The organism is Ruegeria sp. N7 (assembly GCF_056531345.1).
This window is the reverse complement of sequence record NZ_JBQFLR010000022.1, coordinates 1-54,133: the sequence shown is the minus strand read 5'-3', so window position 1 is coordinate 54,133 and position 54,133 is coordinate 1. Positions and strand designations below refer to the sequence as shown.

The 54,133-nt window shown below is 54.8% G+C and carries 51 protein-coding genes and 4 pseudogenes; 31 read left to right on the top strand and 24 right to left on the bottom strand.

Features of this window, described 5'->3' with window-relative positions; all coding sequences use genetic code 11:
* Positions 1-65: 65 nt before the first annotated feature.
* From ACR0ES_RS18350 to ACR0ES_RS18305, 10 genes are all read right to left on the bottom strand, one after another.
* On the bottom strand, positions 66-1,256 hold the full coding sequence (locus tag ACR0ES_RS18350) for a Gfo/Idh/MocA family protein (RefSeq protein ID WP_480487961.1): 1,191 nt from the start codon (positions 1,254-1,256) through the stop codon (positions 66-68).
* Positions 1,249-1,923: a hypothetical protein gene (locus tag ACR0ES_RS18345; RefSeq protein ID WP_480871458.1), complete on the bottom strand. Its 675-nt coding sequence runs from the start codon at positions 1,921-1,923 to the stop codon at positions 1,249-1,251. The genes ACR0ES_RS18350 and ACR0ES_RS18345 overlap by 8 nt, the downstream gene beginning before the upstream one ends.
* A complete protein-coding gene (locus ACR0ES_RS18340; protein WP_480833013.1) occupies positions 1,913-3,100 on the bottom strand; it encodes a Gfo/Idh/MocA family protein in 1,188 nt (395 codons plus the stop codon). The genes ACR0ES_RS18345 and ACR0ES_RS18340 overlap by 11 nt, the downstream gene beginning before the upstream one ends.
* Positions 3,090-3,905 (bottom strand): citryl-CoA lyase, encoded by an 816-nt coding sequence (locus tag ACR0ES_RS18335; protein WP_480871457.1) that lies wholly within the window; start codon positions 3,903-3,905, stop codon positions 3,090-3,092. Before ACR0ES_RS18335 ends, ACR0ES_RS18340 begins: the two co-directional genes overlap by 11 nt.
* Positions 3,902-4,774 (bottom strand): shikimate dehydrogenase, encoded by an 873-nt coding sequence (locus tag ACR0ES_RS18330; RefSeq protein ID WP_480871456.1) that lies wholly within the window; start codon positions 4,772-4,774, stop codon positions 3,902-3,904. Before ACR0ES_RS18330 ends, ACR0ES_RS18335 begins: the two co-directional genes overlap by 4 nt.
* 1 nt (position 4,775) lies before the next feature.
* Positions 4,776-6,662 (bottom strand): bifunctional sugar phosphate isomerase/epimerase/4-hydroxyphenylpyruvate dioxygenase family protein, encoded by a 1,887-nt coding sequence (locus ACR0ES_RS18325; RefSeq protein ID WP_480483575.1) that lies wholly within the window; start codon positions 6,660-6,662, stop codon positions 4,776-4,778.
* Positions 6,662-7,957: a TRAP transporter large permease gene (locus ACR0ES_RS18320; protein WP_170753386.1), complete on the bottom strand. Its 1,296-nt coding sequence runs from the start codon at positions 7,955-7,957 to the stop codon at positions 6,662-6,664. Before ACR0ES_RS18320 ends, ACR0ES_RS18325 begins: the two co-directional genes overlap by 1 nt.
* Complete coding sequence (locus ACR0ES_RS18315; protein WP_480483576.1) at positions 7,954-8,529, bottom strand: TRAP transporter small permease; 576 nt, start codon at positions 8,527-8,529, stop codon at positions 7,954-7,956. The genes ACR0ES_RS18320 and ACR0ES_RS18315 overlap by 4 nt, the downstream gene beginning before the upstream one ends.
* A 30-nt stretch (positions 8,530-8,559) precedes the next feature.
* Complete coding sequence (locus ACR0ES_RS18310) at positions 8,560-9,570, bottom strand: sialic acid TRAP transporter substrate-binding protein SiaP (protein WP_480483577.1); 1,011 nt, start codon at positions 9,568-9,570, stop codon at positions 8,560-8,562.
* A gap of 100 nt (positions 9,571-9,670) precedes the next feature.
* Complete coding sequence (locus tag ACR0ES_RS18305; RefSeq protein WP_480871455.1) at positions 9,671-10,753, bottom strand: Gfo/Idh/MocA family protein; 1,083 nt, start codon at positions 10,751-10,753, stop codon at positions 9,671-9,673.
* Between the two features lie 208 nt (positions 10,754-10,961).
* Here ACR0ES_RS18305 and ACR0ES_RS18300 point away from each other — a divergent pair, with 208 nt between their 5' ends.
* The gene (locus ACR0ES_RS18300; RefSeq protein ID WP_209506749.1) at positions 10,962-11,615 is read left to right on the top strand and encodes a GntR family transcriptional regulator; all 654 of its coding nucleotides are present in this window, start codon (positions 10,962-10,964) and stop codon (positions 11,613-11,615) included.
* Between the two features lie 397 nt (positions 11,616-12,012).
* On the opposite strand, the gene ACR0ES_RS18295 is transcribed toward ACR0ES_RS18300, so the two are convergent.
* Together ACR0ES_RS18295 and ACR0ES_RS18290 are read right to left on the bottom strand one after the other, a co-directional pair.
* On the bottom strand, positions 12,013-13,710 hold the full coding sequence (locus ACR0ES_RS18295) for a caspase family protein (protein ID WP_480773852.1): 1,698 nt from the start codon (positions 13,708-13,710) through the stop codon (positions 12,013-12,015).
* A 134-nt stretch (positions 13,711-13,844) separates the two neighbouring features.
* Positions 13,845-15,620, bottom strand: a complete 1,776-nt coding sequence (locus ACR0ES_RS18290) for a caspase family protein (RefSeq protein WP_480483580.1) — start codon at positions 15,618-15,620, stop codon at positions 13,845-13,847.
* Between the two features lie 222 nt (positions 15,621-15,842).
* Here ACR0ES_RS18290 and ACR0ES_RS18285 point away from each other — a divergent pair, with 222 nt between their 5' ends.
* Both ACR0ES_RS18285 and ACR0ES_RS18280 read left to right on the top strand, forming a co-directional pair.
* Positions 15,843-16,493, top strand: a complete 651-nt coding sequence (locus tag ACR0ES_RS18285) for a DUF928 domain-containing protein (protein WP_480483581.1) — start codon at positions 15,843-15,845, stop codon at positions 16,491-16,493.
* 44 nt (positions 16,494-16,537) lie between these two features.
* Positions 16,538-18,406, top strand: coding sequence for a CHASE2 domain-containing protein (locus tag ACR0ES_RS18280; protein WP_480871454.1), 1,869 nt, complete (start codon positions 16,538-16,540; stop codon positions 18,404-18,406).
* 25 nt (positions 18,407-18,431) lie between these two features.
* Here the strand turns inward: ACR0ES_RS18280 and ACR0ES_RS18275 are convergent, their stop codons facing one another.
* Entirely contained in the window at positions 18,432-20,255 is a 1,824-nt protein-coding gene (locus ACR0ES_RS18275) for a caspase family protein (RefSeq protein ID WP_480871453.1), read from the bottom strand.
* Positions 20,256-20,362: 107 nt separating this feature from the next.
* Here ACR0ES_RS18275 and ACR0ES_RS18270 point away from each other — a divergent pair.
* Positions 20,363-20,509: pseudogene (locus ACR0ES_RS18270) on the top strand (IS6 family transposase); the annotation flags it as partial.
* A 290-nt stretch (positions 20,510-20,799) separates the two neighbouring features.
* On the opposite strand, the pseudogene ACR0ES_RS18265 reads toward ACR0ES_RS18270, so the two are convergent.
* A pseudogene (locus ACR0ES_RS18265) lies at positions 20,800-21,108 on the bottom strand (transposase); the annotation flags it as partial.
* A 63-nt stretch (positions 21,109-21,171) separates the two neighbouring features.
* On the opposite strand from ACR0ES_RS18265, the gene ACR0ES_RS18260 reads away from it, so the two are divergent.
* The 4 genes from ACR0ES_RS18260 (at position 21,172) to ACR0ES_RS18245 (ending at position 23,643) form a co-directional block, all read left to right on the top strand.
* On the top strand, positions 21,172-21,492 hold the full coding sequence (locus ACR0ES_RS18260) for a hypothetical protein (protein ID WP_480483592.1): 321 nt from the start codon (positions 21,172-21,174) through the stop codon (positions 21,490-21,492).
* An 84-nt stretch (positions 21,493-21,576) separates the two neighbouring features.
* Positions 21,577-22,251: a phosphatidylserine decarboxylase gene (locus ACR0ES_RS18255; protein WP_480773855.1), complete on the top strand. Its 675-nt coding sequence runs from the start codon at positions 21,577-21,579 to the stop codon at positions 22,249-22,251.
* A 12-nt stretch (positions 22,252-22,263) separates the two neighbouring features.
* The gene (pssA, locus tag ACR0ES_RS18250) at positions 22,264-23,010 is read left to right on the top strand and encodes a CDP-diacylglycerol--serine O-phosphatidyltransferase (RefSeq protein ID WP_480773856.1); all 747 of its coding nucleotides are present in this window, start codon (positions 22,264-22,266) and stop codon (positions 23,008-23,010) included.
* A gap of 9 nt (positions 23,011-23,019) precedes the next feature.
* The gene (locus tag ACR0ES_RS18245) at positions 23,020-23,643 is read left to right on the top strand and encodes a class I SAM-dependent methyltransferase (RefSeq protein WP_480773857.1); all 624 of its coding nucleotides are present in this window, start codon (positions 23,020-23,022) and stop codon (positions 23,641-23,643) included.
* A gap of 104 nt (positions 23,644-23,747) precedes the next feature.
* Here ACR0ES_RS18245 and ACR0ES_RS18240 read toward each other — a convergent pair.
* Both ACR0ES_RS18240 and ACR0ES_RS18235 read right to left on the bottom strand, forming a co-directional pair.
* A pseudogene (locus ACR0ES_RS18240) lies at positions 23,748-24,457 on the bottom strand (IS6 family transposase).
* A 261-nt stretch (positions 24,458-24,718) separates the two neighbouring features.
* Positions 24,719-25,402: a DnaA N-terminal domain-containing protein gene (locus tag ACR0ES_RS18235; RefSeq protein ID WP_480871452.1), complete on the bottom strand. Its 684-nt coding sequence runs from the start codon at positions 25,400-25,402 to the stop codon at positions 24,719-24,721.
* 469 nt (positions 25,403-25,871) lie between these two features.
* On the opposite strand from ACR0ES_RS18235, the gene ACR0ES_RS18230 reads away from it, so the two are divergent.
* The 3 genes from ACR0ES_RS18230 to ACR0ES_RS18220 all read left to right on the top strand — a co-directional run bounded on the left by ACR0ES_RS18230 (position 25,872) and on the right by ACR0ES_RS18220 (position 29,498).
* Positions 25,872-27,179: an AAA family ATPase gene (locus ACR0ES_RS18230; protein WP_480871451.1), complete on the top strand. Its 1,308-nt coding sequence runs from the start codon at positions 25,872-25,874 to the stop codon at positions 27,177-27,179.
* Entirely contained in the window at positions 27,176-28,285 is a 1,110-nt protein-coding gene (locus tag ACR0ES_RS18225; protein ID WP_480871450.1) for a ParB/RepB/Spo0J family partition protein, read from the top strand. Before ACR0ES_RS18230 ends, ACR0ES_RS18225 begins: the two co-directional genes overlap by 4 nt.
* Positions 28,286-28,814: 529 nt before the next feature.
* Entirely contained in the window at positions 28,815-29,498 is a 684-nt protein-coding gene (locus ACR0ES_RS18220; protein WP_480773859.1) for an IS6 family transposase, read from the top strand.
* A 54-nt stretch (positions 29,499-29,552) separates the two neighbouring features.
* Here the strand turns inward: ACR0ES_RS18220 and ACR0ES_RS18215 are convergent, their stop codons facing one another.
* Positions 29,553-30,263, bottom strand: coding sequence for a GntR family transcriptional regulator (locus ACR0ES_RS18215; protein ID WP_480773860.1), 711 nt, complete (start codon positions 30,261-30,263; stop codon positions 29,553-29,555).
* 228 nt (positions 30,264-30,491) lie between these two features.
* On the opposite strand from ACR0ES_RS18215, the gene ACR0ES_RS18210 reads away from it, so the two are divergent.
* The 6 genes from ACR0ES_RS18210 (at position 30,492) to ACR0ES_RS18185 (ending at position 35,827) form a co-directional block, all read left to right on the top strand.
* The gene (locus ACR0ES_RS18210) at positions 30,492-31,679 is read left to right on the top strand and encodes an ABC transporter substrate-binding protein (RefSeq protein WP_480773861.1); all 1,188 of its coding nucleotides are present in this window, start codon (positions 30,492-30,494) and stop codon (positions 31,677-31,679) included.
* Between the two features lie 97 nt (positions 31,680-31,776).
* A complete protein-coding gene (locus ACR0ES_RS18205) occupies positions 31,777-32,646 on the top strand; it encodes a branched-chain amino acid ABC transporter permease (protein WP_480483595.1) in 870 nt (289 codons plus the stop codon).
* Positions 32,647-32,665: 19 nt separating this feature from the next.
* Positions 32,666-33,637 (top strand): branched-chain amino acid ABC transporter permease, encoded by a 972-nt coding sequence (locus tag ACR0ES_RS18200; protein ID WP_480483618.1) that lies wholly within the window; start codon positions 32,666-32,668, stop codon positions 33,635-33,637.
* Positions 33,634-34,416 (top strand): ABC transporter ATP-binding protein, encoded by a 783-nt coding sequence (locus tag ACR0ES_RS18195; RefSeq protein WP_480773862.1) that lies wholly within the window; start codon positions 33,634-33,636, stop codon positions 34,414-34,416. The genes ACR0ES_RS18200 and ACR0ES_RS18195 overlap by 4 nt, the downstream gene beginning before the upstream one ends.
* 3 nt (positions 34,417-34,419) lie before the next feature.
* Positions 34,420-35,142, top strand: a complete 723-nt coding sequence (locus tag ACR0ES_RS18190; protein WP_480487946.1) for an ABC transporter ATP-binding protein — start codon at positions 34,420-34,422, stop codon at positions 35,140-35,142.
* Positions 35,143-35,149: 7 nt separating this feature from the next.
* Positions 35,150-35,827 carry an aspartate/glutamate racemase family protein gene (locus ACR0ES_RS18185; RefSeq protein ID WP_480483598.1) on the top strand — a complete coding sequence of 226 codons (678 nt, stop codon included), beginning with the start codon at positions 35,150-35,152 and terminating at the stop codon, positions 35,825-35,827.
* A 364-nt stretch (positions 35,828-36,191) separates the two neighbouring features.
* On the opposite strand, the gene ACR0ES_RS18180 is transcribed toward ACR0ES_RS18185, so the two are convergent.
* The gene (locus ACR0ES_RS18180) at positions 36,192-36,569 is read right to left on the bottom strand and encodes a winged helix-turn-helix transcriptional regulator (protein WP_480487944.1); all 378 of its coding nucleotides are present in this window, start codon (positions 36,567-36,569) and stop codon (positions 36,192-36,194) included.
* 126 nt (positions 36,570-36,695) lie between these two features.
* Between ACR0ES_RS18180 and ACR0ES_RS18175 the strand changes: the two genes are divergently transcribed.
* The 7 genes and pseudogenes from ACR0ES_RS18175 to ACR0ES_RS18145 all read left to right on the top strand — a co-directional run bounded on the left by ACR0ES_RS18175 (position 36,696) and on the right by ACR0ES_RS18145 (position 41,739).
* Positions 36,696-37,607: a PLP-dependent cysteine synthase family protein gene (locus tag ACR0ES_RS18175; protein WP_480487943.1), complete on the top strand. Its 912-nt coding sequence runs from the start codon at positions 36,696-36,698 to the stop codon at positions 37,605-37,607.
* A 321-nt stretch (positions 37,608-37,928) separates the two neighbouring features.
* The gene (locus tag ACR0ES_RS18170) at positions 37,929-38,294 is read left to right on the top strand and encodes a MerR family transcriptional regulator (protein WP_480773864.1); all 366 of its coding nucleotides are present in this window, start codon (positions 37,929-37,931) and stop codon (positions 38,292-38,294) included.
* Complete coding sequence (locus tag ACR0ES_RS18165) at positions 38,291-39,001, top strand: transporter substrate-binding domain-containing protein (protein ID WP_480773865.1); 711 nt, start codon at positions 38,291-38,293, stop codon at positions 38,999-39,001. Before ACR0ES_RS18170 ends, ACR0ES_RS18165 begins: the two co-directional genes overlap by 4 nt.
* Before the next feature lie 197 nt (positions 39,002-39,198).
* A complete protein-coding gene (locus tag ACR0ES_RS18160) occupies positions 39,199-39,561 on the top strand; it encodes a MerR family transcriptional regulator (RefSeq protein ID WP_480558960.1) in 363 nt (120 codons plus the stop codon).
* A complete protein-coding gene (locus tag ACR0ES_RS18155) occupies positions 39,558-40,157 on the top strand; it encodes a short chain dehydrogenase (RefSeq protein WP_480483604.1) in 600 nt (199 codons plus the stop codon). The genes ACR0ES_RS18160 and ACR0ES_RS18155 overlap by 4 nt, the downstream gene beginning before the upstream one ends.
* 270 nt (positions 40,158-40,427) lie before the next feature.
* Positions 40,428-40,559 (top strand): annotated as a pseudogene (locus ACR0ES_RS18150) (IS481 family transposase); the annotation flags it as partial.
* 550 nt (positions 40,560-41,109) lie between these two features.
* A complete protein-coding gene (locus ACR0ES_RS18145; protein WP_480483605.1) occupies positions 41,110-41,739 on the top strand; it encodes a helix-turn-helix domain-containing protein in 630 nt (209 codons plus the stop codon).
* On the opposite strand, the gene ACR0ES_RS18140 is transcribed toward ACR0ES_RS18145, so the two are convergent.
* The 5 genes from ACR0ES_RS18140 to ACR0ES_RS18120 are packed head-to-tail and all read right to left on the bottom strand — an operon-like array spanning position 41,717 to position 46,080.
* Positions 41,717-42,214: a GNAT family N-acetyltransferase gene (locus tag ACR0ES_RS18140; protein WP_480483606.1), complete on the bottom strand. Its 498-nt coding sequence runs from the start codon at positions 42,212-42,214 to the stop codon at positions 41,717-41,719. The genes ACR0ES_RS18145 and ACR0ES_RS18140 overlap by 23 nt on opposite strands.
* Before the next feature lie 28 nt (positions 42,215-42,242).
* Complete coding sequence (locus tag ACR0ES_RS18135) at positions 42,243-43,310, bottom strand: heme-dependent oxidative N-demethylase family protein (RefSeq protein WP_480508327.1); 1,068 nt, start codon at positions 43,308-43,310, stop codon at positions 42,243-42,245.
* 13 nt (positions 43,311-43,323) lie between these two features.
* Positions 43,324-44,286: a PDR/VanB family oxidoreductase gene (locus ACR0ES_RS18130; protein WP_480773867.1), complete on the bottom strand. Its 963-nt coding sequence runs from the start codon at positions 44,284-44,286 to the stop codon at positions 43,324-43,326.
* A complete protein-coding gene (locus ACR0ES_RS18125; protein WP_480487939.1) occupies positions 44,283-44,879 on the bottom strand; it encodes a dimethylamine monooxygenase subunit DmmA family protein in 597 nt (198 codons plus the stop codon). Before ACR0ES_RS18125 ends, ACR0ES_RS18130 begins: the two co-directional genes overlap by 4 nt.
* Positions 44,880-44,934: 55 nt before the next feature.
* Positions 44,935-46,080 (bottom strand): aminomethyl transferase family protein, encoded by a 1,146-nt coding sequence (locus ACR0ES_RS18120; RefSeq protein ID WP_480478538.1) that lies wholly within the window; start codon positions 46,078-46,080, stop codon positions 44,935-44,937.
* 340 nt (positions 46,081-46,420) lie between these two features.
* Here ACR0ES_RS18120 and ACR0ES_RS18115 point away from each other — a divergent pair, with 340 nt between their 5' ends.
* From ACR0ES_RS18115 to glnT, 6 genes are all read left to right on the top strand, one after another.
* On the top strand, positions 46,421-47,794 hold the full coding sequence (locus ACR0ES_RS18115; RefSeq protein WP_480483611.1) for an ammonium transporter: 1,374 nt from the start codon (positions 46,421-46,423) through the stop codon (positions 47,792-47,794).
* An 11-nt stretch (positions 47,795-47,805) separates the two neighbouring features.
* Complete coding sequence (locus ACR0ES_RS18110; protein WP_480483612.1) at positions 47,806-48,021, top strand: hypothetical protein; 216 nt, start codon at positions 47,806-47,808, stop codon at positions 48,019-48,021.
* Between the two features lie 147 nt (positions 48,022-48,168).
* Positions 48,169-49,098, top strand: a complete 930-nt coding sequence (locus tag ACR0ES_RS18105) for a class II glutamine amidotransferase (protein WP_480545992.1) — start codon at positions 48,169-48,171, stop codon at positions 49,096-49,098.
* A 1-nt stretch (position 49,099) separates the two neighbouring features.
* Positions 49,100-49,783 (top strand): protein GlxC, encoded by a 684-nt coding sequence (locus ACR0ES_RS18100; protein ID WP_480483614.1) that lies wholly within the window; start codon positions 49,100-49,102, stop codon positions 49,781-49,783.
* 20 nt (positions 49,784-49,803) lie between these two features.
* A complete protein-coding gene (locus ACR0ES_RS18095; protein ID WP_480483619.1) occupies positions 49,804-51,132 on the top strand; it encodes an FMN-binding glutamate synthase family protein in 1,329 nt (442 codons plus the stop codon).
* Positions 51,133-51,213: 81 nt separating this feature from the next.
* Positions 51,214-52,542, top strand: coding sequence for a type III glutamate--ammonia ligase (gene glnT / locus ACR0ES_RS18090; protein WP_480483615.1), 1,329 nt, complete (start codon positions 51,214-51,216; stop codon positions 52,540-52,542).
* A 69-nt stretch (positions 52,543-52,611) separates the two neighbouring features.
* Here glnT and ACR0ES_RS18085 read toward each other — a convergent pair whose 3' ends face one another.
* Positions 52,612-53,061 carry a group II truncated hemoglobin gene (locus ACR0ES_RS18085; RefSeq protein ID WP_480478526.1) on the bottom strand — a complete coding sequence of 150 codons (450 nt, stop codon included), beginning with the start codon at positions 53,059-53,061 and terminating at the stop codon, positions 52,612-52,614.
* Between the two features lie 129 nt (positions 53,062-53,190).
* Here ACR0ES_RS18085 and ACR0ES_RS18080 point away from each other — a divergent pair, with 129 nt between their 5' ends.
* Positions 53,191-54,036, top strand: a complete 846-nt coding sequence (locus ACR0ES_RS18080) for an EamA family transporter (protein ID WP_480483616.1) — start codon at positions 53,191-53,193, stop codon at positions 54,034-54,036.
* Positions 54,037-54,133: the final 97 nt, after the last annotated feature.

Genomic DNA, 54,133 nt, shown 5'->3' with positions numbered 1-54,133 from the left:
TGAACAGGAAATGAAAACGCCCGGGCAACGGCCCGGGCGTGTATTACATTCGTGTAGGCAGACCCTTAGAGAGTGACCCAGTCCCCTCCGGACTGGTGAGAGCGCACAGAGGCGTCAATGAATCGAACACCGTCTGCGCCTTGTTCGACACTGGGATAAGCAAGCCAATCGGCCGGAACGGTAACGCCATCCCGACGCGCGGCTACGGCCATCGCAAGTTCCGTATAGAGGTTGGCCCAGGCTTCGATAATCCCTTCAGGGAAGCCGCGCGCGGTACGGATCAAACGTTCTGCGCCGGGTCCGATACCATGCCCGAGACCTCGGCTGATGATTTGATCCGGTTCACCAAACCGATTGAATTTCAGCCGCTCCGAGTTCTCTAGGTCCCACTCGAGGCCTCCTTCGTTCCCGAATATGCGCAGGCGCAACCCACCCCGGTTTCCGGGGGCAAGGCGTGTTGCCATCAAGGTTCCGGGGACTTCATTTTGGTAACGGGTGAACATGAACACCGTGTCTTCCAAAGGCTTTGGCGCGCCGCAGACATGAAACTCGGCCCGCAGGTCGGTCAAGGGCAGGCCGGAAACAAAACTGGCGAGATGCGCGGCATGGGTGCCGATATCGCCGACACAGCTGGTTGGACCAGAAATCTTGGGGTCCAGCCGCCACTTTACATGAGGCGCATCGGCCACATCTTCGGGCGTCATCCAGTCTTGCATGAACTCGACATGGATCTGGTTGATTTTGCCGATGCCCCCGTCGGCCACGATCTGCTTGGCCTGCCGTATCACCGGAAAACATGACATCACATAACCGACAGCAAAGATGTGTCCCGTGCGCGCGGTAATCTCCTCAAGCCCCTCGGCCTCGGCCACTTCGTTGGTCAGGGGCTTGTCGCACAACACGTCAATGCCCGCTTCCAGAAACGCTTTGGCCACGCCGAAATGAACGTGGTTTGGGGTCGTGATCATGACGGCATCTACGCCATCTGGGCGCGCCGCCTCGGCCTGTGCCATCTCCTCGAACGACGCGTAGCACCGGTCGGCCGGCAGGAACCACTCGACCCCGCGCGCCTTGCTGCGCTCGGTATCTGAACTGAGCGCGCCTGCGGCGACCTCCCACCGGTCGGTCATGCGCGCAGCCGTTGCTTGCGTGTCCGAGATCCGTCCTCCACCAACAACGCCCAGCCGCAAACGGCGAGACAACCGGGGGAAAGGGCCGTCGAACTTCAGGTCTTCGGGTAAAAGTCTCTCAGCCATTCTCAACCTCCGCTTCCGGGACCCGTACGCCCTCGGGCAGTATCTCCACCGCCATGAAGATACCGGGGGTGATCGTCTCGTATTGATGCCAGGGATAATTGCCTTCGGCGTCATACATAGGTTTGTGGGTCGTGCCCGGGGCCATGAATTCTTCGAGATACAGGGTCTCGACATCCCGTTCGCGACATTGCTGCATTTTGCCGAAGCCAACGATCTGCGTATGCACTTCGCGAAACCCAGGTACCGGGCAGAACGGATGATCCTTATGCAATCCGACATTCAAAGGGACCGAGCCGGAATGGTACATGGTCAGTCCAACGTTACCCACGAAGACCTTCGGCGACATGTAGTGGCTGACGCCACGCAGACGCTCCTCTTGGCGAACATCAAAAGCAGATGGCCATGTATCTTTCACCCATGCGAACAACTCGTTGTCATTGGAATGGGCGTCGAAACCGTGGACAATGACTGCACGTTCCACGCCGCTAAGCGTGCTGTCTTGCACGATCACAGAGGAAAGCGGTGCAATGGTCTGATCCTCGACAGAGAAATTTCGCCCCCCAAGGTTAAGGACGATGGCGCGACCCTCGATAGAAATTCTGCGCTCGTCAGTTATGTGCTGGACGCGAAAGAATGGCTGGGCAAAGTCGAGTGTCTCAATCGGCATGGGCCGACTCCTTCCTCTCACCGTTCAGAAAATCGACCGGCAAAGGCTCCGGAGCCGCGCACCGGCTTTCTATCGTCTGATAGGCGCCGAATTTTGGCGCCCGTTCAATTGCGTCCATGACCTCGAAAACGTGGTAAGCAAGCGCTCCACTTGCACGGGGTTGGCGTCCTTCTTGTGCCGCCAGGGCGAGGTCCAAAAGGCCGAGCCCGCGGCTATCTTCGTTAAACCCATGTCTGTTTTCAACAACCTGCCAGTCTTCACGACCGGTTGGACGGGGCTGATGAGACCAGCGTGAGGTCTCCCGCGTTTTCAGCCAGACATCCCCCTGAAAGATGTTGGCGCCATGAACCGGGTCAGGGTCAGGGATGCTGATGGTTCCGTTTTCACCATAGATCTCGAACCGCGGAGTTTCGCTGTCCCAGACGTCGAAGCTCATGGTCATCGACCCTATTGCTCCGGAAGAGAACTGCAGCAGGCTTAGGGAGTGCGTGTCCACCTCGACATTCATCCATTCGCCGTTGCGAGGGCCGTTTTCGATCATCCTTTTGTCAAACGTGCGCCGAGCCATTCCGGCAACCCGGTCAACGGGTCCAAGGCAGTAGATCATGGCGGTCAGGTAGTACGGCCCAAGGTCCAGCATTGGCCCACCACCCGCCTTATAGTAGAAATCCGGGTTGGGATGGTGGCGCTCCGTCCCGTGGGTCCCGACATGGGCAAAAATCCCTGTTGGTTTCCCGATAGCGCCTTCATCGATCAAGCGCCGAACGGTCTGCCAACGACCGCCCAGAAACGTGTCGGGTGCGCAACCGACCAGTAGCCCCTTTTCAGTGGCAGTGTGCAGGATCGCCTTTCCGTCCGTTCGATTCATAACCAGCGGCTTCTCGGAATAGACGTGCTTGCCGGCCTCCAACGCGCGCAAACTGATTTCCGCATGCGCCGCCGGAATTGTCAGATTCAGAACGCAGTCAATCGTCGGATCGTCAAACACTTCATCTGGTGTGCAGGCCTGGGCGACACCGTATTGATCTGCTTTGGCGCGGCTTTCCGAAGGATCAAGGCTTGCACAAGCCACGACCTCGACGTTTGAGAATTTGGATAGCGTTTTTAGATAGATATCGCTGATACGACCACAACCGATAAGGCCGACCCGGAAGGATTTCGATGTCTCACGTGTCATCATTCCTGTCTTCGTAGAGAGGTAAGTAATTCGGGGGCATGGGCCCTTTGTTGCGGCCACCCTGGTTCATCTGCTCCCAAGCGTGGGCGAGTATTCCGACCGAGCGGGATAGGCAGAACAACCCCCGCGACAAGGGCGCGGGAAAGCCAAGTTCGCAGAAGATCACAGCTGTCGCGCCGTCGATATTCATGGCAATTGGCCGACCGCCGCGTTGACGACCGAGTTCGGCGCGAACCTCTTCTCCGATATCGGCAAACCGGCCAGATACTGTGCCTTCTGCCGCCGCATCACGAACAAGTTGCATCAATCGTGGTGCGCGTGGATCGACAGGCTTGTGAAACCTGTGACCAAAGCCCGATACGATCTTGCCGTACGTCTCGCGCCAGCTGTCCAGACCGTCCTGAACAGCATTATTCAGCGATGCCCCAGCATCCATGCGTTCCGAGATATCATAGTAAAGCTCGGCGCATTGTTCGCCTGCTCCGCCATGCACATCGCCCAGCATGTTCACCGCAGTCGCCATCGCATTATTGAGACCTACCCCGCAGGTGGCAGCCATGCGCGCCGCCGCGATTGAGGGGGCCTGTGGGCCGTGATCCACGCCTGCGACCAAAGCGGCTTCGAACAGACGCGCTTGTGCGTCGCTGGGCAGATCGCCCCGCACCATCAGCCAGATCATCTGCGGGAAAGAAACGTTCCCGATCAGATCCTCTATTGCGTTGCCACGAAACGCGATCTTGCCGGGTTTCATGTCAATGATGGATGTGCGCCACCATTGGCGGATTGCTTGTTCGTCGTTTGTCATACCGTTGCACCTCTAAACTCGCGCATGCGCTGCTGACGAAGTGAATCGAAAACGTTTTGAAGGCGACTGATTGAGGCGGTGCAGCCGGTGAAGATTTCAAAAGACGCTGCAGCCTGATGAACCGCCATTCCAGCACCATTCATCACTTTCAACCCAGTTGCGCGGGCCCTGCTCAGTAGGTGTGTCTCAAGCGGGAAATATACGATGTCTGCCACCCATGCATCGGGCCGCAACAGGGATGGTTCAATGACTGTTCCGGGGTACTTGTCCATTCCAAGTGGTGTTGCGTTGACCACTCCGTCCACAAGTTCGATCCGATCCAACGAAATCGAAGGGGAACCCTGAATCTTTGCGTAAGGGCGCAAGACCTCTAGTCGACTGACCAGCGCCTGCGCTCGGCGGAGGTCAGGATCAATAATCTCCAGGTCTCGAACACCTGAATCAAGCAAAGCCAAAGAGACTGCACTGCCCGCGCCACCAGCACCAAACATGAGAACCGTTTCAGTCTTCGATGATCCCAAAGAATCTCCGAAGGCACTGTGGAAACCTATGTAGTCGGTGTTGTGGCCAACCATTCGGTCGTCACAAAAAACCACCGCGTTGACAGCTTGAAGCTCCTCAGCAGTCTTGGTAAGCTCATCAAGATGATCAATGACTGATGCTTTGTAGGGATGCGTCACGTTGACCGCCGCGCAGCCTAATTCAACGGAATAATGCAGTAAATCAGCGACCGACATTCCACGAAATGGCTCTTTTGCAGTGTCGATCCTACCGTAGCTCAGATCGATACCCTGCGCCCGACCTTCTGCCTCGTGCATCTCAGGCGTCATGGAGCCAGCAATACCTTGGCCGATTAGTGCCGCCTTCATTTCAGGTTGTTCCTTCCGCCATGTGGTGTCGCGCTTGGGCCGCCAATCGGAACGCAGCATTGCGCGCGCCATAGCCGGAATAGCCAGATCGGCGCTCAACAATTTCAAAGAAGAAGCCGTTAAAGATAGGTCGGCTGTAGATCTGAAAATACTCGGAACCCGCTGCGCGGTCGTAGAGAATGTTATCCCTGCGCATTTGGGCGATCAGGTCTTCACTTAACCCGAATGTCGCTTGCAGATCAGCGTAGTAGTTTTCTGGGATGGACAGGCTGGGAAAGCCGGACTTCCGCAATTGGGCTGAGGTTTCAAATATGTCGTCCGACTGGAAGGCTATGTGCTGAACACCGGCACCAAAACCGTCTTCAAGGAATGAAGCCGCCAGTGTTCGACGCCCAACTGCACCATTCAGGTTTAAACGCACTTCGCCCTCGGGGCTCTCGATGGCTTGGCTTTGCACAACACCTGAAGGGTCGGCAACGTTCACGATCGGAGATTTTGCCATCTCAAAAGTCGAAATGTAATAGAGCAGCCAGCTTTGCATCTCATCGTTACGCATCGTCTGCGCCAGATGGTCGATGCGGCGCAGACCAGCAGGCTGGATCGCTTTGGTCTTGGCGACTGGCTCGAACTCGATGTCCCAAACCCGATGCAGATCGGATTTCTCATCTATGAAATGGACAACATTGCCACCAACACCTCGGATGGCCGGGATGTCCAGTTCCCCAGTCCCTACCGGCTGTGAGAAATTCGGCGCGCCCAACGCGGTCGCTCGCTGAACCGTCTGATCCGCATCTTTGACACGCAACCCCATGTCACACACGGAGGGGCCGTGACCCAGGAACGCCGAATGGGCGAAACCTTCCTTTTCGGTATTTACAACGATGTTTATCGCGCCCTGCCGCCACAGCTCGACGGACTTGGTTACGTGTTTTCGCTCCATTCGAAAACACATTGCTGACAGCATATCTGCCAGCTGCGCGCCGCTTGTTTCGTCGGCTGTAAATTCGACGAATTCGAAGCCTGACGCATAGACGCGTTCCGGCAGGTCCGGGATGCCGAAATCTGTTCCCGGTTCGGTCCGGGAAACCTCATCTAACAGGTTCACCAGCGACCTGTAGCTGTCTCGGGCCAGTGTCAGGCCACCGGGTTGAGGAGCTGCTTCATTGACACGCGCAATAGACCAAGGCCCCTTGTACCCAGCGCGGGACAACACCCGCACAAAGCCCGCAAGGTTCAGCGACCCAAGCCCCGGCAGAAGCCCAAAGTGCCGTTTGAGCCTGCGAATATCCATTTCAAGTCGGGGTGCATCGGATAGCTGCACATGGAACAGCCGATCTCCGGGAATGTCCCGAAGGCGGGCTGGTTTGGACCCGTCGGCAAGCGAGAAGAAGGAATTCAAGGCCAACCCCAAATAAGGGCTGTCGATAGCTTCAACGACGCCTAACGCCTGTTCATCCGAGTGAATAAGATCCGACCATGGCAAGCCCATATAGGCCAGACGCAACCCCAATGCCTTTGCTATTTCGGCCGCCTCGCCAAGATCTGCGATTACCTGTTCTTCGGTCGCAGCGGCATCGACCTCGAATGCGGACCCGATTAGCAGCAGATCCGTACCCAATTCGCTCATCAGGTCGAGTTTGCGCTTCAGTCGATCAAAGGCGCGCTCCCGTCCGCCGCCAGACTGACCTTCAAGGTTATGGAAAGGTTGCAGCAGGCAAATCTTCAGGCCGAGATCTGATGCAATGTTCCGAATTTGCGATGGCGGCCCGTCAAAAGCGGTCAAGTCCGGTTCGTGTAATTCGACACCCCCGAATCCCGCGTCAGCGATAGTGCTTAGTTTTTCGGCCAGATCACCGGGGATCGACGTTGTCGAAACCGAGAGGCACATTATCCCTGATATCCAAACATACGCGGCAACCACAGGACCAAATCAGGCATCAGTATCATGATCACCAGGGCGAAGATAAGAACCGCGAGGAAGGCCCAGATTTCCGAGATGATTTCGCGTAGCGGAATGTCCGTCACGGCGTTGATCACAAAGAGCAGAATGCCATAGGGCGGCGTGATCAGACCGATCATCGAGTTCACGACGACAAGCACCCCGAAATGCACCAGATCAATCCCAAGCGCCTCGCAGGTTGGAATGAACAGGGGCACAATCACTAGGATGATCGTTGTTGCGTCTAACACGCATCCCAGCGCGAGGATCAGCAGGTTTACGAGGATCAGGAACACAATCGGGCTAACATCGGAACCCTCCAGCAGCGCCGAGATAGACTGCGGTATTTGTTCCTGGATGACGATGAAGTTCAGAATGAACGCGCCACCAATGACAACCCCGACGGCTGCGGAAGAGCGCGCGCTATCGACGAACACCTGATAAAGGCCGCGGAAGGTCAGCGCTCGGTAGAACAACGCTGCCAGTAGCAGGGCGTAGAATGCAGCTACGGCGGCAGCTTCAGTCGGAGTGGTGACGCCCCCATATATGCCGTAGAGCAGGATTGCGGGCATCAGCAGTGCCGGAAATGCGTTGGCGGTTTTAGCCGGCAACTCGCGCAGTGGAACAGGTTCTTCCAATGCAAAGTTCCGCTTTCCGGCCAGATAATAGTTCATCGCCATGAGGACGACGCCCATGATCAGGCCCGGCAGAATACCGGCTAGGAACAGCGACCCGATGGAGGCCTTGGAAACGAGCGCGTACAAAACCATTGGGATAGAGGGCGGAATAATAGGGCCGATCGTTGCCGACGCCGCCGTGATTGCAGCTGCGTAGCCTCGGCTGTAGCGGCCATCCTTGGTCATCATTTCAATGATGATCTTCCCGATCCCAGCAGCATCCGCGACGGCCGAGCCGGACATACCCGAAAAGATCAGTGACGCTACCACGTTTACGTGCCCGAGGCCGCCCTTGAAACGACCGACAGCAGCGACGCAGAAGTTCAAAAGACGGTCCGTGATCGATCCAGCGTTCATGATATTCGCGGCGACGATGAACAAAGGCACGGCAAGCAGGATCGTGCTTTTGTAAAAACCTTGCAGGATCTTCTCGCCCGCGAGGGCGACGTCCAGTCCGGCCGTGCCTAGGTACACTAATGAGGCCAGGAGGATGGAATAGCCGATAGGTGTCCCGATGCCTGCCAGAAGAAAGAGAGCGAGCAGGCAGGAAAGAAGTTCAAAACTCATTTCTTAACTTCCTCATCCTTTTCGACGTCGACACGGGGATGATCGTCAACCACGTTGTACCCAACGACCAGTTCCAACTCTGTCTTTGGTGGGCCATTGCGCATGACGTCGAAGAATAGCCACGCGTAGCGCGCTGCGACGACCAGCATGAATACCGCGTAAATCGAGAATACTGTGCGCAGCGGAATCTTCTCACCGGAGAACGGATTGCGGACAGTCGATGTCTTGCGGATTTTCATCCAGTCGATGTAGTCCCACGTCGGAAGGAAGCTGTAGAGCATACCGACTACGATCGCTGCGGCCGCCAGCATCGCAAAGACCTGCCGTACGCGCATCGGCACCGAAAGATAGATGATGTCGAACTTCACGTGATCCCGTTCGCGCACGATGAAAGCGCAGCTGAAGAAAATCACCCAGACCCAAAGAATGCCGATCAATTCCAGCGTCCAGCCTGCTGGGGTGAAGAAGTACCGTAGTAGAATTTGGAGAAGGAAGATAAGGAAGATTGCCGCCAGCATCCCGCCGGCAATCGCTTCGGTCAGTCGGGAGAACCCCTTCATAAAGGCCTTCATTATGGTTCTCCCTCCCCTGTCTTACTGGGTTCAGTTGCCCAGAGCGTTGATCTGATCCAGAACGCCTTCGGGCCATGAGCCAGCGAATTCGCTGTCCAGATACATAGACTGTACCTGATCGCGGAACGCAGCGAGATCGGGTTCGTAAATCTCCATGCCCTGCTCTTTCAGGAAGCTGACAAGATCCTCTTCTTTCTGAAGCTGCTTCTGGCGGCCTGATTCAGCTGCTGCGTCCGCAGCTTCCTGAACCTTGGCTTGCTGTTCCGGTGTCAGCCCGTCCCAAACCTCTTTGCCGATGGCGATATAGTTCAGGTCGACCAGATGCGATGTCAGGACGATCTGATTGGTCACTTCATAGAACTTGGCGTCGACGACGGTCGGCAACGGGTTATCCTGCCCGTCAACGGCACCGGTCGACAGCGCGGTATAGACTTCGGAGAAGGCCATCGGTGTCGGCGCGGCACCCAGCGCCTTGCCAAGGAACTGCCATGCGTCGGTGCCCGGCATCCGCAGATTCACGCCTTCCAAATCTGCGGGTGTCGTGACTGTCAGCTCATCCTTGGGCTGGCGCAGGTTCACCTGACGACGGCCCAGATACATGACCGACAGCAGTTTGACGCCTAATTCTTCTTCGGCCTTCTGCTTAAAGGCATCCATCAAGGGATCGTTGAAGACAGCCACCTGATGCGCGGCGTCCTGGTGGACATAACCTGCGGTAAAGATCGAAAACTCGGGGAAGAACTGTGCCAGTTCCTGCGCCGAGGTGATCGACATTTCCAGGTTACCCCGGCTGATGGCATCCAACTCGGTGCCTTGGGCAAAGATGGTTCCATTATAGCTGGGCTCGTAGCTTGCAAAATCAGCGACCATCGGCGCGAAAACCTCGGCCATAGCGACCGAGCGCTGGTCGGTCTCCGATCCTGATGTTGCGAGGCGAAGTTGCACTTTGTCTTCCGCCAGCGCACCGCTTGTCGCGCCAAACAGAACACCGGTTGCAACAAGGGCTGATACAGCAGCCCGGCGGGTAAGTTTGGTAATCACTTTGCTCCTCCCTGAGACATCATGATGCTTCTTTTTTGCGATTCAGAGTTTTGCCCTATTTTGGAAATTTTGCAAGATTTTTTGCAAAATATCTGATATTTTATACTACTGTCATATCTACCATTGGTGTTTTTTGTAAGTTTTTGATCCTGACCGTTTCACCTGTTCTGCAAGAATTCTGAATAGCTTCAATAACTTGAAGCGTTCTGAAACCTTCCCATCCAGACACAATCGGCACTGCTTCGTGCCGGGCTACTTCAATAAAGTGCCTGAGCTGATTGACCAAAGGGTCAGACGCACCCTTCTTCAGCGCGGTCGATGAGATAGGCGTCCACCAGTCCCGTTGCTCACTCTGGTAACTCCACAGGCGAAGATCGGGAACGGACAACGAACCATGAGAGCCACCGATCATATAGCTACTCTCTGAGGTCGAAGGATAGATTGGATATTCCTGAGACGTCATCTCCCAGCTCCATGGAGCAACGATGCTGTCGGACACACTTATGGTCCCTATCGCCCCGCTTTCAAATGTCAACAGCGCACCAGCAACATCTTCGTTGTCGTAGCCCCGCTGCGATTCAGCCGACTGAGCCTGTACGGTCACAACTTCTCCGGCCAGGTACCTCAGCAGATCCACATCGTGGACAAGATTGACCGAGATGGGCCCTGCACCGGGTTTCTTTCTCCAGGGCGCAGTATCAAAATACTCGTCTGGCTTATAGAACCAGCAATTCGCATGGACAGCGCGCACATTTCCAATCTTTCCATCGACAATTGCTTCCTTAGCCGACCTGATCAGAGGATTGTGTCTGCGATGATGACCGACCATCAGTGGCACATTGGCCTTCTCCGCAGCTTGAACAAGCTCAAGTGCAGCGGTGGCTTCTACGGCGATCGGTTTTTCGACAAGAACAGGACAACCGTGTCGAACACACGTGAGGCCTTGTTCAACATGAAGCGTGGTCGGGGTCGCAAGAACAGCTCCGTCTGGCGTCTGATTTGCAAACATTTTCTCGAGGGTCTCGTAACATGCGACCCCGTGCTCAACGGCGTAAGCACGACCTTCATCACTGGGGTCGACTACCGCAACGAGATCAACATGGCGCAACGCTCGGATAGCGTCTGCGTGGCGGCGTCCAACAAGACCAATGCCGACAATGGCAATGCGAAAGTTCTTAGACACTTTGCTTCCTTCCGGAGGGTCCGGAAAATCCCGAAACCGTTGATTGCGATCAGGCTGCCTTGCCCAATTTGGCCACGACCGTATTGGGGTTTTCGCGATTCCGCAATAATGTATGATATTATTATTTATACCATACATCAGTTTGGATTGCTGATGTCTCTAAAAAATGCTAATTGAACGAGGAAACCAAAAATATCGGGTGAAACGCATGGCGAAACAGCCGTCTACGATAGGTGCAAGCACCTATCAGCGCATCAAGCGGGACATCATCTTCGGGGAGCTGCAGCCCGGCTCCAAACTGAAGCTGGACGCCTTGAAGGAACGCTACTCGGCAAGCCTTTCGACACTTCGTGAAACGCTGAACAGGCTCGCCAGCGACGGATTTGTCGAAGCTCCTGAGCAACGGGGTTTCCTGGTCACGCCAGTTTCACGAGAAGACCTGACCGAGATTTCAGAACTGCGCGTTCTGCTGGAATGCCACGCGTTGGAGTTGTCCATTGCGAATGGCGACACGGACTGGGAAGGCAATCTGGTCGCTGCGCATCACAAGCTGCATTTGATGGAGCAACGGCTTCTCAAGGGAGATGACTCTGAAAAGGAAACCTGGAAGAGGTACGATTCAGAGTTTCATCAAGCGATGATTGCAGCCTGTAATTCCAAGAACCTCTTATCCCTTCACTCAATCATTTATGACAAGTACCTTCGTTATCAGATGCTCGTACTGACCTACCGAGGTGAGGTTGCAGCCCAAGAACACAAACGCATGTTCGATGCCGCGTTGGCCAAAGACGCTGATACAGCCAAGAAACTGTTGGAAGATCACATCAGAAATGGCCTCGCCCATACGTTGGAGGCTATGTAAGGCGGCATGCTGATTGTGTGCCTCGACGTCTTCAGGTCGATTTGGCAGGGAATATCTCAATATTCCACATCTAGATCGAGAAGTTTGTGAGCGGCCCATACCGGACCTTTTGCGTCGAAGCCGAATGCTGGTGGTGCAGCCCGCATAGCTGCCGTTCGCTGTGATCCCGCCCACCACCTTCCGATATCACCGACCTCATGGCAGGGTACGGAATTCTACAACAACATGCAGCTACTTCAGTTGATTTAGTGGAAATCCTATTTTCAACGGCTCTCAAGCCGATGGCCGACTTCGAAGTAGAGGAAATCGGTCTCTGCAACTTTGGCGCAAACGGCACGCAGCTTGGTAATCATGCCGCTCTTGTCGACCCCCGTCATCTTGGGAATTCCGTTGGAAGCTAGTTCGCACGCCTAACCAGGAAATTCAGGAAAAACTGACCGTCGATACGTCGTGGCTCATACACGAGGCGTCGGTCGGGTTGCAGTCCTTGAGGCAATTTTACATCAATTCGAACCTTGTAGGGCGTCACCGGTGGACCAAAATGTGAGCTTAGGGTGAAACGGAGTTTCAGTTGACCGTTGTCATCCAATGACCCCTGGAAATCCTTGAACCACGGACCGCCTCCGGTAAACGCTTGGGCGGACACCAGAGTCAGTTTGCTGCCTTTCCGATTGATCCGCAATGACGCGAGTGGTTCGATTTTTCCGGGGTAGTAGGATTCGTCGCCGCGCGTTGCAGTCTGCCAATAGTCATCATCCCATCTACGCCGAATGGAGATGACGTAATCACCGTCTAAACCTACAGCAACCGCAACTTCCTTGCAAACGCGACCCGGTTCTTTCTTAAGCGCAATGAGGGTCTGTTGTTGGTTCAGACCTTCCGCCGGAAGCCCTAGGTTTTTTCGGGCGTTCCGGTATCTGGTATATGCCGCTCTAGTGCGAGGACCTGCAACGCCGTCCGCCGCGCCCGCGCTGCATCCGACGCGGTTCAATTCGCTCTGAATGTCACGGACTAGGCTGCGTGTCTGTGCTTCCTCAGTCGGATTGTCCGGCGGAGCCACAACGGCGACTTCCGTGTCGTTCGTTCTGGGGTTGTCGTCAGGAGCAGCTTGTTGCCTTGCCTTCTCACGCAGATCATCCCGAAGCGAAAGGGCGAGCGTTACCGCAAAGTGATCATTCTGTTCCTGATAACGGTTTAGAAAGGACTCAATTGCATCCAGCGTTCCGAGTGAACGAGCCAACTCAAAGTCAGCGTAGATTTCACGGTTGTCAGACCCGACACGCTTGGCTTCCGGCGGCATGGGCGCTGCCACCGGAACTAGGTAGATATCTTGGCTTGGTAAAGAACCGTAGGTGAAAGGTTCCTGAAACCCATCTGTCAACTTAAATACGGTGTCGCGGACCTTGCGGAACATTTTACCTAGTTCCAGCCCAGGCTCTTCGATGTGCTTTAGCAGCGCTGTGGCATACGGGCTGTTACGCCCCTCTCCATCAAGAGCCAACGTTCCACCCTTGGCTGCGTAGCTTACTAATACTCCGCTGGGGTCAATACGACCCAATCCGCGACCGATGGAGCGTGTGCCGCCATTTCTTTCCATCGTGCTCAGGAATGGGTTGTTCCGGCACGCATCGATCAAAACGACCTTTAACCCATCGGCACCCGACAAGGAACTAACGACGGAGTCCAACCGTATCGCTTCAAATTCGATATCTTGATCGCTGCGCAGTTCTGAGTTTACAGGAATAAGGTAGTTTGTGTTTTCGATCTCAATCCCGTGACCCGCAAAATAGATGATGGCCATATCCGCATCTTTCGCCGCTCGACCAAAGTCGCGCAACGCAATGCGGAGACCACGGTAATCTAGATTCTGATTGTGCCAAACCGTGAAACCGATCCGTTGCAAGGCTTTGGCCAGATCCGAGGCATCATTGCCTGCATTTGGAAGATTGGCGACATGTTGATACTCGGCATTTCCAATCACCAATGCGACCCGTTTGGTGTCCGCGTGCGCAACATGCGAAACCGAGAACCAAATCGCAAAGCCTATCAGCCATAAGAATGTCCTGAAAGGATATTGAAATGAACTGTTAAACAAACTGCCCCCGATCGGAACAAGTTGAGACGCCTGAACATTACCACATAACCTGATTGAATCGAATATGCCGATCCGATTGCCAGCGTATCCTCATAAAAAACATAGCTTCGCTGAAACCCTTTGGGCAGAGCGCGTTATTTCAGAGAAGCTTCCAAGACCACGGAACGCGCATTCCATCCAGAGCCATCGAACCATTTTGTTGGGGTCACATCGTCAAGGTCGCGCCGTCCTCGCGCTTCGTACTGAAATTGGGCAAATGATTTTCTGCCTTTGCCGTGGGTTTTGTTTGGCTTGGATGGCAACCAGTTGGTGTAGCTCACGGGTTCTCCGCTGAACCATCGCCATCCGATGATGGCACCGTCTTCTTTGGGGTCCTTTCTGAACCCGAAATAGGGTCCGGCCTTGTAGCTGATTTTCGTTTTGCTGTCGTATCCCAATTCAAAGAAAGCCGGGTCACTTGAAATCATCCGGACGATGAACGCATTCTCTGCAGCCGATGTTATTGCGGCCAAATCCAAGCCACATTTTTGCGCCTCGCTGCGCGCACTCTGCACACTGCCTGAATAAACCAGCGCAATATATAGGTTTCCGCGAAACGTACCATAGACGCTTTTACGCAGGCCCAAACAGCCAAGAATTTGCGTGACCTCTTCGGATTCACCTAACACTTCCAGCTCGGATATATCCTGTCGGACAGCAAAGGGATTGCTGATAAAACTCGCGCCATCATCCGCCAGCGGTCTGATCCCCAAGCCGGACAGGACAGCAAGATCGGCATATCCGGTTGGTTCTAACCCGACGTTGGCCTGAAGCGCCTTGATGCCTGATCGGGTCCGCGGTCCGAAAACTCCGTCAGGTGTACCGACGTCGAAGCCTGAGTTGTTAAGACTTTGTTGTACTTCCTTCTTCTGAGCAGGGCCCGGCAAGAGCGCGGCTTCTATCTCATCGAGCCGCCCGCTTTTTCTGGTCCAGGCAGGTGTGATCTGGGCCATCCGCTTCAGTATTTCGGGCTCGGATAACGTTGCAGCGCGATAGGATCTGGCGACCAAATCCCACCCCCTGACTGTGTTCACCTTCATAGCTGCGGCCAGCGCGTTTTTCTGAGTTACCTGCGGCTGCAAGACTGGTTCGTCAGACTCCTGAAGGTCAGGGAAGGGTAATGCAGCCTGTTCTACCTTGGGGACCAAAAATATGTCCTCGCCCGGTAGTGAGCCATAGACAAAAGGCTCCTGATACCCGTCGGTCAGTGCGACCACGCGGTCGCGCACCTTGCGGAACAGTTTACCAAGTTCCACTCCCGGTTCTTCAACATGTTCCAGAAACGCCTGCGCGTAAGGGCTGTTCCGGCCGTCGCCATCCTGCGCCAGAGTCCCACCTCGGGCCGCGTATCCGACCACGACTCCTCTTGGTTCAACCGCGGCCAGACCGCGCCCGATTGAACGAGTGCTCGAGGCCTTTTTCATCTGGGCCAAAAACGGGTTGTTTCGGCATGCGTCAACAATCACGATACTTAGAGCCGACGAGCCAGCAATGGCATTCACGATAGCGTCCAGACGAATGGCTTCAAACTCTACATCCCGATCACTTTTTAGCGCGGCATTCACGGGTATCAGATAGTTTGTGTTCTCAATTTCGATTCCGTGGCCCGCGAAATACGCAAGCGCCACTTCCGCATCGGCTGCGGCTTCGGCAAAGTCGCGCAATGCAATGCGCATATCGGTGTAACTCACGTTTTGATGCTGTGTAACCTCAAACCCAATGCGCTGTAACGCCTTAGATATGTCCTCAGCATCATTGGCCGGATTGCGCAGGTCCGGGACGTATTGATAGGCGGAGTTACCTATTACAAGCGCGACGCGCTTGCCCTTAGCCTCTGCCGCAAGCGGCAAGATCAAGAGCAAACAAACCACCAACAAACACGAGGCGCCGCTTCGCCATTTGCTTTCAGGAACCATGAGCACAGACTCGACTCTGAACCGAACAGATCCTTATTTTAGCATAAAATTGCCTGACCACCGAGCTTAGGATCAGCTGAAGCGAGACAGAGCAGGAACTGGACTCAACGTAGTTTCAAGCCTACGCTAAACCTTCAAAAAGCGGATACACTTGCAGTTTTCTTCGAGAGGCGTCTTGTGTCGTGGAATTGGGTATCAATAGCTGTTTTTGTCTTCGTACTCGCTGCAGGCCTTTTTCTCAGCGGTTTTGCGCTAGCTTCCGGCGATGAGAAAAACACCGACACGTCCGCAGAAATTGTGTTTGTTCCTCCCAAAATAGGTACGCCAAAAGATCGAATGGGCGCAGGCACCCGGAATATACCTTCGGATGCCGCTTCTGACCTATTGCTACTGGTTCCAGCAGACGGTGGGCTAACAACTCAAGCCTTTCCGCCGTTGATCTGGCGGCTAACTCGCGGCCATCGAGGAAATGTAATCGTCAAACTGGGCCCATCCGGGATGACTGCAACAGAGTTACACATCAGTGGCCCTTTCCCACCCGGCGATTACGGTCTGGACCTCAGTAGGTCAAATATTGTGCTGGACACCGACCGAGTTTATCTTTTGCAACTCGAGTTGCTCGATCCAAACACCGACGCGGTGGTCGAACGAACATCAGGATTGATCGAGCGTTTGCCGGAAGAATTTAGATCCGACACCCCGGCCGCAGCTGGTCTGTGGTTCGATGCGCTCTCTGAACTTGTGGATATAGGCCTCAGCGGCCGTGTGCAGGCGACGAACCCAGCCGAACTCGAACAATTGCTGAACTCAGCTGGCGTAGGTCAGTGACATCGAAGCGTCAAAAGCATGCATGGCAGAGAACGTCATCGCTCATGCCGGTTTGGCAACGCTGGGTGTTGGTCTGTGTCATTACACTGATTGTCGGCATGCCTCTGGTCGAACTCCGGAAAAAAGGCATGCTCGAGTCACTTGAGCTTCTCCAATACGATTGGACAATATCGGCCTTTGCGGCGGATGAACCTATAGCAGACGTTTATCTGGTTGCCATCACCGACCGAGATTTGAGCGAATGGGGTTGGCCTGTCCCCGATCGGCAATTGGCACAGATTGTAAACACCTTGCTCGCCTCTGGTGCAACTACGGTGGGCGTCGACATTTACAGGGACGTTCCGGCAGGTGAAGGTCGGGACGCCTTACTTGAGGTGCTGAGCGATCCCAGAGTTTTCGTGATCTCGAAATTGCAGGATAGCGAGACTGCTGGCATTTCAGCGCCGCCGGGCACGCACACTGGGTTCGCTGATATTCCAATTGACCCTGATGGCGTTGCCCGACGCGCCTTGTTGTTAGTAAATACGCACGATGGTATTTCCCTGTCACTGCCTATGCATCTGGCCGCGACCCATACCGGGCAACCCGCATTGAAAAGCGCTCCCGACAATCCGCGCTATTTGATGTTTGGCGATACAGTTGTAGAACCCTTGGCCCCGGGTGCAAACCTGTTCCGCAACGTGGATACGTCAGGCTATCAAATCGTCATTGATTACAAAAATGCATTGCCGATCACGCGCAGTGTTCCCGCCGCAGAGATTCTGACTCAAACTGGGCTGGATCGCTTTGAGGGAAATGCCGTGATAATCGGCGTTACCAGTCATTCCGTAAAAGATTACTTTTCAACACCACTCAACCGATCAACCGGGTCAGATTTTACCTTTGGTGCCGAAATTCATGCCGCCATCGTTCAACAGTTGATTGACTACTTCAACGGCCAAGCCTCTCCGCTGCGCGCGTTGGACGGTCAGTTCCCTGCGTTCATCATCCTCGCTTCGGTCTTCTTAGGTGCCTGCGTGTCTGTTTTCGTCAGGGTCACCGGCAATGCGGTGTTGCTGGCTGGGATAGGTGGCGTCCTGCTAACGATTACGTTGTCCATGTTTCAACAGTTCGCGTTGTTAATGCCTGTCGCGCCTTCTCTGCTGGGCTGGACTTTCGGGTTTCTTTTCGGCTTTGGGATCATCTCAGGCTTTTCGCGCAACCAAAGACGCGCGATCGCACAGGTTTTTTCATCTCATCTGTCCGAAGAGTTGTCAGCTGAGATCTGGAAGCAGCGCAAAAATCTAATGTCGGGTGGAAAGCCCCGATCTCGACAGCTGTATGTTACGGCGCTGCTTGCGGATATTGAAGGGTCGACCCTCGCCGGGAATGCGATGGATGCAGACGAGTTTATGACGTGGATCGCGCGAATTCTTGATCGGCTGGGTGAAATCGCTCGCGCGCATGGTGGGTTTGTCGAGAAATATACAGGAGACGGCATACTGGTTGTGTTTGGCGCGCCAATTCCAAGCGAAACACACGAGCAAAGGCAATCGGACGCGCAGGCCGGACTACGTTGTGCCAACGCCATGCGCGAAGCCGTGGCATCACTTAATAACACTTTTCGAAATCAACGTGCATACAAGCTACGGATAGCGCTGAACAGTGGAGAAGCAATCGGTGGCACACTGGGTGTCAGCGGATCCATGCATTATAACGTCATCGGTGATACGATAAATGTCGCTGCACGCCTGGAAAGCTGGACCAAGACCCTAGCACCGGATGCCGATGGGTTTCGTCCCATTTATATGACCATGGCGACGGCAAAAACTGTGGACGCTGAACGACGATGGCCAGTGGCTGCGAGTTTCATTCACGATGATGGCGAGACAGAAATTCAAGTAGTTGAACTCAACAGGCGCGTACCCGAGTAGCTGCGAATACTTCGTGTTGTGAGTTTCAACGTTTTGTTATCGTCACATCCATGAAAAAGGCTTTGTCGAACTGGCCTTGGTTGGAGTGGAGGGTTTGCCCCTTGGAAAAGTCTGCAGGAATTCTCTGAGTAATCGAGAAGGGGACAATTCTTACTTTACCAAACAGGTACCCTGTATTTCCCGAAATACGCAACCGCCCCTTTTCTGATAACGATGCGCGAAATCGTTTTGGTCGATTTTCACCACCTTCCGTCAGATCCTGAGCGCTGATCATCTGAAACCCGGCGGACGACTTCCGGTACACCATCTGCAACACTATTTTGGGCCGATCCTTAGCAAGCTCAGGGTCATTGTAGTTTGGATTGGGTCGTCTTCTGACCACGATTGAGTAATCCCCATGGTAGCTGTTCGCTACTGCGCCGGTTTGGGTCGTCTTCGGCAAGGCAGCAAGCGTTTCGCCGCTCGTTTGTTCCTCGCTGTGCGCCGAGGGTGGCGGCTTTGCGACGTTCTTTAACACAGCAAGGCTTTGCGCTGTCAGATACCCCGTTCTGGTCGAACCGCTTTTGCTCTGAAATTGCTTTAGTGCCGCACGAGAGCGCGTACCGAATATCCCATCAACAGGCCCGGCTGAATACCCTAGGAAATTCAGGCCACGTTGAATGTTGCGATAGTCGTTTTGGCTGAGATTAAGATCCTTTTCTGCCACAAGGGCTGGATCTGGTTGTTGCCCCGCGACGTTTTCCTGGTTCGTCGTGTTGATCGGGCTTTGGGACGCGGCAGCAGACTCTGTAGGCACGCTGGCGTTGTTCTTAATCGGTTGTGAACGGCTGAGCACATCGGCTACGTCAGCCGCATATTGACCAGCGCGTGTATTTGGATAGAGCTGCGCGATCATCTTCAAAGCGCCCAACTTGACCGTTTGATCATCCAACTTTAACGCTTCGCGCAGAACGCGTTGGGCAGATTTTTCACGCTCATCTTCAGGCGAGGACTCGGCAACAGGCGCAGGCGTTTCTTTTAAAATGGAAGGCACCTTGGCCGCTGCAGGGACAAGGAAAATATCCCGCCCTGGCAATGAGCCATAAGTGAAGGGCTCTTGGTACCCATCGGTAAGTTTAAAGACTGAATCCCGGACTTTGCGAAACAATTTCCCAAGTTCCAGCCCGGGAACCTCAATATGTTCAAGCAGGGCTTCGGCATATGGGCTGTTGCGACCTTTTCCATCCAAAGCCAAAGTTCCACCGCGCGCAGAATAGCCGACCAGAACACCTCCGGGGTCAATACTGCTCAATCCGCGCCCGATCGACCGCGTCGCGGTTGTGCGCTCCATATCAGAAAGGAACGGATTGTTTCGGCAGGCGTCAATAAGAACAAGTTTGAGACCTTTCGCCGTCGATACCGAATTTAGTACCGAGTCCAGCCGTATAGCCTCGAATTCCACATCCTTGTCGCTTTTGAGTTCCGCGTTGGTGGGAATCAGGTAATTAGTGTTGTCTATTTCGATGCCATGACCCGCAAAATAGACCAATACCACGTCGGCCGTCGCAGCCTTGTCGGAAAAATCCCGAAGGGCCAGCCGCATTTGGCGATAGTCGAGATCGTATAATTCGGTCACATTAAAACTTATCCGACCAAGCGCTGCTGCTATATCCCGGGCGTCATTTGCCGAGTTCGGAATATTCGAAACGTACTCATACTGCGAATTTCCTATGACAAGCGCCGTACGTCTGACATCAGATACGTCCGCCAGTACAATAGCAGGTCCGAACATCACAATAGCGATGAGGCTAGACCTAAGCCGCAAAAAACCTATAAAAACAAGGTGTATTAGCATAATAACTTCGTCCACGAAAGCCGCAGTTACTTTAACATAATCCACATCGAATCGCGATAAGGCTACAAAGAATTTGCCAGGTGTGCCGCCAACTTTTTCGTATGAACCGCGCTAAAACTTCCCGTTTCATCAAACGAAGGATCAGGCCTACGCTGGGATTCATGTCGTTCACTTCAGCAGCATCTGCCTTGGCTGGTATCGAACTGGTCAACATGGTCTGCAAAGGTCAGTTCACACCTGGACTCTCTCCATTTCAACAGTTTGCCTGATTGGCTGGATAATCGGCTCGTCAGCACTGACTATGCTAATCTCATTTAAGTTTGCGACATGTGTAGACGCCCAAAACGCAAGAGGTAATTTTGGCCGGTAATTGCATCGGTTCGGGTACTGACATGTGTTCGGCCTGTTGCGCGGCCTTTGTACATGCCGCTGGCCCCTATGGTGTTAGCGGAACCGGTCCAATTCAAAACCACGTGCTCAAAGCACTCTGTCGCAAGCTGGTTTTCCCGACCCGGTCTCACGATCCTTATGCCATACCGTCCATTGTTCTCTTACGCGAACGCCACATAACAACGCTGTTGGCACCGATGATCAGTAACCGCCTGAGCGAACGTTTTCCCATCTTTGTCGTTGCGCCGAGGCGCTGCTTGCCCCCTGTTGAATGCTGTCTTGGAACCAGCCCGAGCCAGGCGGCGAAGTCGCGTCCTCGCGGGAACGTTTCCGGCGGCGGGGCGAGGGCCACCAGCGCAGTTGCGATGAGCGGACCAATTCCAGGCACCGTCATAAGGCGGTGTGCCGTTTCATTTGACCGCGCGCGGCGGGCAATCTCGGCATCCAGTTCTTTGATCTGACCCTCCAGTTGGTTCAACATGCTGATCAGCCTTTCTAAGCACTGGCGCAGACCTCCATTCAGGTTGTTTGCAAACCCACAATGGCACACCGAGGCCAGCGGGGGCCTCTACACCTTCAGAACCGTACAGGATTTCTCAAATGGAGCGATTTCTTTGCCGACCCGGTGGCAGAACTGGTCGATATGGAACTTAGAACGCTCTGTGGCGGGATCGTCCGGTGGTCCGGCAGATCTCACGAATTGATCGCATTTGAAGAAGGCGGACTTGTACGAAGCCTCGATAGCTTCCAATCGGGTCAGGTCGAAGACTTGGTTGCGGAATTTGGCCTCAACCCAGCTGAAGTTACCGAAGTGCGCGGAGATTCAGACGATCAAGCCCTTTGGATCAGATATCTGAAATAATGAATCGTCTGCACCCGCTACACTTGCGTTCCCCAGCAATCCACTTATGAAAGTGCCATCAATTGACCTCGGGGAAAGCTTACGATGCGCATGCGCGATACGTTCATCAAACCGATGCACCCTGAAGGCATTCGGTTTGTCGCGATCTTTGCCGCCATCACGGTCGGTCTGTTTCTCCTGTCCGACATTCTGGGCTGGATTGGCGTCGGCCTTACGGTCTGGTGCTACTATTTCTTTCGCGACCCCGAACGCGTATCACCGACAGGGGAAGGCTTGATTGTCAGCCCGGCGGATGGGGTGGTTTCGCTAATCGAAGCGGCAGTGCCGCCGAGTGAGCTTGGGATGCCAAACACGCCCCTCACTCGTGTCAGTGTATTCATGAGCGTCTTCAATTGCCATGTGAACCGCACGCCCATTGAAGGTGAGATCACCGCCGTTGCCTACCGCCCCGGCAAATTTTTCAACGCATCCCTAGATAAGGCCAGTGCCGATAACGAGCGCAACAGCCTGCGTATTCGAATGAGGAATGGTCAGGACCTGGCTGTGGTCCAGATTGCCGGCCTAGTGGCCAGACGGATCGTCTGCTTTGTGAAACCTGGCAACGCGCTTCAAACCGGAGAGCGATTTGGATTGATCCGTTTCGGTTCCCGTCTGGATGTTTATCTTCCAGATGGCGTGGAGCCGCAGGTGCGTGTCGGGCAAACGATGATTGCCGGCGAAACTATCCTTGCCAGTTTGCACACACCCAATGAAAAGTAGGTGGCTGGATCAGTGACAGAACCATCCGAACAGGAAGAGACCGGGTTTGCGCTGATTCATTTGCTGCCCAATGCACTGACAATAACAGCCATTTGCGCGGGCCTGTCGGCAATCAGATTTGGCGTTCAGGGCAACTACGAGCTTGCGGTGCAGTTGATTATAGCCGCTTGTGTGCTGGATGGGTTGGACGGGCGCATTGCGCGCTTGCTCAGCAGTGACAGCAAAATCGGGGCAGAACTGGATTCGCTTGCGGATTTCTTGAACTTCGGTGTTGCCCCGCCGCTTGTTCTCTATTTCTGGGCTTTGCAGGATGTACCCAGTGCTGCATGGCTCGCCGTGCTGTTTTTTGCGGTGTGCTGCGTTATGCGCCTTGCTCGGTTCAATGTGGGCAGCAAGTCCGAGACCTGCGAACATGACAGCGCTTATTTCGAGGGGGTTCCGGCCCCTGCAGGGGCGCTGCTGGTCATGTTGCCAATGTATCTGTCCTTCGCTTTCGCGGATGCGCCCGCGCTGCCCAGTATATTGATTTGCCTCTTCATCGTGATCATTGGTCTTTTGCTTATCAGTCGCATACCGACCTGGTCTTTTAAAACCACGCGGATTTCACGCGAGAACGCGAAGTTTTTTCTCATCGGTGTCGCTGTTGTTGGCGCCGCGCTGCTGACCTTTGCCTGGGCCACGCTGATCGCGCTTTGTGTCGGATATGTGGGAATGGTCGCCTGGGCGTGGATTGACAGGGAAGCACCTTCTAACCGTTAGGGATACGATATGGACATCAAAGCCGTTCAAACCTCTTACGCTCGCTGGGCACCCGTCTATGACAAGACGTTTGGGGCCGTCACCAATGTCGGGCGGCAGCATGCGGTTGACTATATCAACAGACGTCCTGGCAAGGTTCTGGAGGTTGGCGTGGGCACCGGGCTGTCACTGGAACATTACGGACCCAGGACTCAGGTGACCGGAATCGACTTCAGCGAGGACATGCTGCAAAAAGCACGCGGCAAGGTAAGAGATTTATCCCTGAGCCACGTTGCGGAGCTAAGGCAAATGGATGCCCGCGCGCTTGATTTCCCAGACAACCATTTCGATACGGTTGCAGCGATGCATGTGCTGTCCGTCGTTCCAGAACCGGAAAAGGTAATGGCGGAAATTGTGAGGGTCTGTAAACCCGGCGGCAGTGTGGTGATTACGAACCATTTCAAACGAGAGCGAGGTCTGCTGGCAACCTTGGAACGCGCGTTTGCGCCAGTCGCTAACACAATCGGTTGGCATTCTGACTTCGAAATCGACACGGTATTACAAGAGCAAGCGCTAACTGTCGAAGAGCAAAGAGCCCTACCACCGATCGGGATGATGACCTTTCTGGTTTTGAGAAAATCAGGGGTTGCATAGGGTTCTAATAAAAAATTAGCGCCGCCGAAAACAGGAAGCCGAGCAGAATGACAGGTATTGCCAAGTTGATGACCCGAGCATGTGAGGTATTGGCGAAGACAGGATCAAGCGGTCATTTCCGCAGTGTACTCGTCCCAGAGGCTGAATGCGTCCGTGCGAGCGTGGTGGTATGAGTTTGCGGTGAGTTGATATCGGCTGGGGCGGAAGACCAGGTTGATTTGGTCATGCGCTGAGAGAAATCTCTGAACCTGTAGGTGAGACTTGAACTGGCCCATGATCTTTTCTCGTTTGCGGGTTGGTTGGTGCGACACTTCGATGGCGTTATTCAGACCTTTGTGGGCATGATGGTCAGCGTCCGGTGCCAGTACTTTGATTGGTTTGATATAGCTGCGCAATTTGTCGGTGATGACGACCCTGGGTTCGCCAAACTTGGCAACCGGCCCGTTGAAAAACGCTTTGCAGCTTTAGCATTTCGGCGCGTTTGCACGAGAATGTCGAGCACGTCGCAATTTGCGGCGATCGCCCGCCACAACCAGTGTTTGTTGCCACGGATCATGATTACGACTTCGTCCATGTGCCACTTGTCATTCGGCCATGGACGATCCCGTCTGATACAATCTACAAAGTGTCAACCGAAGCGATTGACCCATAGCCGAACTGCTTCCCGGCTTACGATCACGCCCCGAGCAGCCAACAGATCCTCAACGTCAGCTGTGCTCAACCCAAAGCGATGGTAAGCCCAGACCGCGTAAGCAATGATCTCACGAGGAAAGCGAAAACCTTTCAGGAGTGGCATGATCGTTGGGATGTTCATTAGCGCGACATAGCTGGATCATTCAACGTGAACAACTTGGCAATACCGTCGAGTTAGGTTCTTTCGCAAACTTCTCTGAGATCTGCATACATGAAGCTGGAGGGACGATTGTCCAGCCAGTTGGCTGAACTGCTGAAAAAGACGGAATATGGGCTTGAATTGACCTTTGCTGATCTTCTTGAAGACTGTTCGGAAACTACTCGATGGGACCGAACATGAGATCACGTACGTTCGACAATTGGGCAACAAGGCCGAAGACAGTTACTCAGCTGCGTCCACGCGAACCGTCCTGATGCTGGGATCAATACGGCTGTAGGCGGCCAGAAGTCGCGCCGACCACTTCTGCGAAATATAATCGGCCATGAATCGTGACGGTGCGATAAGGACAACACGCCCCCCTGCCCTTTCAGCTTCGGACAGATGTTGAAACCAGCTTGCCCACAGTTCCGGATCGCGACCGTGTAGAATCGCCTGTACCTGCGACCACACATCCCCAGCTGGGCTGTCAGGGGTACTGGGTTTGGTTGCAAAGGGTACGACATTCGTTTCGGGTTCCGGCACGTCAGTCATCCGGGCTTGAAAGTCCGATCCGATAACAGACCACACCTCTTCGGTGTCAATCAGGATTTGTTTCAGATCGATCTCGTACACGGCTACACGACCCCGCGCAGCGGGCCGTTTTACCGTTACCCAACCTAATGTGCGAAATCTGGACATTTCGCGCTTTACGGTTCTTTCGTTCACTGCCCACAGGCGCGAAATTTCTTCCCGCCCAATGGATAATTCGTTGTTGCGCCAGTTATACCGGGTCGTAATCAACGAAATGATACGCAAAATACTTCGTTGTCGGTGCTTGTCGCCTGACAGCGCATGAACGGTCAGAGCAGATAGTATATCATATTTCAAAGCCGGCGCATTTCGCCCGACCGGTTTCGCAAGCTGCATATCCGTTCTCACCGCTCAGTCTGCCTCTGGCGGGTGTGTCCCGCCAATCTCGCGCCGTTTGCCAACGCTTTTCGTCATCTTGGCCTAATTAGCGTCCAAAGCTTCGATTCTGTCAAGCCAAGACTGGAACATCGCGAGATCTTGCGCAGATCAAACTCAAAAACCGAAAAGAAATTTGGTGAAATATTGGTGATGGGGGTCATTCTGTGTGTCCCCTTATTGGGTCTTTGTGTCCCCCTATATGTGGTTATTTCCTTCGGTCCGTCCCCCTAAATACTGGCTGGATAGGGCTGTCTTGATCTTTTTGTTCCAACTGGGGCGGTCGAATCGCTTCGGGTGTTTTTACGCCTTGTTTTCTTACCCGTGGGTAAGATCGTACTCTCATCATAATTTCTTTTGCGTAAAGTGCAAATCAAGCGTAAATAGGAAACGAGCAGAAATTTACGTTCCAAACTAAGAGACCCGAGGCATGTACACGCACGAAGACCTGAACGCATTGCGCAATCAGTCCCTCAAATTGCAGGGGTGGATTCGCCAGCAGACCTTTAGCCCTGAGATGGAGAAAACGCTCCGCCGGTTTTCCAGCTGGGAAGTGTCCGAACTGATCTTCCGGGTGAACCAGTCGACCTTTCGCGGAAAGCTTGCAGCCGACCCATCCCTGCCCGGCGGCGAGGTTGAGCCCGACGGGCGTCAGCGCTGGTTCAGCCTGGAAGAGGTGAATGAGCTGCGGCGACGGCTCAAGATTAATCGCAAGTCCCTGATGCCCCCTCGCCCAGAAGGCAAGCGTGCTATTCGTGCGGCTGTCGCAAACTTCAAGGGTGGCGCGGGAAAGTCGACCGTGGCCCTGCATCTTGCCCATGCGGCCGCCCTGGATGGATACAGGGTCCTCGTGGTGGATTTCGACCCTCAGGCAACATTAAGCCATTCGATGGGCCTGACAGACGTGACCGAGGACTATACGGTTTGGGGGATCATGGCGCGCGATCTCATTCGTGAGACAGAGCGTATGAACAACCGCCCCGCTGCTGCAGAATCAGGAACCGCCCTGCCCCGCCGGGAATTGCCGCCCGCGATAACGGACATGGGCCTTGGTGACCTGCGAATTGGTGATTTCATCAAGAAGACCTCGTGGTCGACGATCGATGCGATACCTTCCTGTGCGAACGCAGCCTTTGTTGAATTTGCGTCGGCCCAGTACAGGCACCTGAATCCCGAATGGTCCTTCTTTGCGGCTGTGTCCCGTTATCTGGATCAGATTCCGGATGACGCCTATGACCTCATCCTGTTCGATTGCCCGCCCGCAATCGGATACCAGTCCATGAACGCGGTCTTTGCCGCTGACATGCTTTATATCCCTTCTGGGCCCGGATATTGGGAGTATGACTCGACCACGTCGTTCATCGGCCAGTTGGCCGAAGCGTTGGAAGATCTGGCCTATGGTTTCGACAAAACCTTACCCACGGGTAAGATTGGGTTGCCCAAAACCTTCTGTGAGTTGCGGTTCCTGTTGACGCGGTATGAACCGGGCAATGCGCTGCATCTGGCGATGTTTGATGCCTTTAAGAAGGTCTTTGGCGAGCATGTCGCACAGCACCCGGTGGAAATGACCCGTGCGGTGGAGCAGTCGGGACGATTCCTGAGTTCGGTTTACGAAATGGATTACCGTGAGATGACCCGCGAAACCTGGCGGCGCGCCCGCTCGACTTTCGACAATGTGTATGAGGAATTCCGGGGCGTAATGTTATCGGCCTGGGACAAGGTGGAGGATGACGCATGAGCCGCAAGCGAAGAATGTTCGATATCGACATACCGGCTATGGATGACATTCCTGTTGGAAAGGTGCCGGATAAGGTTTTTGAAAAACGGCGCGGTCCAATGGCCGCAGCAATTTCGGAAAATGCCGACGCTTTGCGTGATCAGCAATCGACGGAACAATCCATCCGTGCAGAAAACGATCGTCTTGCACACGAACTGGTGCGGCTGAGAGCTGAAGGTTTGGTGACAGAACGAGTGGTGCTGAACGACGTTGTAACGGAAAAGCTGACGCGAGATCGCAAACCCGGTCCCGATCCAGAACTGGATGAACTTAAGGACTCGATTAGGGAGATCGGCTTGTCCAACCCGATCCGCCTGGAGCGCAGGTCGGACGGGCTGTATGAATTGATCCAGGGCATGCGCCGTTTGTCTGCCTATCGTGCCTTGTACGATGAGACCGGCGACGAAACCTATGCCAGAATTCCAGCGGGGATTTCTGATGCGGGTGATCTGGACAACAGTTATCGGCGTATGGTCGACGAGAACCTGATCCGAAAGGATATCTCATTTGCGGAAATGGGCGCCCTCGCCCGTGCATATTCCGAAGACCCTGCGAATGACTGTCCCGATGTCGACAAGGCGGTGTCCACGCTGTTCAAATCTGCCAGCTACACAAAGCGCAGCTATATCCGGTCTTTTGCCAGTTTGCTGCTGATGCTGGACAAAGTTCTGACCCACCCGAACGACATTCCGCGAAACGTGGGTGTTGAGCTAAAGCGCAAATTTGACGCGACGCCAGGTCTGGTTCGCCAGGTAAGCGAGGCACTGAAGAGTGAGCCTGATCGGGATGGCGCGCGTGAAGTCGCAATTCTGAGGTCATTTCTAGGTGAGCCAGAAGCTGTGTCCTCGAAGAAGACGGAAGCCGCTAGTGCAGGTAAACCACGCCGCGCGAAAACAACTTTTCAGGTTTCGGGCAGGGCAGGGATCGCGAAATGTGCTGCTTCTAGTGGAAGGATTGAGGTGCGGTATGATCTGGATTTTACCCGCGTTGATCGAAGCAAACTGGAGGCAGCAATTGCCGCGCTGCTCGATGCGCTTCCCGAGGAAGATGATCTTACCCACGGGTAAGATCACGAACTAGCAAGTCAGGTGAAGGCGTCGGAAAGGTTTCGGCGCCTTTTTTGTTTTGCCGCGCAAAGGGTAGGGGCCTTGAGTGACATTGTCGGGTACATCCACTGTCCAAGCTGAACCGGAGGGCGCGGGCCATGGCGTGAACGGGGTAACCGGCATATCAAAGCTTGCTGTCACACCAAGTATGAAGTTTCTCAAAATATCGATTATGGACATAATCTGCTTAGGCATATATCTCCGGCCTGTCGAAAACAGGTGGCGCCGGGATCGTCGCGCTTGCCCTGCCGACCCGCCGAACGTCAAACTTACCTAGTGCGCAGGCATCGTTGCGATGTTTACAGTCGAAGATCAGTCGGTTGTGATTTGAGGCACATGTAGTGTTAGCCACTTGCATAAACTACAATATATGCCAACAGCGCTGGCTTAGCACCCAAAAAGATGTGTCGCGAACTCTGGGGTCTGGTTGACGCGCATGTGTGATCTGAGGTTTGTACTCGTCGAACAGTTTTGAACAGGTTGTTTGAGCATGATCTCATTGAAGGGCTGTCATTTCCCCAAGGATGCTGTTTTGTACGCTGTGTACTTCTACCTGCGTTACACGGTGTCGTATCGGGACTTAGAAGAAATCCTGGCAGAACGCGGCGTTCAGGTGGACCATGCCGCTCTCATCAGGTGGGTCGTGAGGTATTCACCGATGATCGCAGCAAGATCGCAATCGAAGAAACGCCCAACGCCGAGCTCTTGGCGCATGGACGAGACATATGTTCGTGTTCGCAGCAATTGGATGTACCTTTACAGGGCTGTCGACAAGGCAGCAGATACCCTTGATTTTATGCTGTCTGAGCGGAGGAACCGTCCAGCGGCAGCTAGGTTCTTTGCCAAAGCGCTGTCTTCAAATGGAATCCCGAGCAAGATCGTCATCGACAAAAGCGGAACCAACGCAGCGGGCATTCGAGAGGTGAACAAAATGCTTAATCGGTTTGGTTGCCCTGCCAAAATTCAAACAGTCAGGTCAAAGTATTTGAATAACCTGACCGAGCAGGATTATCGGTTTATCAAGCGTTGCGTGCGGCACATGTGCGGGTTCAAATCGTTCAGGTCCGCATCGGCTATTCTGGACGGCATCGAGGTCGCAAACATGATCCGAAAGCAGCAGTTCCCCAACGCTACGACGTCGGGATTTCAGATATTTGCGGAGATCGCAGGATAGGTGTGTCCGGTTAGTTGCTACTCTAGTCATTCCAAAAGTTTGCAACAGATCCAATTACATGCGCCCGGTGAGTATCTTAGCCAGATCGGGTTCAACCTTTCGGGTTTGTTCCAGATCCAGACTGTTTTTTACGTGAAGGAGATGGTGTTGGATGTTGTCTTCCGCGGATTTTGGATCACCACTCAAGATCGCATTAATGATCGAAGCGTGCTCATCATCGGGGCACGAAGAGTCTCTGTTGGTTCCGAACAATGCCACGATCAGAGACGACCGGGTTACCAGCTCGCGGACAATGCGTGTGAGTACCGTATTGTTGTGGCATTTGGCCAGCTCCACATGAAACTCACCTGAGAGCCGAATAATCTCGGTTCGATCATTAGCTGCCCGAGCCTTATCTTCTTCTTTGACATGTGTCCGTAATGCGTCGATTCCCAGGCTGCCGTTTTCATGTGCTAGTGTACGTACGATGCCAGACTCAATCATCAAGCGGGCCTCAAAAACCTCTCGAGCTTCGTCAGGGCTTGGACAGGCTATAAAGGCACCGCGGTTGGAATGAAGTTCAACAATGCCTTGGCTGCTCAATAACAACAACGCGCGGCGGACGCGCATGCGACCAACGCCAAAGGTCTCACATAAGGTTTGTTCACTCAATTTGGTTCGTGGAGCCAGCTTCTGTTCCATAACCGCGGAATAAATTCGATCGACGATCAATTGCTCATCCGGATCAGATTGGACGGTGTCGAGTTTTTGTTGGGCGTCTGTCATCTTGTTCCGATTTGGCTGGAATTCATGTTCGTTTTTATTAGACGCACGGCTTCCGAATGACAATATATTGAGCATTTGTTCACAATATCAACACTGCCGTTGATTAAAAATGTTGACATAGATTGTTAACAATGCTGAGTTTAACAACATCACCGGGATTCGACCTGTGACTCAATAACCTTTGCAAGCGCACAAAAGAGGCGCCCAAACCTCAATAGGGAGGAAACAATGAAACGCAGAAATCTGATGAAATCATCGGCGGCCCTGGCGATGGCCATATCCGTTCTGGGCTCCACCGCCTGGGCGGAAAACCCGGTTCTTAAGATTGGCTTTGTTGGTGTGACTTCAGGTCCGGCAGCGGCCTGGGGCATCTCGAACCAGCGCTCGATGGAGGCGCGGGCTGACTGGATCAACGAATCCGGGGGCTACAAGATTGGCGATACCACATACGACATCGAAATCGTCTCGTTCGATGACCAGAAAGACCCCAAGCGCGCAATCGCAGGCATGGAGAAGATGGCACAGGAAGGGATCCACTATGTGGTTGGTCCTAACGTGGATGACGGCGCAGCCGCCGTGCGCCCAGTTGCCGAAGCAAAAGGGATTATGTATTTCCCATATGCCTTCCCGAAAGAGCTTTATACCGCTCCGGCGTCCAATGCGGTTTTGGGCATGGTTGCGAACTATCAATCCGGCCCGGCGATTTACGAATACCTGCGCGACGAAAAAGGCGTAAAGAGCGTGGCCTTTGTTGCTGCCAACGAGTCTGATCCGCTGAGCCAGCGGGATGGAGGGATCGCAGCGGCAAATGCGCTGGGTCTTGAAGTTGTGTCTGACAACGTGACGTATCAGGTGGACACGACAGATTTTACCCCGGTTCTGACGCCTGTAATGCGCACGCAGCCTGATTTGCTGGTTCTGTCCGGCGTCTCGCCGGCCAATGCACCTCAGTTGATCCGGTCTGCGCGCGAACTGGGGTATCAGGGCATCATCTCGACCGAGACCGCGCAGGATGCGACGGTTCTGCGCGAAGGTGCGGGCGATCTGGCCAACGGGTTCATCTCGGTCGGCGGTGCATCGACGCCTGAAATCGCATCGGACGAAATGAAGGAATTCGTCAAGCGTTACACTGACATGTTCGGCGAATATAACGATGAATCGAATACCAAGGTCTATGCGCTGGAGTATATTCTGGCGACTCTGAACGCCAACCCGGCGGGCATTGACGACGTCAAGGCGTTCCAGACCACGATGGACACGTTCGAAGCACCGAACCCTTTCATGAAGGGCGACGCCGTAATGCGGTACGTCGGAACAACCTCCTTCGGACAAAAGCGTCAGATTGCGGTCCCGCTGGTAGTGAATGTCTACCAGGACGGACAGTTTGAAACACTCTTTGTCGCTGAAGTCGACTGAGGCAGAACTCCCCACGACAAGGCGAAAGCCTAACGAGCCACTCAAACTCCCGGGCTGATGATCGGCCCGGGAAACCCGAACCTAACGCGGGACTATCATGGAACAGATACTAGCAAACGGCATCTATCTGGGCGCGCAATATGCGATGATCGCCTTGGGTCTGACGCTGATCTTTGCCCTGATGAACGTACTGAATTTTGCTCACGGACAGATGTACGTTCTCGGCGGCTTTGTGACCTACACCTTCTACGGACAACTTGGCTGGCCTTTCATCCTTGCGCTGCTGGCGTCCTGTATCACTCTGGCCGTGCTCGGCGCGCTGATAGAACGGTTTCTGTTCGCCCCAGTCATACGACGGTCATCGCGCGAAGAAAGCACAATGCTGCTGGCGGCGGGACTGGCGTTTCTGTTTGACGCGGTCATCCTGCTGGTCTTTGGAGAAAAACAGCGCGGTGTGCCCAAGATCGTCAACGGGGTTTTCAACTGGGATTTCAAGTTGATCATGCCATATGACCGTATTTTGATCTGCGTGCTGGCTATTCTGTCGATCGTCACTTTCATCCTGTTTATGCAGTATTCCAAAACCGGCCGCGCCCTGCGTGCGCTGGCGCAGGACAGAACCGCTGCCCAACTGATGGGAGTCAATGTTGCTCGCTACTCCATGATTGGATTTGCATTGGGCGCAATGCTGGCTGGTCTGGTCGGCGGTCTGCTCGTGACTATTACCGGCGTCAATCTGGGTATGGGCGGACCGACCTCAATCAAGGCTTTCATGATGGTCATGATCGGCGGCGCAGGTGTGATTTCCGGCGCAATCGCAGGCGGTATCATCCTTGGCTTCATGGAAGCCATCGGTTTAGCGGTGCTCTCGCAATATGGCGATATCACCTATCTGCTGATCTTCGTCTCGCTGATGATTTTCCTGGCCATCCGCCCGCAGGGCCTGATGGGCAAACCGTGGGGATAACGCAGTGCCAAAATTTTCAATGATCCAATGGGCCGGTGTGGCGGTCTTCCTGCTGGCCATCTTCATCGCGGTTCCCAGCTTTGTCGCCGCCTCCGGACGGTCTGACCTGTACTACACGCTGACCTCGGTAGCGCTGCTGTCGATCGCCAGTGCCGGTGTCTGGCTGACCTTCTATATCGGTCGCATTAACATAGGGCAGGGCGCCTTTGCCCTGATCGGAGCTTATGTCTCGGCCATTCTGGTGACCAAGGCTGGCATTTCGTTCTGGCTGTCCCTGCCGCTTGCGGGCCTCTTTGCAGCCGGTGTGGCGGTTCTGATCGGTCTGCCGATCCTGCGGCTGCGGGGCGTGTATTTTGCAATGATCTCGCTGGTGCTGACACAGGTCGTCACCCTGACTGCGCTTGCCTTGCCTGTCACGAATGGTGCCAAGGGCATCACCTCGATCCCGCTTCCGGGCGGGGTGTCGATCCTGGGTATCCCTCTGATACCCGATTTCGGAACACTGGAGAACCCAAGACTGGCCTTCTACTACACCGCCTGTGTTCTGATGGTCCTGACCTTTGCCGCCATGTACCGGCTGGTGAATTCGCGCCTTGGCCACCTTTGCCGCTCGATGCAGCAGAATGAGGAACTGGCCAGCTCCATAGGTGTGAACATCTCGTATATCCGGGTCATCGTCTTTGCCATCTCGTCCTTTCTGGGCGGCATTGGCGGTGCGATGTTCGGATCGATCGCGCAATCGGTTTATCCGTCCAGCTTTCAGGTCGCCGACAGTGTGAACTTCATGCTGAATTGCTTCCTCGGTGGTCTGGGATATGTGTTTGGCCCGATGTTGGGCACGCTGGTCCTGTATTTTGGCTGGGACCTGTTGTTCGAGTTGGGTCGTTTCCAGCTGCTGGCCTATTCCAGCTTGCTGATCATCCTGATGCTGTTCCTGCCCAACGGGCTGCTCAGCCTGCGTCTGCCTGGCAAGAAAGGAGAGGACAAATGAGCCATCTTCTGGAAGTCCGCCATGTCACCAAGAAATTCGGTGGCCTGACCGCGAACAGCAACATCTCGTTCAACGTCAATGAAAACGAGATCCTGTCGGTGATCGGACCGAACGGTGCGGGCAAAAGCACACTGTTCAAGATGATCTCATCCTTCCTGCCGACCACGACCGGAGAGGTGCTGTTCAAGGGCGAGAGAATTTCAAACCTGAAACCACACGCAGTGGCCCGCAAAGGCATTGTCCGTACGTTTCAGGAAACGACGATCTTCAAATCCATGACAGTGCGCGAAAGCATCATCGTCGCTCAGCACTTAAGGGCCCGTGCTTCGTTGGCCGGGTATTTCTGGGGCACAAAAACGGCGCATGAAGATGTCGACAGCTTCGGGCAATATGCCGACGATCTGATCGAATTCCTCGGCATGACCGAGATCGCCAACGAACAGGCCTCAAACCTGCCGCAGGGCAACCTGCGGGCGTTGGGGATCGCGATTGGTCTGGCGACCGATCCCAAAGTGTTGCTGCTGGATGAACCCTTCGCCGGGATGAACCATGACGAGACCATGAAAATGGTCAATCTGGTGCGCAAGGTGCGAGATGACCGGGGGGTGACCGTTCTACTGGTAGAACATGACATGCCTGCGGTGATGAATATCTCGGACCGGATCGTCGTGCTGAACTTCGGTGAGATGATCGCCGAGGGCACACCGGTAGAAGTCCAGAACAACGAAAAAGTTATCGAAGCCTATCTGGGCAGCGCCGACGACGAGATTGGGATCTGAGCCATGACCAAGATGTTAGATTTCAAGGATGTCGAGCTTTACTACGATCACGTCTATGCCCTTAAAGGGGTATCAATAGATCTTGAGCAAGGCGAAACGGTTGCTCTGATCGGTGCCAATGGGGCAGGCAAAAGCTCGATCCTGCGGGCGATCACTGGGCTGGCGAAGATCAAATCCGGTTCGGTTGCGTTCGAGGGCGAACAGATTGCCGGAACCAATCCGGCCGAGATCGTCTCGAAAGGCATCGCTATGGTGCCCGAAGGGCGGCGCGTCTTCCCGTACATGTCGGTAAAAGACAATCTTCTGATGGGGGCGTTTACCCGCTCGGACAAAGCGGATGTTCAGCGCACTCTGGATTCGGTTCTGGAACGGTTTCCGCGTCTGAAAGAGCGCTACAGCCAGTCGGCAGGAACCTTGTCGGGTGGCGAGCAGCAGATGATGGTGATCGGGCGCGCTCTGATGGCAAAGCCACGCCTTCTGTTGCTGGATGAGCCGTCGTTGGGAATTGCGCCCAAGCTGGTGCAAGACATTGCGCGGTCTATTGTAGCTATCAACCGGGACGAAGGTGTGTCTGTGCTGCTGGTCGAACAGAACTCGCGCATGGCGCTTTCGATTTCGCACCGTGCCTATGCACTAACCACTGGAAATGTGGTGATCTCGGGCAATTCCAAAGAGCTGTTGACTGATCCCCGGATCAAAGCCGCCTATCTGGGCGGAGAAATGTGAGGACGTTGTGAAACTTCTAGTCGTCAATCCCAACACCACCAGTTCCATGACGCGAAAGATAGAAGAGGCAGCGCGGGCGGCTGCGCATCCTGAAACCATGATTATTGCTGCCACTTCGCAAGACGGTCCCGCCAGCATACAGGGCTATCTGGATGTCTCTACTTGTGTTCCGGGCTTGTTGGATGTGGTCAAGCAGCATCCGGATGTGGATGGCATCGTAGTGGCCTGTTTCGATGACACAGGCGTCGACGCTGTACGTTGCATCACCTCGGCTCCGGTCGTTGGTGTTGGTGAGGCCGCCTATCACGCGGCCTCCATGATCAGTCCAAAATTCAGCGTCATTACTACGCTGTCCCGATCTCTGGCTGGGTTGGAAACCAATTTGCTGAAATATGGCCTGGATCGCAGATGTGCCCGGGTTCGGGCATCGGACGTGCCGGTTCTGAAGCTTGAGGAAAACGATCCGGCGACAATAGATAAGATACGGGCTGAAATTCGCGCCGCCATTGACGAGGACAAAGCTGAAGCCATCGTTCTGGGTTGTGCCGGAATGACAGACTTGATGTCACAATTATCCGAGGAGTTTGGTTTGCCAGTTGTTGATGGTGTTGCCTGTGCCGTCACCTTTGCCGAAGCCTTGGTCAAATCCAGATTGACGACGTCGAAGCTGTGTTCTTACGCCTAGCCGGGGTCTTCGACTTGCTCTCTACGGCCAACTATTCCACCACTTTTGGGCAAAATCAGAGTTTTTCAACACTATCGGCCGGGCCTCATCGTCAGCTAACGCAATCTGCCGCTTTCCGGCTGACCGTATTCCTCGATGAAGTCCGCCATCACGGTGCTCCAAGCCTCCTGTCCACAACATCGTCTAAGTGTTCCAGGAGGATCGTCAGCAGATAGTTGTTGCCGAAACGCCATTCGCTGGTCAGATCGCGAAGCCGTTGGTATTCTGCTTCGGACATGCCGAGGATGTGTCGCAAACTCTGGAATCTAGTTGACGCGCATGCTCCCAGGTCTGCTACGAACCCAGAACGAACGTGTCTGGAAACTCAGACCGATGTTCCAGCCACTGTCTTGCCAAGCGTTGGGTCGAACAGTCCTCCCCCTAAGTGCAAGTGCCCCCAGTTCATGATCCCCAACAAGGTTGGCTCTAACGCTCGCCCCCGGTCGGTAAGCATGTAACGATAGCGCACTGGCCTGACCTGATAGGCCACCCGCTCCACAAGCCCCCACTCCATCAACCGCTTTAGTCGTTGAGACAGAAGGTTTGGGGGCAGGTGTTCCTCACTGTTCTGCAATTCCTGGAATGTATGTTTTCCGTGCCACAACAGGTCTCGCACCACCAGCAGGGTCCATTTGTCACCAAGGATCTCAAGGCTGCGCGCAATCGAGCATCGGGAACGAAACTCATGCTCTGTTTGGGTCATTCCGTCCTCATGTTAGCTGTCAATTTGTTGAACTTAGCGCAGTTACTTAAAAAATGGAAGTTTGACTCAGTATGTGACTTAACTTATGGAAGCCACTGGTGATGACAGTCCGCGAAAGGCTCCAAAATGACCACCATCGGCAATACCCCACTCATCAAACTGTCCCATCTGACAGGACCCGATCACGCCGACATCTATGTGAAGTGGGAAGGGGCCAACCCAACGGGCAGCATGAAAGACCGCATGGCCTTGTCGATGATCGAAGGGGCCGAACGGCGCGGAGAGTTGAAGCCCGGTGGGCGCGTTGTCGAGTACACTGGTGGCAGCACCGGAAGCTCGCTGGCGATGGTCTGTGCCACTCGCGGGTATAAGGCCTACTTTGTGTCTTCAAACGGGTTCTCCGAGGAAAAGCTACAAACGATGAGAGCGTTCGGCGCGGAAGTGGAAATTGTTCACGCCGAGGGCGGCGTGCTGACTGCGGATGTACTCGACCGGATGATTGTGCGCGCAAAAGAACTGGCCGGGGAACCGGGCACGTTTTGGCCGGATCAGGTGAACAACATAGATAACAAGCTGGGGTATCACGACATGGCTCAGGAAATTCTGAGCCAAGTAAACACTCCCGTACATGCCTTCGTCATGGCTGCGGGCGGTGGCGGTTGCATTTCGGGCAATGCCGAGGTCTTGAAGACGCACAATCCCAACACCGAAGTTGTCGCCGTGGAGCCCTACTACGTGCGCAACCTCTCAGGAGGTGACACCAGTGGTACGCACAAGCTCGAGGGGATAGGCTTATCCTTCGTGCCGAAGATCCTGCGCAGGGACCTCATCGATGATGTAATTCCAGTGAAGGATGAAGACGCCTATTGGGGGGCCCGGGCGCTCGCTGGCCAGGAAGGTTTGCTTGGCGGTGTGACGTCAGGTGCAAACATCTGGGCGGCCCTGAAAAAGGCCAAGGAACTTGGACCGGGCAAAACCGTAGTGACCGTGATCATCGACACCGGTCTGCGCTACTTGAACGGAGACTTGCATCGGTAGTGGGTCTCAAACACGAATTGCTGATGCCAGCTTTGTTCGCACTGCTGACCTTGCGGTGATCCTACCTTTCGTGCCTGCAGCGAATGTCTGAATTTCGGGCAGCGACCGCAGAGTATGGGGTTGCGCTGAGAGATTGGTTTGGGCCGTCCTCGATGGCTCCACAGATCTCTCTTAATTCAGATGCTGCTCCGCCTTCGATGACCGCCCAGAGCCCAGTTTGACAGATGCCGCACTCTGCACGAATGCCGGCTTTTCAATAGTCGCTATTGACTTAGAGTGGCTCTAACTCGCTACCCAGAGATCAGAGGAACATTTGCGAAGATGAGAATTGCTGAAGCTGCGGAAGCCTGTGGGCTATCCGCACATACTATAAGGTTCTACGAGAAGTCGGGAATGCTGCCAGAGATCGAGCGTGGCACCGATGGACATCGTCGGTTTACGCCTCGTTTGGTCGAGTGGCTGACTCTGCTCTATTGGCTGCGCGAAACCGGCATGCCACTCAAGCAAATGCGTCGGTTCACGACTCTTGCCAAAGTGGGCGATGCAGGTATCGAAGAACGGCGACAAATCCTGTTGGGCCACGCGTCAACGCTAAAAGCCAAACGCGCTACTCTCGAAAAATGCGAAAGTATCCTCGCCATCAAGATCGCCAGCTATGGCCCGGACACCAAAGAGGATGACCCATGAAGTTTGCCTACCTGATCGAACCGCCGTTCAATTACGTCGATGCAACAGGCCTCGTCACGGGCTGTGACGTTGAACTCGCGCGGTATGTATTGGCGCAACTTGGCATTGCCGGTTTTGAAACGGTAGAAACGGAATTTGCTGAACTCTTGCCCGGGGTCGGGGATGGCCGATGGCGCATGACGACCGGTCTTTTTGGAACGGAAGAACGCAGGAAGAGCGCATTGTTCAGCCGCCCGATCTGGGCGCTACCCGACGGGCTCCTGGTGGCTGGGGGCAATCAGATGGGTTTGAGCGGATATCGATCGGTTGCCGACAATTCTGATATCCGTTTGGCGGTTATCCGGGACCAGTTTCAGCATCGCTCGGCGATTGAATTTGGCGTCAGCGCAGAGCGCATCATGATTTTCGAAACATATGCCGAGGCCGCACAAGCTGTTTGTGAAGGCACCGCCGATGCCTATGCCAGCGTGGGTCGAGCGCATGGTGGATTTATCGAGCAGAACCCGGAATGGGACCTGGAACTGATCCTTGTGCCAAACTCAGAAAAACCTCCTGCGTTCGGGTCATTCGCGTTTGGTTTGAACGACACAAACCTGCGGAACGAAGTCGACGCAGTTCTTTCGCAATTCCTTGGGACCGATGCCCATCGGAACATGGTCGCTTCTTTTGGATTCTCGGCTGCCGAAGTTGATATGGTGGCTGCCTGATACGTCGAAAGCTGACCTTGGCCGCGGCGCGCCAAGTCCTGTCTGTCCGCATCGATACTGCCCAAGCGCTTTGCAGCGAGCCAGAGTGGCCGAAGCTGCGCGATGCGAGAATGGCGGCTTTTGAGAGTTTCTGCAGAAGTTGCTTGACCTGAAGTAGCTTCAGGTAGGTAGGGACTTGGGCGAGAGGATCAGATCGCATGATGATTTCAGAAGTTGCAGAACGCACCGGACTCAGCGCTTCAACAATTCGTTTCTATGAGAAATCGGGGTTGTGTCCATTCGTCCAACGCGGCGCGGATGGCAAGCGCAAATTCTCGAAGACAGATGCCGATTGGTTAGAGTTACTGGCGTCCCTTCGTTCGACAGGTATGCCTTTGGCAGAAATGCGGGCTTTTGCGGAGCTTTACGCATCCGGCGACGGCAAAGTCCCTGAGCGCAAAGCTGCCCTTTTGGCACATAGCCGCCGCCTGGAAGATCGACAGGCCGATCTGGACCGATGCCGCGTGATCCTAAATCGAAAACTGAAACGCTATGATGAGATATTGAAGGATCAGGCATGAGAATTATCGTAGTCGGAGCAGGTGGTGATATTGGACAAGCTGCCTGCAAGGAGCTTCGGCAAAGGCATGAAATCGTCACAGTGGGACGTTCAAGTGGGGACCATCGGGTCGATTCAAGTGACTTAAACGCGGTGAAATCACTGTATGAAAGCCTCGGCAATTTCGATGCTGTGGTGTCCTGTGCAGGCGACGCGACCTTTGCCCCGTTGCCGCAGATGACCCAAGTGACCTTCATGGTGGGTCTTCAGCAAAAGGTTATGGCGCAAGTGAACCTTGTCCTGGCTGGGCTGGACGTCATTTCGGATGCAGGTTCCTTCACTCTGACAAGCGGTGTTCTTGATCGCGATCCGATCAGAATGGGTTCAAATGCGGCAACCGCTAACGGAGCATTGGCAGGCTTCGTAAAGAGCGCTGCAATCGAGATGCCGCGCGGGTTGAGAGTCAATGTTGTCAGTCCGGGCATGTTGGACGTGTCCGCGCCACGTTACGGCGCATGGTTTCACGGCCACAAACCGGTTTCATCCCATCATGTTGGATTGGCATATGCGAAATGTGTCGAGGGTGCTCTCACAGGGCAGGTGGTGATCGTTGACTAGAAACCCGTCGTGCGACCGGACGTTGGTGCAACCGCAGCGAAATAGGACTCTCGTCCGCGACTCGTAAATTGGGTGTCCGAAAATTGCTGCGCAGTCGATGAATGGCCGGTCTCCGCGCTGCACCGCGGCGCCGAAAATTCCGTCCCTGCGGCATACAGGTGCTGTGAGCGCGCGCAACACGAAATCGCTCAGAGTGTCATTTCGCCCCGTCCCGCAATGGCGTCATTGTTTTCTTAGCGTTGGATTCCACACTCTTCCGCAATTGACCCCTACAACTTTGCCCTCAGACTGAAGACGCTCAGCGGTCTCGCACCATATGAATACATCTGCAAAATCTGGACATCAAAACCAGATCGATCCATCCTAAATCCAATCCACCAGATGCCGAAACTGAACACCTAACCCCGGCCGATGTCTACTTCGGACGCGGGCAGACCATACTAAGACAACGAGGAAGGACCAAACAAAAGACAATCGAAACCCGGCGCTTGCTCCACCTCGAATCCGCCGCATAATCAAAACAACCAGGTGAGCCTGATCCTCTCTTAGTTCAGGCGGCCAACTGTCCCAAATTCCCTGACGACAGGCAGCATGTCGCACTTTACGCAACTGGCGACATTTGAAGACGGTCGCTACGAAATGCGATTCTGTGGCGCAGTACTGAAATCGACCCAAGTAAATCGCTGGGTCGATTTAGCCGAGATTTCAGATTGATGCAGTGAAACCTGGCAGTCCAGCGTTTTGGCAAAACACCTGCGTGCAGCGGAACGGTTCCTGCGATTGAACAGTGTGCTCATATTCTCTGTCAGCATGATTATTTTACTATCAGGAAAGCTTGGTGCTATTGTGGTCCGAATTGGATGGGCTATTGCACCGCGCCTGGTTGCAGAACCGGTTTGGACAAGTGTAGCAAGACGTTGAAAGAGTGAAATTGAAAAAAAAAGACAAAGACATGGCGATAAATCTGAGTCAGGACCCGCATTCGGTTCGTTCGGGTGACAGGGAAAAAGTTCTCGAAGTCGCCATTGGTCGCGAGGTTCGAGCGTTTCGTAAACAGCAGAACATCACGGTTGCAGACCTGGCTCAGCTAACTGGGTTGTCAATCGGCATGTTGTCGAAGATCGAAAACGGCAACACGTCACCTTCTCTGACAACCCTGCAATTGCTGGCGGATGCGCTCTCGGTTCCTCTGACTAGCTTTTTCCGTCAGTTTGAAGAACGCCGCGAGGCGGTTCATACGAAAGCTGGTGAAGGGGTCGAACTGGAGCGCGAGGGAACTCGCGCCAACCATCAGTACAACCTGCTTGGGCATATCGGCGCCAATGGATCAGGTGTAATCGTGGAACCTTACCTGATCACACTGACTGCTGAATCCGATGTGTTCCCAACGTTCCAACATGGCGGAATTGAGACGATTTACATGCTTGAAGGCGAGGTAGACTATCGCCACGGGGACCAGATTTATCCCCTGAAGCCCGGCGATACCCTGTTCTTTGACGCCGACGCACCCCACGGCCCGGAACGGTTGGTCAATCTGCCGGCACGCTATCTTTCAGTGATCAGCTATCCGCAGACAAACTGATCGGCTTGCGCAGCAGGAAATCTGTGGGTCTGTCATACCCCTCATGGCTGCCCGTGCTGACAATCGTGAACCCAAGCCTGGAAAATATGCGATGGTTTTCAGTGAGCTCCACGCGCGTTTGCAGTTCCAGCGCGGGCAGGCCAAGCTGCGCTGCGCGGATTGCAGCATGATCCACCAAGGACCGGCAAATACCCTGTCCTCGCAATCCGTCCTTCACTGCCAGCTTTCCAAGGTACAAGCTGTCGGGCTTGGGCGTTAGAAACATGCAGGCGAAAAGCGGTCGGCCGATGGCCCAGATTTCTCCGCCACTTTGACAATGCGCAAGCATTCCGTCCACGTTCAGACGATGGATGGACGACGGAGGGTCGATCCGAGCATCCATGTACCGAAAGGACTCGCGCAGCAGCGCCAGAGCGTCATACAGAGCGAAGTCATCGCTCGGGATGAGCCACGGTGTTCTGTCTGGATCAGTCATAACAGCCAAGACACCTGACATTGCCGGTTTACTTTGACAAGGGGGGTTCCGTTTCCAGATCCGGCCAGATCCCGGGCGAGGTGGGCAACCCGTCGTCGAACTGGCTGAGATAGTCCAGCATCAGCGGCCGGTTGTCGATGAACCCTTTGTAGGTTGCCAGTTCCACTGGCAGATCACGAACAACACGATGCAGGCGACGACCCCATTTCGGTACAGTCATCAGATCCTGAAAACTACACAGATAACAGCGGATTGGGAATAACAGCGCGTTTGAACGCGGTAGTCGGAAGAATGTCTGCAACTCGACCCGAAGATGTTGTTTTTGGCCAATATTCTCCGGTGTCAGTGTGGTTTTCTGAATACCCCATTTATGGTAGTTCTCCGGGCTGGTATCCAAAAGCGGGTTGACCGTCATGGTCCAGTTCAGGCGGCGTGCGGGTGCGCCCTGCTGAATACTCAGCAAGAATTTCAGCGCACGCTGAAAGATACCCATCTCGTGGGCCAGTGGTACCGGGGCGTGCCATTCGAAAAAGTTCATGCCAATGTCGAAATCCAGGCTCCAGTCGGCCTGGGTGGTCACCATTCCGGCATCCATCCACAGCATGTCGTCACGTTGATCAAGCACCGCATAGTCACCCTGGGCCTGACGGGTGATATATTCCATCGGCCCGCAGGGCAGGGTGGTTTCATCCATGAAGGTAAAGCTGTGATCAATCCCCAATGGTTTGTTGATCCAGCGCCACTGGTTGCCGTTGCGGTGCAGTTCAAACAGATCCGGGTAATCCTCGGACTTGCAAACCATAATCAGTTCCAGAATGTCCCAACCCGCCAATGTCATGTGTGGCAAAGACTGGCAACGCAGCGGGTCCTGATCCAGAACGATGGCGCGGTCTTTCATTTCCGAAACATAATGTTCGTCCACATCGAACCGCTTTTCATAGACTGACCCTTCGGGCCCGCCGCGATGCTGTTCCATGTTGACCGAATACATGTAGCTGTCTTCGTGGAACGGAAACGGAAAGCGTTTTATCGCCCAGTCCGAGTTATGAAACGTATAATCGTCGCGGAAGGACTCGTCGTTGAATTGAATGGTCATGTTGGGCCTCCTCTTAGCGGTCCAGCACAAGGGACTTGCCCTCGAAACGCGATACGCAAGGCATGATTTTCTTGCCCGCTGCCTTTTCTTCGTCGGTCAGCCAGTGGTCGCGGTGAACGAAATTGCCATCATGATCCAGCACAACGGTTTCGCATTGGCCACAAGCCCCGCCGCGGCACAGATACGGTGCATCCACGCCTTCACGTTCGATCGCCTCCAGCAGGCTTTCATTCTCGCCCACATGAATAACTTTGTCCGATGTGGCCAACCGCACTTCGAACGGTTTGCCGGGTCGCGGGGCCAGAAACTCTTCGTAATGGACGCAATCCTCGGGCCAGCCTTCGGCAGCCGCGGTGTTGCGCACCCAATCAATCATGCCCTTGGGACCGCAGACATATACATGTGTACCCAAGGGTTGCCCGCTCAGCAGGTTTTTCAGATCAATCTGCTGGTCTTGGTCGTCGTAATACAGATGGGTTTCATTCGGATGCCTGTCTGTCAGTTGCTCGGCATAAGACGCCAATGCCGTGTTGCGACACGCGTAATGCAGTTCCCAGTGCCCGTGCAGCAGTTCGAGTTGCTTGATCTGCGCCAGAAAGGGCGTGATGCCAATGCCACCGGCCAGAAACAGGTGCTTGCGGGCGCGCAAGTCAAGAGAGAACAGGTTGACCGGATAACTGATGGTCATTTCATCACCCAGCTTTACCTGACGGTGCATGAACAACGAACCGCCCCTGCCTTCATCATCGCGGCGGACCGAGATCGTATAGGATGACTGATCAAACGGGTCGGACATCAGGGAATAAGGATTAAGCCGTGTGATGCCGCCATCCTTCATTTCGACAACGGTATGCGCTCCGCCCGAAAATGTTGGCAACTGACCGCCGTCGATGCGTTCGAACCGGAACCGCGTCACCAGTTCATTCAGCGGGGTGATTTCGGTCACTTTGACCTGAATTTTCTCGGCACCACTCATTCGTAGATCCCCTTTGGCTCGGGCACGTTGCCATGATCTTCGGCGTCGACACGGACACCCTGATAGGCGGCAAGCCGGCGGGAGTAGTGATCGCGCACGAACAGATTCAGCCCGCAATGCGAGCAGACAAACGGATCAACCTCGACATCTTCGGTGATGCCTTTGCAGTGCACGCATTGCATCCGGCGTGCAACCGAACCGCGATGTTCGGTCTGTATCGCCGTGTGTGGCAGGCCGACTGCTGTCACCTCATTCATGGCCTGACCCATCATGCCCTCAGTACCGCTCAGATAGACCTGCAATCCCATATGCGCGTCCTCCAGCACGCGGCGGATGCGTTGCAGCGCGGCCGCATAGGATGGACCTTCGTAGAATTGGGCGGGGTTCAGCGCCTGCAACCTTTCCGAGTAGTCCGTCCCTTTAGGGATGTAGATCAGATGCGTTTTGGCCATCAGATCAGGCGTCGCGATGTCGAGAACGGCTTCTGCGCCTTCGGCTTCGGCGATCATGAGATGATGGTCACCCTTGCGAGCTTCCAGCGTGCCCCAGATCGGTCGGCTTGTGATTGACTTGGGAAATTCGAACTTTGACATTGTACCCTCAAATAGGAAAAGGGCGCCACGGTATGCCCGTTGCGCCCCCTGAAACTCAGCCCTTTGCGGTTCTGATCGATTTATCCTGATCGTAGAACGGCATCTCTTCCGCAGTCGCCGCTATTTCCGTTCCATCTCCGTTGCGCACCGTCAGCTTGGTTCCGGGCGATGCGCAGGCAACCGGCATCCGCGCGATACCCACATTATGCCCGTTGATTTCGGAATACATGCCAAAGGTGACAACACCGACCTTTTCACCATTCTGCAGCAGGTCCGCGCCCTCATTCGCCGGTGTCGTGCCTTCCAACTTGACGCCATAGATCTTGAACCGTTCCTTGCCTTTCGAGGCATAATGGTTCTCGGCGCCGATAAAGCCGGTCTTGCCGGGCGAGACAGTGAAATCCAGACCCAGTTCCCACAGCGTATCGCCACATGTCTCACCATCGAACGGATAGGTTTCCGAATTATCGCCCGGATAGAACAGCAGGTAACTTTCGGTGCGCAGCAGATCGAGTGTCGAGAACTGGACTGGTACGATGCCCATGTCCTTGCCGTCAGCCAGAATGCTGTCCCACAGATGCACAGCATGTTTGGCCTGACAGAAAATCTCGTACCCACGCTCACCGGTATACCCGGTCCGCGAAACCATCACCGGGCACCCATAAAGCTTGGTCTGCATGATGCCGAAATAAGCCAGGTCACGAATGCCGGGGATATGCTTTGCCAGGAAATCAACGGCGACTGGCCCTTGCAGCGACATATCATGCATGTCGTCGTCAAAAATGACCGAGCAGTTCTTGCCTGCCGCCACGGATGTCAGCTGCTCCATGCCTGTTCCGGTGCCATGCACCACCAACCACGTGTTCACCGACAGACGATAGATGATGCAGTCATCAACAAACTTGCCTTCGGCATTCAGGATCGAGGCATAGGTCGATCGGCCAGGCATGATTTTTTCCACATTCCGCGTGGTGACACGATCAATAACATAGGCGGCATCCTCGCCAACCACATGAACCTTTTTCAGGCCGGATACATCCATAAGACCAGCTTTGGTGCGGATGGCTTCGTAGTCCGCTTTGGCACGTTCAGGGCTGTGGTCATAGAACCAAGCGGTCCCCATTCCGTTCCAGTCCTCAAGCTCGCCGCCGATCTCGGCATGGCGCTGCGCAAGGGCCGACGTCCTCCAAAGAATGGCCATGGTTCAGGTCTCCCGTTGATCGTTTTTGTTGGCCACATTGAGGCCGATGTTGGATTGAAAATCAACACCTGAGTGCAGAAAATTTTCCTGCTGGGAATATTTGCCTGCAATTTTTGCACCCTGAAAACATTCCTGAGAAGGGAATTTGTTAGTTGTTTGTCAGATGTTTAGGTCCGTTTTTGGTGTGCCAAAGCTTAGGTTACGGACAGGCCTAAAAGGTGTTTGCCCCACATATCTATTGACAGGTCGCAAATGAAAATGTCCTCTGAGTAGATAAATATTCCCAGCAGGAAATTCTGCGCGGGCGGACCTCCTGCTGCAACAACAGGGAGACTACGAAGTGGATGGTAATCTAAACGCACTCACGACGGTCTTTACCGAGTTTTATTACTGGGTAACGGTCGTCTTCATGTTCCTCATCCATGTGGGCTTTTGCATGTACGAGGTCGGCGCCAGCCGAGCGCGTAACCACATGCACACATTGATGAAAAACATCATGATCATCCCACTGGTGACGGTCACGTTCTTCTTCTTTGGATGGTGGATCTACTGGGCCTTTCCGAACTTTCCGTTCTGGGGCGGTCTGGATGCAGAAGCGGGTGCCGCGAATCTGCCTTGGGCCGACACAATGGCCACCAACCTTGGCGACAGAATCACAGGGGTCTTCTGGGCCGCATTCTTGCTGTTTTCGTGGACCGCGGCCTCGATCGTTTCCGGCTCGGTGATCGAGCGGATCAGATCTTCGGCCCTTTGGGTACATGCGGTGCTGATCGGGTCGGTCTTCTGGATCATCGATGCCGCATGGGGTTGGCACTATGCCGGCTGGATGGTGCGTGTTCTGGGGTATCATGATGCCTATGCATCCGGCGTTATTCACGCGATCGCGGGGGGGTATGCGCTTGGTGTGATCATGGTTCTGGGTCCGCGCCTTGGCAAGTTTGCTAAGGACGGAACTCCTCGGGATATTCCACCTCACAATCCTTGGATGCTGACGATCGGGATTTTCCTGATCTACACCGGCTTCTGGGGTTTCTACGCTGCCTGCAACGTTCCGGTGATCTCTCCCGAGGCGATTGACGGGCAGATCACTGGCGTGACCTGGACCGCAACAAACATCTATCTGGCTCCGACGACTCTCTCGGCGATCACCTTCAATTTCCTGATGTCTCTGTCTGGTGGATTGATGGCGGCGTATGTGGTTTCAAAAGGCGATGCCTTCTGGACGTTCTCTGGCGGGCTGGCCGGTGTTATCACCGCATCCGCAGGGAATGACCTGTACCACCCGATCCAGGCGATGATCATCGGCGCGATCGGTGTCGTGATTGTCTACAAGCTGCACTACTGGGTCGAACGCCGGTTCAAGCTGGATGATGCTGTCGGGGCGGTTGCAGTGCACGGGTACTCAGGTGTCATTGGCCTCATCATTGCTGGGTTTGTCCTGTGGGGTGTCCCGTCTTCGCCTTACGAAGGATATGCGACGATCAATCCGGTCGGACAGGTCACCGGTGCAGTCATAATGTTCTTTGTGCTGGGTTTCATGCCCGGTTGGATCGTGGCCAAGTTGCAAGCTGCTGCCGGTGTTCTTCGCATACCGGAAGAGGTTGAGCTTCAGGGCCTCGATTACGCCGAACACCATGCCTACGAAGATGCCAAAGCAGCGATCATCGCGGCTGACAAAGAAGAGCTGGCCGCCCGTGGCGCAGCCGCGAAATAGAGGAGAACGTTATGTCTACAATCGGATATACAAGTTGGGCCGTTGATCTTGCCGAAGTCGGCCCGGTCTATCCCTTCCAGGGGTACGAAATTCTGATGGTCATCATCGGCGTCGTCTTCTGGATCGGCTGGCACCGTATCCAATTTGTCCGCGAGGGCGAGCATCTTGAAAAAGCCCGCCACGCAGGAGACGAAGACAGAGTAAAAGCACAGCTGGATCGTTATTGATCCGGTTTTGAGAACCGGCAATGGGCGCAAGATCAATGGATGCGTCCATTGCCTGACAGGAAAAAAACTTTCCTACCGTTATTGATATCCTGCAGAATAATTGGTACCGTCGAATCATAACGAAACACACAAGGAGATCTGCCAGCCATGTGCGGAATTGTTGGATTATTCCTCAAAGATCAGTCCCTTGCTCCTCAACTGGGCAATATGCTGACAGACATGCTGATCACGATGACAGATCGTGGCCCCGACAGTGCCGGTATTGCGATTTATGGCGCAGAATCGGCGGGTAAAACCAAGATTACGGTTCAGTCCCCCAACCCCGAAACCGATTTTGTCGACCTTGCGGACGAGTTGGGCAAAAGCCTGGGTACGTCTGTTGGTCAAAGAAACAACGACACACATGCCGTTTTGGAAATTCCTGCCGGTCAGTTCGAAGCTGCACGGTCCGCTCTGGCTGAGATCCGCCCGTCGGTCCGGGTGATGAGCCGTGGTGACAGCCTTGAAATCTACAAGGAAGTCGGCCTGCCGAAGGATGTTGCCGAGCGTTTTAACCTCAGCGGAATGAGCGGCACGCATGGCATCGGACACACCCGCATGGCGACGGAATCTGCGGTGACCACAATGGGTGCCCACCCGTTCAATACAGGGTCCGACCAATGTCTGGTCCATAACGGGTCGCTGTCCAACCATAACTCGTTGCGCCGCAAACTGCGCCGCGCGGGTGTAACGATCCAGACAGAGAACGACACCGAAGTTGGCGCAGCCTACCTGACCTGGAAGATGATGAATGGTGCCACCTTGGGCGAGGCTCTGGAATCCAGCATCGATGATCTGGACGGTTTCTTCACTTTTGTCGTGGGAACCAAGGACGGCTTTGGCGTCGTGCGTGATCCGATCGCGTGTAAACCAGCCGTGATGGCTGAAACCGATCAGTATGTGGCTTTTGGCAGCGAGTATCGCGCCCTAGTGAACCTGCCCGGCATCGAAGATGCACGAGTTTGGGAACCTGAACCGTCCACCGTTTATTTCTGGTCGCACAACGACAGCCCCACAACCCACGAAAAGGCCGCCTGATATGCAGACCTATGATCTAGAGGCAGACGGGCTGCGCGGATTGAACTCTTGCTTGCAGGCACAAAATTCCGAGACCAACCAGACCCGTTGGGAAATTGTAAATCCCAAGGGCAGCCATGCGATTGCCGTTGGGCTGGACGCGCCGATCGAGGTGACGGTCAAGGGATCGACCGGGTATTACTGCGCGGGGATGAACCAGCAGGCAACTATCAAGGTCGAAGGGTCCGTCGGGCCGGGTGTTGCAGAGAACATGATGTCCGGTCAGGTCATCGTCGATGGTGACGCCAGCCAATATGCCGGCGCGACCGGCCATGGCGGATTGCTGGTGATCAAGGGCAATGCAAGCTCGCGCTGCGGCATTTCGATGAAAGGCATCGACATCGTCGTGCACGGCAATATCGGCCACATGTCCGCCTTCATGGCGCAAGCCGGAAACCTGGTGGTCTGCGGAAACGCAGGCGATGCGCTGGGGGATTCACTCTACGAGGCGCGGCTGTTCGTGCGCGGCTCGGTCAAAAGTCTTGGTGCCGATTGTATCGAGAAGGAAATGCGTCCCGAACATCTGGAGATACTGAAAGACCTGCTGGACCGGGCGGGCTGTGATGCCAAACCGGAAGAGTTCAAACGCTACGGCTCGGCTCGGCAGCTGTACAATTTCGACATCGACAACGCCGCCGCATACTGAGGAAGAAGGGTATGAAAGATATGGACGATCAGATCCCCCGCACCCTGCCGATCCAGTCGGCGACGTTCTCCAACCCCATCAATGCCGAGATCCGACGCGCAGCCGCGACAGGCATCTATGATATTCGAGGAGGTGGCGCCAAGCGCAGGGTCCCTCATTTCGACGATCTGCTGTTTTTGGGCGCATCCATCTCGCGCTATCCGCTGGAAGGATATCGCGAGCGCTGCGATACCTCGGTTACGCTAGGCACACGTTTTGCGAAAAATCCGATCAAGTTGGATATTCCGATCACCATCGCGGGTATGAGTTTCGGCGCGTTGTCTGGTCCCGCCAAAGAGGCTTTGGGCCGTGGCGCATCTGCTGCGGGCACGTCGACCACAACCGGTGATGGCGGCATGACCCCGGAAGAACGGGGTCATTCATCCAAGCTGGTCTACCAGTATCTGCCCTCGCGCTACGGCATGAACCCGAATGATTTGCGTAAGGCGGATGCGATTGAAGTCGTGGTCGGGCAAGGCGCTAAACCCGGCGGTGGCGGGATGCTTCTGGGTCAGAAGATCAGCGACCGTGTGGCCGAAATGCGGACCCTGCCCAAAGGCATCGACCAGCGTTCGGCCTGTCGCCATCCGGACTGGACCGGGCCGGACGATCTGGAGATCAAGATCCTTGAGCTGCGCGAAATCACCGGTTGGCAGGTGCCGATCTATGTCAAGGTCGGCGCGACGCGCCCCTATTATGATACTGCACTGGCGGTAAAGGCCGGGGCCGATGTCGTGGTCATGGACGGGATGCAGGGTGGCACAGCCGCCACGCAGGATGTGTTCATCGAACATGTTGGCTTGCCCACGCTGGCCTGTATCCGCCCCGCCGTGCAGGCGTTGCAGGATTTGGGTGTACATCGTGAAGTTCAGTTGGTCATTTCGGGTGGCATAAGAACAGGTGCCGATGTGGCCAAAGCATTGGCGCTTGGGGCCGATGCGGTTGCCATTGGCACCGCCGCTCTGGTGGCCCTTGGCGACAACGATCCCAAATGGGAATCCGAGTATCAGAAACTGGGCACGACCACAGGGGCCTATGATGACTGGCACGAAGGGCGCGACCCCGCTGGCATCACAACGCAGGACCCTGAGCTTGCCGCGCGCTTGAACCCCGTCGAAGCGGGTCGCAGGCTGCGCAACTACCTGAAGGTCATGACGTTAGAGGCGCAGACCATTGCGCGCGCCTGCGGTCACAACCACCTGCACAACCTCGAGCCGGAGGACCTGTGTGCCCTGACTATGGAGGCCGCCGCGATGGCGCGGGTGCCCTTAGCGGGAACCAGTTGGTACCCAGGCAAGGAAGGGTTCTGAACATATGCGACGCGGCCTCCTGAATGGGGGCCGCGTTCTTGCTTTGAAAACCGAAAATTCAACAGGGAAAGGAAAGCAATCGTGACGACAGATCTCGCAGCTTTCGCAAAAGAAAAAGGCGTCAAATACTTCATGATCTCGTTCACCGATCTGTTTGGTGGACAGCGGGCCAAACTGGTGCCAGCGCAAGCCATTGCCGAGATGCAGGAAGATGGCGCTGGTTTTGCCGGGTTTGCCACCTGGCTGGATATGACCCCTGCGCATCCTGACATGCTGGCGGTGCCGGACCCGTCATCGGTGATCCAGCTGCCATGGAAGCCAGAGGTGGCATGGGTTGCGGGCAACTGTGTGATGGAAGGCAAGGACGTCGCGCAAGCCCCGCGCAATGTTCTGCGCCGCCTGATTGGCGAAGCGGCAAGCGAGGGCATGCATGTCAAAACCGGGATCGAGGCCGAGTTCTTTTTGATGACCCCGGATGGCGAACAGATCAGTGATCCGTTTGATACAGCCGAAAAGCCCTGTTATGACCAACAGGCCGTGATGCGCCGTTATGATGTGGTGCGCGAAATTTGTGACTACATGCTGGACCTGGGCTGGGGTCCGTACCAGAACGACCACGAGGATGCCAACGGCCAGTTCGAGATGAACTGGGAATTTGATGATGTCCTGCGCACAGCAGACAAGCATTCCTTCTTCAAGTTCATGGCAAAATCGATCGCGGAAAAACACGGGCTTCGGGCGACATTCATGCCGAAACCGGTCGAAGGACTGACCGGCAATGGCTGCCACGCCCATATCTCGGTCTGGGATGCGCCGGGTGATGCCGCCAAAACCAATGTATTCGCAGGAGAGGGTGACGGCCCAACCGGCGAGGTTGGTCTGGGAGAACGCGGCAAGCACTTCCTCGGCGGGATCATGAAACACGCCTCGGCACTGGCGGCGATCACCAACCCCACGGTGAACAGCTACAAACGCATCAACGCGCCGCGGACGATATCCGGTGCTACCTGGGCGCCTAACACGGTGACTTGGACCGGCAACAACCGCACGCACATGGTGCGCGTTCCCGGCCCCGGACGTTTCGAATTGCGCTTGCCCGATGGCGCAACCAACCCCTACCTGCTACAGGCCGTCATCATCGCGGCCGGGCTGTCAGGTATCCGGTCCAAGGCCGATCCCGGCAAGCGCTGGGACATCGATATGTATGCCGAAGGCCATAAGGTACGCGGTGCACCGAAACTGCCCCTGAACATGCTTGATGCGCTGCGCGAATACGACAAGGACAAAGAGCTGAAGGCGATGATGGGTTCCGAATTCTCGTCAGCTTTCCTGAAAATGAAGCATCAGGAATGGAACTCTTTTGTTTCCCATTTCTCGCGCTGGGAAAAAGACAACACGCTCGATATCTAAGTCGGATTGCAGGGTTGCATATCGGGGCCGCGCCATAGGCGGCCCTGTTTCTGCGATGGCCACGCGAAGTTAGTCGCTCTTTTCACGCTGTGTGTCACGGGCATCTGCGCCCGCATCCGCCTCCAGCCGCCAGTCAGGTACGTCATTGACCAGCATGAGCGCCGCCCTGCGCAACGTCACGCGCATCCTGTCGACAACCGGACCGGACATGCCGCAATCCGCCAGCGCGGCGTCAAACGTCTCCAGCCAAAGCTCGGCATCAGCTTCGCGGATAGGGACATGCGCATGAATTTCGCGCAGGTCCATATGACCAAATCGTTCGCGGTAATAGGCCCGCCCTCCCAGAAAACCGCTGAGAAACTCGAACTGGGCCTGTCTGGTATGGTTTAGCCCATGGCCGCGAAAGTGTAGCCTGTGCAAGGAATAAACTGCCGGATCCGTTTCCATCCGATCATAGAAACGCTCAACCAGACTGCGCAGCCGGCTCTCACCGCCAAGTTGCTCTAATGCAGACGTCATGTGCTGCCTCTTACTGCCTTTGGCTTCAATAATATTGCATAACAGGAAAATAAGTTTAATACCAGTGACAGTTTGACGTATGCATGGTCTCAAGCGGATTGAAACAAAGCCGATGATGGTGATGACAAAATGACTGCTCTGGCGCTTGGCCTGGTCGCGGCACTTTGCTGGGGGATACACGATCTGGCAGTACGTTATGTCAGCCAGTCTGTCAGCGTGATCGCGTCGCTGATGGTCGTGCTGATATCGGGCGCGGTGCTTCAGTTTGGTCTGACGGTGACGCTGGGTACATTTGACTCGATTTCTGGTGCCGCAGTGTTCACCGCTGTCGCCGCGGGCGGGTTTTATCTGTTGGCGGGTATCAGCATGTATGCCGCTTTTCAGCGTGGCCCGGTTCGGTTGGTTGCGCCACTTGTCGCGAGTTACCCGGTCTTGTCCGTGTTGCTGGCCATATGGCGGGGTGCAACTATCAGCCCGCTGCATTGGCTTGCCGTCATTGCGATTGGCATCGGGGTTTCCGTGGTCGCAGCCAAGTCCGAACGGGATGCGGTGGTGTATCCGGCAACAGGCCCAACAATACTGCTGTCGCTGGTTGCGGCCGTCGGCTTCGCGGCGGCCTTTGCCCTAGGACAATATGCAACCGAGCTTAGCAACGAGTACTCGGTCTCGCTGGTCAGCCGATTGGCGGCAATCCTGACTCTGGGGATGGTTGCTGTGGCATCTGGAAAAGCAATCTGGCCCGGACCCCAAGCGATGCCCCTGTTATGTGTGATGGGTGTTCTGGATGCAGTTGCCATCCTTTGCGTGGTCTCAGCGGGTGGTTTGCCCAATGCACAATTTGCCTCGGTCTCGGCATCCGTTTTTGGGTTGTTAACCGTAGTTCTGGCCTGGGCCATATTGAAGGAAAAAATGGCTCTTCAGCAGTGGCTTGGATGTTGTGTTGCATTTGCAGGTATAGGGTACCTTGCACTCTGAAACGCCCCGATCCGGCCCCCGCGTATATCACGCGGTCAGGCCTTCTGGTTCGGGGAGTTTGTTTGCGCGGCAGCAGGCGGTGAGGGTGTTGGCCAGC

Coding starts and splice junctions, on each gene's coding strand:
- ACR0ES_RS18350 (WP_480487961.1), bottom strand. CDS start 1,256: ATGGCTGAGAGACTTTTACCCGAAGACCTGAAGTTCGACGGCCCTTTC.
- ACR0ES_RS18345 (WP_480871458.1), bottom strand. CDS start 1,923: ATGCCGATTGAGACACTCGACTTTGCCCAGCCATTCTTTCGCGTCCAG.
- ACR0ES_RS18340 (WP_480833013.1), bottom strand. CDS start 3,100: ATGACACGTGAGACATCGAAATCCTTCCGGGTCGGCCTTATCGGTTGT.
- ACR0ES_RS18335 (WP_480871457.1), bottom strand. CDS start 3,905: ATGACAAACGACGAACAAGCAATCCGCCAATGGTGGCGCACATCCATC.
- ACR0ES_RS18330 (WP_480871456.1), bottom strand. CDS start 4,774: ATGAAGGCGGCACTAATCGGCCAAGGTATTGCTGGCTCCATGACGCCT.
- ACR0ES_RS18325 (WP_480483575.1), bottom strand. CDS start 6,662: ATGTGCCTCTCGGTTTCGACAACGTCGATCCCCGGTGATCTGGCCGAA.
- ACR0ES_RS18320 (WP_170753386.1), bottom strand. CDS start 7,957: ATGAGTTTTGAACTTCTTTCCTGCCTGCTCGCTCTCTTTCTTCTGGCA.
- ACR0ES_RS18315 (WP_480483576.1), bottom strand. CDS start 8,529: ATGAAGGCCTTTATGAAGGGGTTCTCCCGACTGACCGAAGCGATTGCC.
- ACR0ES_RS18300 (WP_209506749.1), top strand. CDS start 10,962: ATGGCGAAACAGCCGTCTACGATAGGTGCAAGCACCTATCAGCGCATC.
- ACR0ES_RS18280 (WP_480871454.1), top strand. CDS start 16,538: ATGCCGGTTTGGCAACGCTGGGTGTTGGTCTGTGTCATTACACTGATT.
- ACR0ES_RS18260 (WP_480483592.1), top strand. CDS start 21,172: ATGGCACACCGAGGCCAGCGGGGGCCTCTACACCTTCAGAACCGTACA.
- ACR0ES_RS18255 (WP_480773855.1), top strand. CDS start 21,577: ATGCGCATGCGCGATACGTTCATCAAACCGATGCACCCTGAAGGCATT.
- ACR0ES_RS18245 (WP_480773857.1), top strand. CDS start 23,020: ATGGACATCAAAGCCGTTCAAACCTCTTACGCTCGCTGGGCACCCGTC.
- ACR0ES_RS18235 (WP_480871452.1), bottom strand. CDS start 25,402: ATGCAGCTTGCGAAACCGGTCGGGCGAAATGCGCCGGCTTTGAAATAT.
- ACR0ES_RS18230 (WP_480871451.1), top strand. CDS start 25,872: ATGTACACGCACGAAGACCTGAACGCATTGCGCAATCAGTCCCTCAAA.
- ACR0ES_RS18225 (WP_480871450.1), top strand. CDS start 27,176: ATGAGCCGCAAGCGAAGAATGTTCGATATCGACATACCGGCTATGGAT.
- ACR0ES_RS18220 (WP_480773859.1), top strand. CDS start 28,815: ATGATCTCATTGAAGGGCTGTCATTTCCCCAAGGATGCTGTTTTGTAC.
- ACR0ES_RS18215 (WP_480773860.1), bottom strand. CDS start 30,263: ATGACAGACGCCCAACAAAAACTCGACACCGTCCAATCTGATCCGGAT.
- ACR0ES_RS18210 (WP_480773861.1), top strand. CDS start 30,492: ATGAAACGCAGAAATCTGATGAAATCATCGGCGGCCCTGGCGATGGCC.
- ACR0ES_RS18205 (WP_480483595.1), top strand. CDS start 31,777: ATGGAACAGATACTAGCAAACGGCATCTATCTGGGCGCGCAATATGCG.
- ACR0ES_RS18200 (WP_480483618.1), top strand. CDS start 32,666: ATGATCCAATGGGCCGGTGTGGCGGTCTTCCTGCTGGCCATCTTCATC.
- ACR0ES_RS18195 (WP_480773862.1), top strand. CDS start 33,634: ATGAGCCATCTTCTGGAAGTCCGCCATGTCACCAAGAAATTCGGTGGC.
- ACR0ES_RS18190 (WP_480487946.1), top strand. CDS start 34,420: ATGACCAAGATGTTAGATTTCAAGGATGTCGAGCTTTACTACGATCAC.
- ACR0ES_RS18180 (WP_480487944.1), bottom strand. CDS start 36,569: ATGACCCAAACAGAGCATGAGTTTCGTTCCCGATGCTCGATTGCGCGC.
- ACR0ES_RS18175 (WP_480487943.1), top strand. CDS start 36,696: ATGACCACCATCGGCAATACCCCACTCATCAAACTGTCCCATCTGACA.
- ACR0ES_RS18170 (WP_480773864.1), top strand. CDS start 37,929: ATGAGAATTGCTGAAGCTGCGGAAGCCTGTGGGCTATCCGCACATACT.
- ACR0ES_RS18165 (WP_480773865.1), top strand. CDS start 38,291: ATGAAGTTTGCCTACCTGATCGAACCGCCGTTCAATTACGTCGATGCA.
- ACR0ES_RS18160 (WP_480558960.1), top strand. CDS start 39,199: ATGATGATTTCAGAAGTTGCAGAACGCACCGGACTCAGCGCTTCAACA.
- ACR0ES_RS18155 (WP_480483604.1), top strand. CDS start 39,558: ATGAGAATTATCGTAGTCGGAGCAGGTGGTGATATTGGACAAGCTGCC.
- ACR0ES_RS18145 (WP_480483605.1), top strand. CDS start 41,110: ATGGCGATAAATCTGAGTCAGGACCCGCATTCGGTTCGTTCGGGTGAC.
- ACR0ES_RS18140 (WP_480483606.1), bottom strand. CDS start 42,214: ATGACTGATCCAGACAGAACACCGTGGCTCATCCCGAGCGATGACTTC.
- ACR0ES_RS18135 (WP_480508327.1), bottom strand. CDS start 43,310: ATGACCATTCAATTCAACGACGAGTCCTTCCGCGACGATTATACGTTT.
- ACR0ES_RS18130 (WP_480773867.1), bottom strand. CDS start 44,286: ATGAGTGGTGCCGAGAAAATTCAGGTCAAAGTGACCGAAATCACCCCG.
- ACR0ES_RS18125 (WP_480487939.1), bottom strand. CDS start 44,879: ATGTCAAAGTTCGAATTTCCCAAGTCAATCACAAGCCGACCGATCTGG.
- ACR0ES_RS18120 (WP_480478538.1), bottom strand. CDS start 46,080: ATGGCCATTCTTTGGAGGACGTCGGCCCTTGCGCAGCGCCATGCCGAG.
- ACR0ES_RS18110 (WP_480483612.1), top strand. CDS start 47,806: ATGTCTACAATCGGATATACAAGTTGGGCCGTTGATCTTGCCGAAGTC.
- ACR0ES_RS18105 (WP_480545992.1), top strand. CDS start 48,169: ATGTGCGGAATTGTTGGATTATTCCTCAAAGATCAGTCCCTTGCTCCT.
- ACR0ES_RS18100 (WP_480483614.1), top strand. CDS start 49,100: ATGCAGACCTATGATCTAGAGGCAGACGGGCTGCGCGGATTGAACTCT.
- ACR0ES_RS18095 (WP_480483619.1), top strand. CDS start 49,804: ATGGACGATCAGATCCCCCGCACCCTGCCGATCCAGTCGGCGACGTTC.
- ACR0ES_RS18085 (WP_480478526.1), bottom strand. CDS start 53,061: ATGACGTCTGCATTAGAGCAACTTGGCGGTGAGAGCCGGCTGCGCAGT.
- ACR0ES_RS18080 (WP_480483616.1), top strand. CDS start 53,191: ATGACTGCTCTGGCGCTTGGCCTGGTCGCGGCACTTTGCTGGGGGATA.